Here is a 57,671-nt window from a genome sequence, read left to right as displayed (position 1 = left end):
ACGTCGTCAAAGTGGCGCTGGCGCAGGATCACACCGCGCTTTACTTTTCCCGCTCTCCCATCCCCCATTGCCGCGACTGCCGCTCCGGCCGGGAGTGGCTGGAGCACTACCAGTATCTGAAACACATCGGCGTTTATGTTTTCCGGCGTGAGCTGTTGCTGAAGTTCGTCAAGTGGCCGCCCGGCCATCTCGAGCGGGTGGAACGCCTCGAGCAACTGCGCCTGCTCGAGCGTGGCATCAAAATTCATGTGGCGCGCACCGAATATGACGGAAGGAGTATCGACACCCCCACAGACCTCGAGGCGCTGACGCGCGATTTGTCGACCAAAAGCCGTTGAACCCATCGCACCCTCAACCAGGAAAGAAATCTTGATTCCCAGCAAGAACACCAAGTATCTGTTCATCACCGGCGGCGTGGTTTCGGCTTTGGGGAAAGGTGTAGCCTCGGCAGCCATCGGCGTGTTGCTGAAAGCGCGAGGGCTCAAGGTGACCATGCTCAAACTGGATCCCTACATCAACATCGATCCCGGCACCATGAGTCCCTATCAACACGGCGAAGTGTTTGTCACCAATGATGGCGCGGAAACCGATCTTGACCTGGGCCACTACGAGCGGTTCATCGAAGTGGACATGTCGCGGAAGAACAATGCCACCACCGGCCAAATCTATTACACCGTGATCACCAAGGAACGCCACGGCGACTATCTCGGCAACACGGTGCAGGTGATTCCGCACATCACCGATGAAATCAAGAGCCGCATCCTCGACGTCGCGCGCGACAATGGCGTTTATGACGTCGTCATTACCGAAGTGGGCGGCACCGTCGGTGACATCGAGAGCCTGCCGTTTCTGGAGACCATCCGCCAGTTTCGCCTGGAGGCCGGCGTCGAAAACTGCGTCAACATCCACCTGACGCTGGTGCCCTACATCCGCGCTTCCGGCGAGTTGAAGACCAAGCCGACCCAGCATTCGGTGATGAAGCTGCGCGAGATCGGTATTCAGCCGGATATTCTGCTCTGCCGCGTCGACGGCCATCTCTCGCTCGATTTGCGTAAGAAGATCGGCTTGTTCTGCAACGTACCGGCGGAATGCGTCATCGAAGCGCGCGACGTGTCTTCGATCTATGAAATTCCGCTCATCTTCGAAGAACAGGGCTTGGGCGCGATTCTCGAGCAGCGCCTGCAACTGCAGCGCGGCGAGCTCGGCGGCCGGCGCGTCGATCTCGATGCCTGGCGGCAGTTGGTTGACAAAATCAAAGGCCCGCGCCATACCGTCAACATCGCCATGTGCGGCAAGTACGTCGGGCTGAAGGACTCCTACAAGAGCATCGTCGAGGCCTTTGTGCATGCCGGCGTCGCCAACGACGCCCACGTCGAGCTGCATTGGATCGACACCGAGAAGGTGGAACAGAGCGGCATTCCCGAGAGCTTCAACAGCATGCACGGCATGGTGGTCTGCCCCGGTTTCGGCAGCCGGGGAGTGGAAGGCAAAATCAAGATGATTCAAGCCTGCCGCGAGCGCAAAATGCCGTTTCTGGGCATTTGCCTGGGGCTGCAATGCGCGGTGATCGAATTCGCGCGCCATGTATGCGGCCTGCCCGGCGCCAACAGCACGGAATTCGACGAGCAGACGCCAACCCCGGTGATCGACAGGATGGAGACGCAAGTCAACATCAAGCAAATGGGCGGCACCATGCGGCTGGGCGCGTATCGCTGCGAAGTGAAGCCGGGCAGCCGCGCGCAGCAGGCGTATCAAACCGGCACCGTTCACGAGCGGCACCGCCATCGCTGGGAGGTCAACAATCGCTACTTGCCGCAGTTGATCGAGCGCGGCTTGCAGGTCAGCGGCGTGAATCCCGAAACCAAGCTGGTCGAAATCATGGAACTGACAGGCCACCCCTGGTTCGTTGGCGTGCAGTTTCATCCGGAATTGCGCTCGCGCGCTTTGCATCCGCATCCGCTGTTTCGCGATTTCGTCGCGGCGGCATTGAAGTTCGCGGGGAAGTGAAGACCGGCAGCGCAGAGAGCCGGCTACCGGTCTTTCTGCTGCAACCGTTGTCCCGCAAGACCAGGAGGACGCCCGAGGTTGAACACCGATCAGGTTCTCGAGTCCTTGCGCAAGCACCGCCAGACACTCAGAACCGACTTTCGCATTGTGAGATTGGGTCTCGTCGGTTCCTTTGCCCGGGGCGAACAAGCGAAAGAGAGCGATATCGACCTGTTGGCTGAGTTCGAACCCGGCACCGATGATCTCTTTGACAAGAAAATGAAGTTGCGGGATCAATTGAGAGCCTCTTGCCATCGGCAAGTCGGTATCTGCCGGGAGAAGGACGTGCAGCCTCACCGCAACAGCCGCCTTTTGCAAGAGGCGATTCATGTTTGAGAAGGAACAGGAAGGCTATTCCTCCTCCGTTGGCGTGCAGTTTCATCCGGATTTGCGCTTGTGCGCTTTGTTAGTTTGAGGATCGCTCGTTCATGACTCGTACCATCGAAATCGGAAAAATCAAACTCGGCGGTGAGCATCCGCTGGTGTTGATCTGCGGGCCGTGCGTCATCGAAGATGAAAAAACCATGATGACGGCCGCCGAGCACATTTGCGGCATCGCGGCCAAAGTCGGCCTGCCGCTGATTTTCAAATCGTCCTATCTCAAGGACAATCGTTCTTCCGAACTGAGCTATCAGGGTCCGGGCTTGCGCGCCGGGCTGGCGCTGCTGCGCCGCATCAAGGAGCAGTTCGACGTGCCCGTGCTTTCCGATATTCACGACGCGCATGATGCCGAGGCCTGCGCCGAAGTTTTGGATGTGATCCAGATTCCGGCGTATCTCTGCATGCAAACCACGCTCACCCTGGCGGTCGCCAAAACCGGCCGCGTGGTCAATGTCAAGAAAGGCCAGTTTCTCGATCCCGACGACCTGCGCAACGTCATCGGCAAAATCGAGCGCGCCGGCAACCGCAACATCATCCTGACGGAGCGCGGCGCCTGCCACGGTTATCACGATCTCGTGGTCGATATGCGCGCGCTGGTGACCATGCGCAGTCTCGGCTACCCGGTCATGTTCGATCCCACGCATTCGGTGCGCGTTTACGGCCTGCCCTCATCGAACCCGGCGGGCGGTAAACCGCATTTCGTGCCGGCGCTGACGCGCGCCGCCATGGCCGCCGGCTGCGAAGCCTTGTTCATTGAAGCCCATCCCAATCCCGCGGAGGCAAAATGCGACGCCGCCAGCCAATGGCCGATCGCCAAGCTGGAAGCGCTGCTGACGCAGGCGAAAGCCATCGCGGACATGACCAGGAAGTTTTGGTGAGAGCGGATCACGTGCCGGCGCAGCAGCAAACGCTCATGCCCAACTTGCTCGACATCGCCCGTGAGGTCCTCCGCATCGAGGCCGAGGCCGTGGCCGCGTTGGCGCCTCGTCTCGATGCCAGCTTCGAGGCCGCAGTGGAATTGCTTTACTCTTGCCGCGGCCGGGTGATCGTCTCGGGCATCGGCAAGAGCGGGATCATCGCCCAGAAAATCGCGGCCACGCTCTCCAGCACCGGCACCGCGGCGATGTTCATTCATCCCGCGGAAGCGGCGCACGGCGACCTCGGCATGGTGATGCCCGGCGACGTGGTGATCTGCATTTCCAAAAGCGGCACGACCAACGAATTTCATTTGCTGCTGCCGCTGTTCAAACGTCTGGGAATTCCCATCCTGGTGATGACGGCCAACCGCCATTCGCCGCTGGCCGAGCGCGCCGATGTGATTCTGGACATCAGCGTGAAACGCGAGGCTTGCCCGCATGATCTCGCGCCCACGGCCAGCACCACCGCCACCCTGGCCCTGGGTGACGCGCTGGCGGTCGCGTTGCTGGAGAAACGCCATTTCACCCAGGCGGATTTTGCGCTGCGCCATCCCGGCGGCACGCTCGGCCGCAAGCTGCTGCTGCGCATCGACGACATCATGTACAGCGGCGATCGCGTCGCGCGCGTGGGCTTGACCGCCACGCTGGAAGAAGTCATTTTGGAAATCACCAGCAAGCGCTTTGGCGCCACCTGCGTGGTCGCGGCCGACGGCAAGCTCGCCGGCATCGTCACCGACGGTGATTTGCGGCGGCTGCTGCGCCGCCGCCAAGCCGTGTATGATCTGGCCGCGCAGCAGATCATGACACCACATCCCAAAACCGTGCCGCTGGGCACGCTGGCGGCCAATGTGCTCGAGATCATGGAAGAGCACGACATCATGCAGATGATCATCGTCGATGCCGAGCAGTGCCCGGTCGGCATGCTGCATTTGCATGATTTGTTGAAGGCGGGCGTGGCCTAGCGCGAGGGCGTGGTCGCCTCGGCAGAACAGCGAGGGGGACAAGATTCCTCTGTCCCCATCGCAGTAAGGAGTCCAGGCGGCGCAGGGCGCAAGGCTGTCTCAGCGCGGCTTTCGGGTTTCTCATCATACAAAGAAAATGGAGGGTAACATGGCGAGTGAAAATCTACGGAGCGGGGTTGCCTGTGCGATAGTGGTCTGTCTCGCTCTGACCTTGCCCGCGGCGGTCTTGTCGCAGGGTCTTCCAGAAGTCAAAACCACACCAACACAGAGGGAGCAAATCATGCCGAAGGAGCTGCTGCAGTCTCTCGTGGGTTCCTGGCAGGGCACCTGCCAGACCTGGTTTGAACCCGGCAAACTTGCCGACGAATCCCAAGTCCAGGGCGAAATCCGGCCGCTGCTCGATGGCCGTTTCTTCCGTCACACCTACGCGGGCATGATGCAAGGCAAACCGCGGCACGGCGAGGAGACGATTGCGCTGAATACCATCACGCAGCGGTTCCAAATCGTGTGGGTTGATGATTTCCACATGAACTATGCCATCATGTTTTCGGAAGGCGAAGCGACCGCGCGGGGCTTCGAGGTGATGGGAAAATATGATGCCGCTCCCAATGTGCCGCAATGGGGCTGGCGAACCGTTTTCGAGTTGATCGACCAAGATCATCTCACGATCACGGCCTACAATGTTACGCCCGAGGGGGAGGAAGCCAAGGCGGTGGAAACGAAGTACACCCGCATCAAACCATGAGCAGCAAGCCGGCCGGCAACGGCCGTGAAAATTCGATCAATCGGGAGCGCGCCCCATCGTCGCCGTGAATCGCAAGCCACTGCTGAAGAGAATCAAGAATAGCGGCCTCTATTGGTTCATTCGAATGCTGTTGGGGCTGATGCGGCGCCTGCCGCGGCGACCGGCGCTGGCGTTGTTTGAGCGGCTGGGGCTGCTCGCCTTTCGGCTGCTGCGGCGCGAGCGCGAGAAAACGCTGCGGCACTTGCGGCTGGCGTTGGGCGGCGAGCGTTCCGAGGCGGAGATCACGGCGCTGGCCCGGGAGTGTTTCCGTTATCTCGGCCGCAATGCCGCCGAGGCCGTGCGCTTGCCGCAGCTTCGGCGCGCCGGCCTCGAGCGCTACGTTTCCTTCACCGGCCGCGAGCATCTCGAGGCCGCGCTGGCCAAGGGCCGCGGCGTAATTTGCATCACCGGCCACCTGGGCTGCTGGGAATTGATGGCGGCGTTCATTGCGCAGCATTTTCCGCTGGCGGTCGTCGGCACCGCGCTTTACGATCCGCGCCTCGATGCCATTCTGGTGAGAGAGCGCGAGCGGGCCGGCTATCGCAACATCCCGCGCAATGCCGGCGCGGCGCGCGAAATCCTGCGCTGGCTCAAGGCCGGCGGCGTGCTCGGCATCTTGATCGATCAAGACACGCGCGTCGACGGTGAGTTCGTCGATTTCTTCGGGCAGCCGGCCTACACGCCGGCCGGGCCGGTGGTGTTCGCGGAGCGCACCGGCGCGCCGGTGGTGCCGCTGGCAATTTGGATGAATGAGGATTTTTCCCACACGGTGGCGATCAGACCGGAGATTCCGCTGCAGCCGCAACAACGCGCCGAGAACGTACAGCGCTGCTCGCAGGCAGTCGAGGCCTTCATTCGCGCACACCCCGCGCAATGGGTGTGGATGCACGAACGTTGGAAAACCAAACCGCAGCCGTGATCAACCTGCGGACCGCGGGTCATTGCTCTTATGATGAAAAAAATCTGCCTGGCAATTTTCGCTGCCGTCCTGCTGCTCGCCGGCTGCCAGTCGTCCCCGCAGACCGCCACGACGGACAAGGCCTTCGACGGCCCGGATCAGGAGGGCTGGAACAGCAAAGTCACGGTGACCAGCACCGGCCGCATTGCGGCGATCGTGCAATACGGCCACATGGCGAAGTATTCCAAGGATCGCCGCGTCCTGTTCGATGACGGCGTGGTGGTTGACTTTTACGGCAAGAAGGGCGAACATTCTTCCAAGCTCACTTCGGCGCGCGGCATCCTGCACGAAAACAGTAACGACGTCGAGGCGCTCGGCAACGTGGTGGTGGTCTCGGACAGCGGCACGACCCTGCGCACCGAGAAACTGCGCTGGCTCAACCAGCGCGAGAAGATCGTGAGCGAGGAGTTCGTCACCATCACCACCGCCAAGGGCGACACGCTGCACGGCCACGGCTTCGAGTCGGATGCCACCATGAGACAATGGTCGATCCGCAAGCTCTCCGGCGTCAGCAAGAAGAAAGTCAATTTGCCGAATCGCTAGGGTGCCGTTGCCGGGATTTCGTAGTCCTGCCCCCTGGTGGGGCATTGCTCCAACCCTTGAATTTGTTGGCTACGACAGCGACCCACAAAAGATCGGGACTGCAAAGAATGAAGGCTGTGCGGATGAGTAGGACTCACAAAAGCCCGCCGCGGCTGCCGGCCCTCTTCCTGCTCGGCATGGTTTCGTTGAGCCTGGCGCAAACCGGCACCGGGCCGCTGAAATTGCAACATGCCGACTCCGGCCGCTCGGTGATCGAAGCCGGCGTGACGGTGATGGAGTTGATCGGCAATGTCCGCTTCACGCAGGACAGCCTGCAGGTGTCGTGCGATCGCGCGCGGCGGATTCCCGACCGCAACTTGATCGAGCTGATCGGCAATGTCGACATTCGTGAAGGCCACAAGTGGTTGCGCGCTGACCGTGTCAACTATTTCGAGAATCTGCGCGTGCAGGAGGCCCTCGGCCAGGTGCAGATGGGCGACCGCACCAGCCGGTTGTCTGCCCGCAAGCTGATCTATTACGAGCGCGACAGCCTCGCCCTCGCCGAGCAGGAAGTCGTGCTGCTTCATCACGAGAAGCGCGTGCAGCTTACCTGTGGCCGGGCGGAATATCGTCGTGGCAGCGGCTACGCCAGAGCCACGCTCGCGCCCGTGCTGATCGAGTTCGACTCACTCGGCAGCGAGCGCATGCGCCTCACCGGGGAGACGATCGAAATGTACGGCGGCGGCAGCCGCGCGCAAGTCACGGGCAACGTCGAAATCCTCCGCCAGGGCACGCGCGCCACTTGCGGCGAAGCGGAGTATTTCCGCGATGAAAAGAAAATCGAGTTGCGCCAAACGCCGGTGGCTTGGCGCGAAGGCGAGGAAACCCGCGGCGAGGCCATCACGCTCTTCTTCAACGACGATCAGCAGCTCGAAAAATCCGTGGTCGCCGGCAAGGCCACGGCCACCTCCACGTTGGAGGCGCGGCGCGACGGCCAGCGCCTCAACGCCCTGGCAGGAGGCCGGATCACAACGTACTTCCGGAACGAACAGGCCGAACGCCTTGAAGTCGAAGAGGCGGCCACCAGCGTCTATTATGTGATCGAAGACGGCAAGGAAAAGGGCATGAATCGCGTGCAGGGTGATCGCATCACCTTGTTTGTGGCCGGCCAGGAGTTACAGCGCGTGGTGGTGCAAAGCAACCCGGGCATTTCGAACGGCCGGTTCGAGCCGCCGGCCAGCGCGCCGGCAGACAGCAGCGGCCGCGGCGCGCGCGCGCCCAATTGAGCACGGTTACCCAACCGCGGCATTGCCGCAGCCGGCAACACGCCGGCGGGATCAAAGCATACTTATGTTGCGTTCAGAGCGACTGGTAAAAATCTACAACAAGCGCCGTGTCGTCAATCAGGTCTCCATCGAGGTCAAACAGGGAGAAATCGTCGGCCTGTTGGGACCGAACGGCGCGGGCAAGACCACGACGTTTTACATGATCACCGGCATGATCCGGCCGACGGAGGGCAAGATCTTCCTGGAGGAGATCGAGGTCACGACCATGCCGATGTATCGCCGCGCCAAGCTGGGCGTGGGCTATTTGTCGCAGGAACCCAGCATCTTCCGGCGCTTGACGGTGGCTGAGAACATTCTGGCGATTTTGGAGACGCTGCCGCTTTCGGCGCGGGCGCGACAGCAGCGCCTGGCCGAGTTGCTGGAGGAACTGGCGATCGCGCATCTCGCCAAGAATTACGCCTACACGCTGTCCGGCGGCGAGCGCCGCCGCGTGGAGATCACCCGGGCGTTGGTGACCAATCCCAAATTCATCCTGCTGGATGAGCCGTTTGCGGGCGTGGATCCCATCGCGGTGGAGGACATTCAGGAGATCGTGCGGGGCCTGAAGCGCCGCGGCATCGGCGTGCTGATTACGGATCACAATGTGCATGAGACGCTTTCAATCACTGACCGCGCCTATTTGCTTTATGAGGGCACGGTCTTGAAGTCCGGCACCACCGAGTATCTCGCCAATGATCCGGAAGCGCGCAAGCTGTACTTAGGAGACAAGTTTCGTCTGGATCGATGAAAGGAATTTCGGAGAAGCGTGTGACATGTTGAATCTATCCCAAAAGCTGAGCCAGCAACTTCGGCAGTCGCCGCAGCAAGTCTTGCTGTCTTCCCTGCTGCAATTGCCGACGATCATGCTCGAGCAAAAGCTGCGCATGGAGATCGAACAGAATCCCCTGCTCGAAGTCATCGATGACATGGAGATGGAGACCGAGCAGGAACAGGACGAGGAGATGGCGCTCGAGCAGAAGGAAGAGGAGCCCCCGGAACCGGAGATCGAGCCCGCCGCCACCGCCGAGGAACCCGAAAAAGAGGAGATTGAGAAGGACGATGTTGACTGGGAGGCGATTCTGGGCGACGAGGAAAACTACGAGTACCGTGCCCCGCGCGACAACAGCGTGGAAGTGTACGAGCAGCAGGAAGCCTCGCCTGAAACTTTGCCCGAGCACCTGCTGACCCAGTTGCACATGCAGCGGCTGGATGAAGAAGAAATCACCATCGGCGAATACCTCATCTGGAACATCAACGAAGACGGCTACCTTGCCTGCTCGGTGGAATTGGTGGCGCAAAACCTGGGCACCCCCGTCGAAAAGGTCGAGTCGGTGCTGCGCCAGATTCAACATTTCGACCCGGTCGGCATTGGGGCGCGCAATCTGCAGGAATGCCTGCTGATCCAACTCGAAGACAAGGTGCCGCGCCACGAGTTGGCCCTCAAGATCGTCAAGAACTGCTTCGACGATTTCACCAACAAGCGCTTCGAAAAAATCGCCAAGAAGCTGGAAATCAGCCTGGATGAAATCAAAGAGGCGATGGAGGAAATCACCCAGCTCAATCCCAAACCCGGCGAGGGCTATTTCTCGGCGCAGGACAATGCCATTGTGCCCGACTTGACGGTGGAGCGCGACGGCGAAGAGTTCCGCATCATTCTGCATGATTCCAACGTGCCGCATCTGCGCATCAACAATCGTTACAAGGACATTTTGCTCAAGAATGCCAAGAACCGCCAGCAGGCGCGCGAGGCGCGCGAGTTCGTGAAGAAACGGCTGGAGTCGGCGCGCTGGCTGATCAACTCCATTCACCAGCGCCGCCTCACCATCCTGCGGGTGATGGAGGCGATCGTGCAGAAGCAGCGTGAGTTCTTCGAGAACGGCAAGCAATACATCAAGCCGATGATCTTGAAGGACATCGCCGACGAGATCGGCATGGACATTTCCACCGTCTCGCGCGTGACCAACGGCAAATACGTGCAAACCGAGCACGGCGTGTTCGAATTGAAATATTTCTTCAGCGAAGGATTGAAATCGGATGACGGCGATGAAGTTTCCAACCGCCGCATCAAGCAGCGCATCCAGGAAATCATCACCGCCGAGGATCCCAACAAGCCGCTCAACGACCAGACCATCGCCAACATTCTCAAGCGCGAGAATTTCAACGTGGCGCGGCGCACGGTGGCCAAATACCGCGAGCAAATGATGATTCCGGTTTCGCGTTTGCGCCGGAAAATTTGAGGCCGCCGTGACCGCCGGCGGCAACCAACAACTGCGACAGTCATCACCCAAAGGGCAACCATGCTTCCCGTAATTCACGCCACCACGATCCTGGGCGTTCGCCACAAGAACAGTTGCGCGCTGGCGGGCGATGGCCAGGTCACTTACGGCGATACCGTCCTCAAAATGAACGCGCGCAAGATCCGCCGCTTGTACAAAGACACGGTGCTGGTGGGGTTTGCCGGCGCCGCCGCCGATGCCTTCGCGCTGTTCGAGAAATTCGAAGAGCGCCTGGAGAAATTCCGGGGCAATCTCAGCCGTGCCGCCGTCGAGCTGGCGAAAGAATGGCGTACCGACCGCTATTTGCGCCGCCTGGAAGCGCAACTGGTGGTGATGGACAAGGAGAAGACTTTCGTGATTTCCGGCACCGGCGACGTGATCGAGCCGGATGACGGCATCATCGCGATCGGCTCGGGCGGCGGCTATGCCATGGCCGCGGCGCGTGCCCTGGTGCGCTACTCCAACCTGTCGGCCAAGCAAATCGTGGAAGAGGCGATGATGCTGGCCGCCGACATTTGCATTTACACCAACAAAAGCCTCATGATCGAAGAACTCAATTATGGATGATGCCACGGTGATATCACCCGCTCGCACACTGGAAGAAATGGCCAAGCTCACGCCGCGCGAGATCGTAGCGGAGCTGGACAAGTATATTATCGGCCAGGATCGGGCCAAGCGTTCGGTTGCAATCGCGCTGCGCAATCGCTGGCGCCGGCAGCACGTGCCGGAGCACCTGCGCGAAGAGATCATGCCGAACAATATCATTCTCATTGGCCCCACCGGCGTGGGCAAGACCGAAATCGCGCGCCGGCTGTCGCGCCTGGCCAAGGCGCCGTTCATCAAAGTCGAAGCCTCCAAGTTCACCGAAGTCGGTTACGTCGGCCGCGACGTTGAATCCATGATCCGCGACCTCACCGACCTCTCGGTGGCGATGGTGCGCTCCGAGAAAACCGCGGCGGTGCAGGAACAGGCAGAAAAGCTGACGAACGAACGGTTGCTCGATCTCTTGTTACCCAACCTGCGGCCGCGGCGCAAGTCCGCGGCGGCCCGCGACCACAACGAACACGGCGAGGAAGCTGCGATCAGCGAGGAGGAAAGCGAGAACGAGCTGGAGCAGCGGCGGCAGCGCACGCGCGACAAAATGCGCGAACAACTGCTCGCCGGCAAACTCGAAGAGCGCCTGGTCGAACTCGACGTCGCCGCCGACAGCATGCCGATGATGCAGGTGATCTCGCCCATCGGCGTCGAGGAGCTCGGCCTGAATCTGCAGGACCTGGTGGGCAACATGCTGCCCAAGAAGATGAAGCGCCGCAAGATGACGGTGACCGAGGCGCGCGCGCATCTCATCCAGGAAGAGGCCAGCAAGCTGATCGACATGGACCAGGTGGTGAAGGAAGCGATCGTGCGCGTGGAAAACAGCGGCATCGTCTTTCTCGATGAAATCGACAAGGTGGCGGGCAGCAAAAACACCGTCGGCCCGGATGTCTCGCGCGAGGGCGTGCAGCGGGACTTGCTGCCGGTGGTGGAAGGCACCACTGTCTTCACCAAATACGGCATGGTGAGAACCGATCACGTGCTGTTCATCGCCAGCGGCGCGTTTCATATTTCCAAACCCTCGGATCTCATTCCCGAGCTGCAGGGCCGCTTCCCGATTCGCGTCGAGTTGGAAAGCCTGACCGCCGAGGACTTTGTCCGCATTCTCACCGAGCCCAAGAACGCGCTGCTCAAGCAATACATCGCCCTGCTGGCCACCGAAGGCGTGGAGTTGGAGTTTGAAGAGCAGGCGGTGCGGGAAATTGCGGAAACCGCCTATCACGTCAACGAAAAGACCGAGAACATCGGCGCGCGGCGGCTGCACACCGTGTTGAGCGCCCTGCTGGAAGACATTCTCTTCGAAGTGCCCGAAACCAGAACGGGCAAAATCACCATCACTGCCGGCATGGTGCAAGCGACGTTCAAAAAGATCAGCGAAGATCCGGATTACAGCCGCTACATCCTATAGGATTCCCAACCACAGAGACTGCACATGAAGCGAGATTTTCTGAGCATTGCCGACTGGTCCACCGAGGACATTTGGTCGTTGTTCACGCTCGCGCGCGAGCTGAAAGCCAAGCAAAAGGCGGGTGTGCCGCATGCCTATTTGGCGGGCCAGACGCTGGGGCTGCTGTTCATGAAACCCTCGACGCGGACGCGGGTGTCGTTCGAAGTCGGCATGTTTCAGCTCGGCGGCCATGCGCTTTATCTCTCACCTGCCGAAATCGGCCTGGGCCAGCGCGAAGCCGTGGCCGATGTGGCGCGCGTGCTGTCGCGCTACGTGGACGGCCTGATGGCGCGGCTGTTCGATCATGCGCATCTCCTCGAGCTGGCGCAATACGCCAGCGTGCCGGTGATCAACGGCCTCACCGATCTGCTGCATCCCTGCCAGATTCTGGGCGACATGCTGACGATTCTCGAACAGCGCGGCCATTTCGATGATCTCGTGGTGGCCTATATCGGCGACGGCAACAACGTCGCCAATTCCTGGATCAACATGGCCTGCAAGATTCCGCTGACGTTTCGCATTGCCTGCCCGGAGGGCTATGAGCCGGATACCGCGATCGTCGCGCGCGCACGCGCCGCCAACGTGGGCCGCATCGAGATCGTGCGCGACCCCGCCGCCGCCGCGGCCGGCGCCGACATTCTCTACACCGATGTGTGGGCGAGCATGGGGCAGGAGGCCGAAGCCGAGCAGCGGCGCCGCTTGTTCAAAAACTATGTCATTGACAGCCGGCTCATGGCGGCCGCCAAGCCGGGCGCGAAATTCATGCACTGCCTGCCGGCGCATCGCGGGGAGGAAGTGACCCACGAAGTCATGGAAAGTCCGGCTGCGATTATTTTCGACCAGGCGGAAAACCGGCTGCACATTCAGAAAGCCATCCTCGTCACCCTGATGGGCAAACGCCAATGAGCGAACTGCCTCCGCCAACAGCGGCCGGCCCGACAACCCTCACGCTCGTTCGCTATGACGAAAGCCACCGGCAGCTTTGGGATGAATTCGTCTGGCAATCCAATCAAGGCACGCTGTTTCACACGCGTGCCTTTTTTGCGTATCACCCTGCCGGCCGTTTTGTCGACGCCTCGCTGCTCTTCTTCAAAAAGGGCGGGCTGTGCGCCGTGTTGCCGGCCGCGCAAAGCAGCCACGCCGGCCGGATCGTGCTGCGCTCGCATCCCGGCGCCTCGTTTGGCGGCTTGGTCACCCCAGCCTCCCTCGCCGTGCAAGAGGTCGACCGCATCGTGACGCTGCTGCTGGCCCACTGCCGCGCGCAGGGCCTGGCCGGTGTCGAAATCACCCTGCCGCCGCAAGCCTATTTCAACCATCCCAACAACCATCTCGACTATGTGCTGTGGCAGCACGGCTTCCGCTATCGCAAGCGGGAAGTCACCAGCATCATTCCGACCGATCTGTCGCCGGAGCAATTGCCGCGCGAATTCGGCCGTGCCGTGCGGCGGGCGCAAAAGCGCGGCGTGACGGTGCAGGAGAGTGAGGATTTTGCCGCCTTTCACGCCCACTTGCGCAGCCACATGCTGGCGCGCCATCAGGTCGAGCCTACCCATTCGCTGGAAGATCTGCAGCGGCTGCGCATGCTGCTGCCCGATGACCTCCGCCTCTTCACCGCCCTGCTCGGCGCAGAGATGCTGGCCGGCACGCTGCTCTTCCGGTGCAATCGCCGCGCGGCGCTCGCCTTCTACTATCTCAGCCAGCGCGAGGGATTTCGGCAATATCACGGCTTCGAATTGCTGATGTTCGAAGTGTTGCGCTGGTGTCGCGCGCAAGGCCTGCAAGCTCTCGATTTCGGCACGTTCACGTTGAATTCCCAACCGAATTGGGGGCTGGCAAGCTTCAAGGAAAGTCTCGGCGCGCAGGGCATTTTGCGGGATACACTGTATCTGGAATTGGACTAGAATTCTTCGGAGCGCGGCAATTGCCGCAGTCAAATTCTACCGCATTTTCTGGACGGATGCAGTGAACCTCGTTGCCCGTCATTCTGCAGGAATCAGCCTGCAGGAAAATGCAAAATCAGCCGGCCAGATATTGCAGCCATAGGGTTTTTCAAATGCGTGCGCAGGAATCGAAGTCTTGCCCCCTCGTGGGGCACTGTGGCAACCGCGAATTTGTTGGCTTTGAGAGCCGCCCACAAGGGGCCGGGACTACAAACCTGCTCATCCAATTGAAAACCGCTGCACGTTTGCAATAGGTTGTGAAGAGTGCGTTTTCACACAGGCTGAATCATCCCCAGCAGAGCATCGCATCTGCAATCGGCGAACCATTCGAGCGCCAGGGAAAAGGCCTACAGCATGACATTAGTTGCCCCCACGACCTGAGGCATTCCGGGCCGGGCGATTTTTCTCTGGCATTTGGCATGATGTTGTCTAGATTTCAATGCGCATTGAACTCGACAACGTGTGATCAAGCTTGCAGAGGCCATGCCTTCCTTCCGCCGTATCCTTCATCTCGCGCCGTTCAATACTTCGGGCGTTCCGATCACGTGCGTGCGCGCCGAACGCCGGCTGGGCTGGCACAGCCGGTTGATCACGCTCGGCCGCGATCCGCGCGGCTATGAAGAAGACATTTGCCTGGAGCTGCCGTTGTTGGATTTTGCCGGTTTGCGTTGGGCCAAGAGGCTGTTCTCCGCTCCCGGCCGCCTGCAGGTGACCAACACCCGCGCCGCGACGCACCCGAGCCCGCCGGTGTGGCAGCCGCACACGCGGCCGGAAAAATGGCTGGTGCAGTGGCGCGAATGGCTGTGGACGCCGAAAATCCGGCGCGCGCTGGCAGCGGTTGATTTCTGGAATTTCGATCTCTATCAACTCGACGGCGGCGTGGAGTTCTATCGCGACGGCCGGCTGGTGCAGGAACTCAAACGACGCGGCAAAACCATCATTTGCCTCTACACCGGATCGGATCTGCGCACGCGCGGCCTGGTGCCGGCGGTTGACCGCCAGGCCGATCTCCGGCTGACGCTGGAATTCGACCATCTCCTGCTCGATCCCGGCCTCCATCATATCTTCTTTCCATTCGAGTTCGAGCCTTATCCCATGCGGCCGGTGAAACCATCCGGCCCGCTGGTCATCGGCCATGCGCCCACCAATCGCCGCGCCAAAGGCAGCGAGTTGATCATCGCCGCCGTGCAAAGCCTGGCCCATGAATTTCCCCTTCGCCTGGAGTTGATCGAGGGCGTGCCGCATGCCGAAGCCATGCGGCGCAAGGCGGAATGCGACATTTTCATCGACAATCTCGGTGAGCTGGGCTATGGCGTCAATGCGATCGAAGCGCTGGCGCTCGGCCTCAGCACCTGCACCAGTTTGATGCCGGGATTCAGCGCGCGCTATCCCGATCATGGCTTCGTCGAAATTACGGCGCAGAACCTCCTTGACAAATTGCGCTGGCTTTGCCGGCACCCCGGGGAGCGCGTGCGTCTCGGCCGCCGCGGCCGCGCGTGGGCGGTGGCCCATCATGGCGCGGAACAAGTCGTCCGGCATGTTCACGATCTCCTGCACGAGCAGCGGCATGCGCATCCTGTTCATCAATAGCATTCGCATGTTTGGCGGCGGCGAAGTGTGGATGCTGCGCACGCTGCAAGCCCTGCAGGCTCGCGGCCATCACGTGTGGCTGTGTTGCCGGCCCGCCACCGCGCTGGCGGCGCGCGCCGCGGAACAGGGGATTCCGCTCAAGCTGCTGTCATTCCGCAGTGACTTCGATCCGCTGCAGATCTGGCAATTGGCGCGCTGGATGAAACGGCACCACTGCGACGTGGTGCTGACCAACATGGACAAGGAGCTGCGTCTGGGCGGATTGGCCGCGCGGCTCACCGGCGTGCCCGCGATCATTCCGCGGCGCGGCATCGACTATCCGCTCAAGAATCGCTGGCGCTATCGCTTCGCCTACAACGTGCTGGCCACCCATCTGCTCGCGAATTCACAAGCCACCAAAGCCGCACTCTTGCACAATGCGCCCTGGCTGGCGGCGGATCGCATCAGTGTGATTTACAACGGCATCGATCCCGCGGAATTTGCCGCGGCCGACGGCACCGAGCTGCGGCAAAAATGGAACCTCCCCGCCGGCGCGCCCGTGCTCGGCTTCGTCGGGCAGTTGGATGAACGCAAGGGCATTGCCGTGTTGCTCGCGGCGTTCGCGAAGATCCTGCCGCAGGTGCCCGCGGCGCGGCTGGTGCTGGTTGGTGAAGGCCCGCTGCGCGCAATGATCGAGAATCAAATTCAGCAGCAGGGCTGGCAAAATCATCTGCACTTGGCTGGATTCGTTGACGACATTCCGGCGGTGATGGCGGCGATTGATGTGCTGGCGCTGCCCTCGTTTTGGGAGGGCTTCGGCTTGGTGTTGATCGAAGCCATGGCCGCGGGCAAGCCGGTGATCACCACCAACCTCAGCAGCATGCCCGAGATTGTCGAGCACGGCCGCACCGGTTTTCTCATTCCGCCGGGCGAGGCGGAGGCGCTGGCCGCACGTGCCTGCGAATTATTGCAGAATGAGGGCCGGCGCCGCGCTTTGGGCGCAGCAGCGCAGCAGCGCGTGGCCGAGAAGTTCACGCACGCCGCCATGCTGCAAAAGCTGGAAGAGCTGTTTGCGCGGGAAGCGCAGCGCAAAACGCGGTCATGAAATGGCTTTTGACCAGTTGGGGGCGTGTCTATCGGCTGGAAATGTTTTGCTGTTGACCAGAAGATTTCACTGCCAACGTTTATCAGGCCGGCACCTGAGATAACTTGACGTCACTGAAAGGTATCTGGGAGAATCCATTCGTGCATTGGTGGAATCGCTTCGAACAATTCTTCAAACGCCGTGGCCTGGCGTTGCTGGAAAAGTGGCTGGCAGTCGAGGCGCTGGCACCATCCCGGGTTGAGCTTGCCGCAATTCGCCGCATCCTGGTGATTCGGCAACACGATTATCTCGGCGATTTTTTGCTGGCGACGCCGGTGTTGCGCGCGCTGCGCGAACATTTTCCGCAGGCGCATCTCGGCGCGCTGGTGCGCCGCTACACCGCCGAAGTCGCCCGCCACAATCAATATCTCGATGAAGTGCTGGTGTTCGAAGAACACGGATGGAATTGGACCCCGGCCCGCTTCTGGCGGCTCTGGCGCCAGCTTCGGCAAGGGTGGGATCTGGCGATCGTCTTGAACACAGTTTCCCATTCGCTCACCAGCGATGTGATGGCCCGCCTCAGCCGCGCGCGCTACTGCCTGGGCAGCGAGGAGCGCGTGTTTCCCGGCTGTTCCCGCAACTTTTTCTACCATCTCAGCGCGCCCTCGGCCGGCGAGCAGCGCCATCAAACCGATCGCAATCTCGATATCGTGCGGATGCTCGGCATCGACACCGCCGATCACAGCGAAGTGATGACGCTCACGCCGGCGGATCGCGCCTCCGCAGCCGACTTCCTGGCGCAGCACGAGATTTCTCCAACTGACCGCGTGGTGGCGCTGCATCTCGGCGCCGGCAAGCGCGACAACCGCTGGCCGCCGGAGAATTTTGCGGCCCTGGCCAATGCGCTGCATCGTGAATATCGCGTGCGGGTGCTGGCCGCCTGGGGGCCGCAGGAAACCGAATTGGGCGCGGCCTTCCTGCGCCAGCTTTCGTTTTCGCCGACCGTGGTGACAAATGTCGCGCTGCGGCAGTTGGCTGCGCTGCTCGCGGCTGCCGACGGCTACGTGTGCAACGACACCGGTGTCATGCACGCCGGCGCGGCGGTGGGTGTGCCGCTGGTGGCGATCTTCGGGCCGACCGATCCCACCTTTTGGAAACCGAAAGGCGAGAAGTTCATCGCGCTGCGCGGTCACAGCGGAGAATGCGCCAATGTCGGACCGGAACAAGTGCTGCAGGCGTTGTTGCGGCTGGTGTCACCGCCTTTGCCGGTCCGCCACGAGTATCGCGCGACGCCGGCACAGAGTTGAGCGGCATCCATCATGACAGAAGCCATCAAAGCATTTTCGGTTCATCGTCTCAGCCGCGGGACGCTGCATGCGACAAGCGACTTGCTCGCGGTCGAAGAGCCGCTGGAGATCCGCTTGAATGAACAGCCGCTGGCCGTGGTGATGCGTACGCCCGGCGATGATTTCAATCTCGCCTGCGGCTTTCTGCTCACGGAAGGTCTGCTCACCGGCGCCGACGGCCGCCTCGTGCCGCTGCCCGGCATCGATTGGGCGCGCGACGAATTCGGCCTGCCGATTCCCAACGTTGTGGTTTGCATGCTGGCCTCCCTGCCCGCCGCAACGGTTGCGGCGGCGCAACGCCGCCTCTATGCCACCTCGAGCTGCGGCATTTGCGGCCGGGCCTCGCTCGAGCGCATTTTTTTGCAGGCGCCCAGTTTGCAGCGCCATTTCACCCTCACGGCAGCGGCGCTCAATCAACTGCCGGAAAAGCTCGCCGCGGCGCAATCGCATTTTGCCCGCACGGGCGGCTTGCATGCCGCCGCTTTGTTTTCCGACGCCGGTGAGCTGGTGAAAGTGTGTGAGGATATCGGCCGTCACAACGCGGTGGACAAAGCGTTGGGCTGGGCCCTGCAGCAGGGGTTTTATCCACTCACCGATTTCGGACTTTTGGTGAGCGGCCGGCTGAGTTTTGAAATGGCGCAAAAAGCGCTGTTGGCGGGCATTTCTTTGGTGGCGGCGATCAGCGCCGCCTCTTCCCTGGCGGTGGAACTGGCCGGCGCCGCGGGCATGGCGCTGGCCGGCTTCGTGCGCGGCGAGCAGGCGGTCATTTATGCCGGACACGAGCGGATCATCCGCTGACGGCCTCATTCCTCAACGGCGGAGCACGCACGCGTGAATATCGTTTTCATTGAATCGTTCTACGGCGGGTCGCACAAGGCCTTTCTCGACGGATTGATGCAATACAGCCGGCACAGAATCATCCCCGTCACCTTTCCCGCCCGCTTCTGGAAGTGGCGTATGCGCACCTCCGCGCTTTACGTTGCGGAAACCTGCGGCGAGGCGCTGCGCGCTTGCGATCTCATCGTGGCGACGGACTTGATCAATCTCGCGGAACTAAAGGCGCTCACCGGCTATCGCTGCCCGGCGATTCTGTTTCTGCACGAAAATCAAATCACCTATCCCACCCCGGAAGGCGAAAAACCGGAAGTCGATTTGGGCCTCGTGAATCTCGTGTCGGCGCTCGCCGCGGATTTATGCCTGTTCAATTCCCATTATCATTTGCGGGAGTTCGATCAGGCGCTGCGCCAGCTCGTGCTCACCATTCCGGAATTCGTGCCGGAGCATGCCCGCAACCTGATCGCCGCCAAATCGCGGGTGGTGTACATGGGGCTGAACCTCTCCGACTTCCCCCGCTCCAACATTCCCATGAATCCCGTGCCCATCATCTTGTGGAATCATCGCTGGGAATTCGACAAGCAGCCGGCGGTCTTCTTCAATGCCCTGTACCGCCTGGCGCAGGAAGGTTGCGATTTCCGCCTGATCATTCTGGGCGAGAATTTTCAAGTGCACCCGCAGGAGTTCATCATTGCACGGGAACGGCTGGGCGAACGAATTTTGCGCTATGGCTTTGTCGAGAGTGTGGAAGACTACATCCATTTCCTGTCGCGCTCGGATATCGTCGTGTCGACCGCCATTCAGGAGAATTTCGGTTTCTCGGTGACCGAAGCGATGTATTGCCATGTGCTGCCGCTGCTGCCCGACCGGCTGAGCTACCCGGAAATTTTGCCCTCGAAATTCCACGCCCAATTTCTCTATGAGTCTCCGGCAGAAATGGATCACAAGCTCCGCCACTTGTTGCGCGAATACCGTAATCTCGATCATGTGCGCCGCGAATTGGCCGCGGCCATGGAAAAATTCACCTGGGCAAACCGCATCGACGAATTCGACACCATCTTTTCGGATCTGGTGGCGGTGCGCCAGCCGGCAAAACCTGGTGCTTTGTTACCCTGAATTGTACCAGTGCTTCCCCCTTGACGTGAGTTAAATTCCTGCCTTCTCTGCTGCAAATTCTGCCATTGCCGCGACCGGCCCTGGGTCTGACACGCTATTTGCAAGACCATCCTGCCAGCATTCAACTCCATGCCATGTGCCGCAGCCGGGCGGCGAGCTTACTCGCGATGCCGCAATGAATTAGCGTGACACAAATACGGAATCGTCGCTGGCTGCCGGCTACGGAATCGAATTTCAACATTGATGTTTCTGGAGGATCCCATGAAGAGATTATGGACGGTCATGGCTGTTTCACTGGTTGCCGCCGGTTTGCAAGCAGCGCCTTTCACTGCGCCGGCGAACTCGCCGCTGGCTCGCAAGGAGCATCCGCGGCTGTTTGTTACGGCGGAGGGCGTGCAGGCGATGCGCAGCCGCATTCAGAGCTACTACAAAAGCGATTTTCAGCAGTTCGTGAACGCGATGGACCAGTTCTACAGCGTCGCGCCCGGCAGCGGCACGCTGACGGAGTGGAACGAGCTGTTCGGCGCGGCGCGCTCGTTTGCCCTGCTCTCTCGCATCGATCCGGCAACCGTGCCCGGCATCACTGCCGGACATGGCCGGAACGACTACGGCCAAAAGGCAATCAGTCTGGGGTTATATATCGCGCAACGGCTGCCGAATGATTGGAGCGAGGCACATCATGGCTCCAAGAATCTCACCACTTCGGAAGGCGGCCTGGCAAGCCTGGCTTTGCAGGTGGTCTATGACTGGACCTTCGGGCTGGCGAGCCTGGAGCAGCGGCAACAGCTCGCCGATCGTTTGATCACCTTGTGGAACAATCGTTACAATTCCGAGAAGGTCAAGCTCGAGAATCACTATGCCGCCAACGTGCACGTCTATGCCGGCGCTCTGAGCTTCTATGGTGACACCGACTTGGGCGCCAGCTACACTGCCAAAGCGCAGGCGATGATGGACTCGTTTCAAGATGTTTTTCTCCAGCGCCAGTTGGGCGTGGCCGAGCGTCTGTTCGAAGGCTCGAGCGACTGGGTCGAGGGGGACTCTTACAGCATGGATGGCTACGTCGGCATCATGTTGCTGGCCGCCGCTGCCGGCAGCGCGATGGGAGAAAATTACTTCGCCACCAACGCCTGGCTGCATTATGCGCCCTACTATCTCTACTATCACATGATGCCGATGCCCTATCAGGGCGAGTACTATTTCAGCCAGCAAAACACCAGCACGGTGATGGCGTTTCGCAGTTCTTCCACTTCGATGGTGATGAACATCACGGCGGCCATGCTGCAACAGGCCGATCCCAATCTCGCCGGTTTTGCCGCCTGGTTCTGCGAAAAAAGTCCGTACGGCCTTGACGTCAATCAGTACGAGTACTACGACAGCCATCTTTTCGATTTCTTCTACAAATTCGTGTTCGGCACGCGGCACGTCGCCAAGAAGTCGCCGGAAGAAGCCGGCATTCCGCTGAGCGTGCATCTCGGGCAGGGCCACGCCATGCGTTCGGATCATGGCGCCAACGACGCCACGCTCGTCCAGTTCTACAGCCCGAAGTTTTGGTATGCCAACGGCCACAATGAAGAAGACATGGGTGCGCTCAACATTCACCGTTTCGGTTCGCTGGCGGTGAGCGCGGCCAATACCAAGAACGCCGGCGACGGCATTCCGCGCGTGCAAAGTGACGGGAAGGGCCTGGCGCTCAACAACGTCCTGGGTCTTGCGGGCGACCGCGCGCTCAGCCCGGAGATGGGCACGATCAACGACGGGCACGACACGCCGACAGATTTTGTCGAGGGCGCCAACACGCACATCGGCACGGTGGAGGCGCGCGAGTATGTTCCCGGCCTGCATGACTACGTCAATTACAACTACACACGCAGCTACAAGGGCGGCAGCAAGGCCAGCCTGGCGCGGCGCGCGGTGGTGTATCTGCGCGGCCCGGTGAACCATGAGTTTGTGGTGGTGATGGATCGCGTGCAGTCGGCGCAGGAAAAGTACTTTGTGCTGCACACTGTGGGCGATGTGGCGGCGGTGGAGGGCAGTTGGCAAAGCGCGGGCAGCGGCCACTGGACGGGCAGCGGCCGCACGTTCAAAGTGACCAACCGCATCGACAAGTCGCACGGGCAGATGTACCTCACTTCGGTTCTTCCCACCCAGGCCGCGGTCCACAAGTTCGGCGGCAGCGGCTATGAATGGGTGTGGGCCGACGGCTCGCGTCTCGATTATAGCGCGTCCTCCTTCACCGAGCTGGCCGGCTATCTGCTCAGCGATCACACCTTGCAGATCCGCTCGGCGCAGGGATTGTTCCTCACCGTCATGCAGCTCGGCGACGCCAACACCATGGGCGCGCCAGCCGCGGTCGAAAACATCTCCGGAGATAGCTACGCCGGTGTGTTGCTGGAGGGCGAGCGCGCCGTGATTTTCAGCCGCAACGAAACGCGGCTCGGCAATTTCAGCTACTCCTGCAAGAGCAACAAGACGGTGAAGCATCTGCTCACCGAGCTGAAGTCGAACCGCAATTACACGGTCAAGCGCGGCGGCACGCTGGTGGCAAGCGGCAGCACCGGCGCCCATGGCACGATTGCCTTCTCCGACAATCCCGGCGGCGAGGGGATCTATACCGTTGCACTCAGCGGCGCCACCGCAGTGGAGCAGCACGATTCCGCCCCCCTGCCGCACACTTTGCAGCTCGCCAATCATCCCAATCCTTTCAATCCGAGCACCACCATCACTTTTACCCTGCCGCAGGCCGGTCCGGTCAAACTGCAGATTTTCAACCTCGCCGGCCAGCTCGTGCGCACGCTGGTGGCGGAGGCGTTGCCCGCGGGCACGCATCAGGCGAGATGGGACGGCACGGTCGAGGGCGGCGGCCGGGCTGCCAGCGGTCTTTATCTCTCCCGCGTTGAAACCGCACAGGCAGTGGCCGAGAGCAAATTGCTGCTGGCCAAATAGCATCTGTCCAGAAATGAAGAAACCGCCCGGGCGCTTGGCCTCGCAGCGTGCACAAGTCAAACAGAACTCACTCTTGCGCATGACGAAGCGCCCGGGCGGTGGTGTTTTGGGACGGACACCAAAAAAAATCCACCAGCATGGGCAGCGCCTCTGGCGCGCATGCTGGTGGATTGCAGTCAGCTGAATCCGGCATGGCCGCGGTGATTACGGTGATTCAGTGGTGGGCGTGGGCATTGCGCCAATCACCCGATCGCTGGCGCGATCGACCGGCAACTCGGCCAGGCGACCCCACCTTCTCGCATCCACCCAGCGATGTCCTTCCATGAACAACGAATAGCGCCGTTCCCGAACCAGTTGATTCGTCAAGGCCGCGGCGTCAGTGAGATTCACTGCGGGCAGACCGGCAGCGGCACGCACCACGTTGAGGTCAGTCTGTGCCTGCCCGAGGTTGTTGAGCGCGAGATTGGCTTCGGCACGCAACAACAGCAATTCTTCATTGCGAATGATGGGCAGCCGGTCGGTCGAGCTGGCAGCGATGGTGACGCCCAGATCCGTGGTCAAATTGTCGAACGTGGTGGCAGCCGGACGGACGAACAGCTTGGTCACGAAGCGCTGGTCATTCGCCTCGGCGTCGGTTTTCAAACTGGGATGCCCCATCAGCTTGACAAAAGTCGCTGCCGGGTTCTCGAAGATCTCGTTGGTTTGATCGCCCAGTCCGGAGCCGTAGACATGATAGACGCCCAAATCCATCGCGGCGGCCGCATCGATGAACGAGGCGGCCAGTGCCTGCAACACCTGGTTGAAGTCGCCGCGATACGCCATCACCCGCGCGCTCAGCGCGCGATTGAATTTGGCGAATTGCGGCGGCGTATCGAAGCCCGTGAAGCCTTCCGAGAGCTGGAACGGAAAGGCCGCGCCGGCGGCTTGCAGATCGTTGTAGCCGTCATTGAGCAGATTGTGAATGGCCTCCAGCGCCTGATCGCGGGTGGTTAAACTTGCGGCCAGGTTGCCGGAGAAATCGAGCTTGATCCTGCCGTCGGTATAATTGGCGTTGAGCAAAAGCTGGTACGCCAACATGGTCTTGGCAAAGCCGTCCACCGCGGGCCCGGCATTGCGATCGAGCAGAAAACGGCAATTGGCGATGGTGCGATAGCGTGCGGACCACGGCCGGTTCACCAAAAAGCCGCCGGGATCGGGATTGCCGAAAAGAATTTCGCCGGTATAACGCGGATCGGCCGGCTCGAAATAGTAGATCTCACGGCCCAGCAGGCCGACAACGCGGAGGTAAATCGCCAAATCCACCCGCATGCCGGCCTCGACGCCGGTCACCAAGCTCTGGATCGTCACATCGTCCACGATCGGGGCGTTGGGGTTGGAGAAATCCAGGCTCTCGCAGCCCCACAGCAGCAGCGTGGCGCCCAGCAACGCGAGGGCGAGAGCGCGCCCGCCGGTTTTTCTTCTCTTCATCATAATCGGTTCTCCTTCGAAATTATAAGCCAAACGCAACGTTGAAATACAGCGATCGTGACGAGGGATACGGAATGGTATCCACCGAGCGTCCGATCGAGACGTTGCCGAACTGGCTGACTTCCGGGTCATAACCGGTGTAGTCGGCGATCATCAAGAGATTGCGGCCCGACACGCCGAGCTTGAGGTAGCTCAATTGCCCGCCCAACAGGCGGTGCACCGCGCTGCGCGGCACGTTGTAGCTCAGGCTGACTTCGCGCAGCTTGAAGTAGCTGCCGTCTTCGATGAAGGCGCTGGTGCCGGTGCGGCGCACGAATGCCAGAATGCGCGCGGTGGCCACGCTGCCGTCCGGCTGCACGATCTTGATGGCATCGAAGTTTTCGGTGGTGCCGCCGAAGTCCGTGATCAACGCACCGAGGTTGATGACGTCGCCGCCCTTCTTCCAATCCCACAAGAAGCTCAACTCGAAATCTTTGAAGTTGAGGCGATTGTTGAGGGACATTTGAAAGTCGGGCGTTTCATCACCCAGCGGAATGGGATTGCCCTGCGCGTCAACATCGGCGCCGACGATGGTAGTGGGCGACCAGCCTTCCTGAATGCGGAACGTGCCCAGGAAGGGCGCAAAGCCGCCTTTGTTGAAGGCCGGCACCTCGAGCTGGGTAATTTCGGAGGAGGTTTTGTAGAAGTTGAGATTCGCCGTCCAGGTGAAGCCGCGGCTGCGCACCGGCGTCACACCGAGCGTCGCCTCGACGCCATGCGTCCGCATTTTGCCGCCGTTGACCACCTTGTCGATGAAGCCGGAGGAGGGCGGCAGCGTGGGGAACAGCAGCAGATCGCTGATGTTCTGGCGATAGTAGGTGAAATTCAGCGAAAGATGCTCATTCAGCAATGCCGCGTCGAACCCGGCTTCCAGCTCTTTGGTGCGCTCGGGCCGGAGGTCGGGGTTGCCCTGGCGCGTCGCCGGCAGCAGCCCGGCGCGGCCGCCGATGTTGGTGGGCAGCAGCGAGGTGAATTTGGCATTGGGAATGGGCAGGTTGCCGGTTTCACCATAAGCGCCACGCAGTTTCAACTCACTCGCCAGGCCCGACAATACGCCGTACTGGCTCAAGCGAATCGAGGCCGCGGCTTTGGGATAGAAGAAGTATTTGCCGGTGTCGCCATTGGAACTGCTGGCATCGCCGCGCACGCCCGCGGTGAGCAAAATGCGGTCATTGAGATTGATTTCCTCCTGCGCATAGAAGCCGCGCTCACGCGAGATCACGCGGTTTTGATAGGCATTGATGCTGGCCGCTTGATCGACGTTGGTCTGCGTCACGATCAAGCCGTGCGCCTCGTTGAGAATGTTGTTCAAATTGGCATTCTCGAACTGCACGCCGGCGGAGGTGTTGAAGGTGGTGTTGTTGCCCATCGCCAGGGTATGCGCAAGGTTGAAGTAGAGATTGGAATTCAGGCTCTCGCTTTCGCCCAACAGCGAAGTGCCCGGCAGGCTGGCGCTGCGCTCGTATTGCAGTTCGGGCGGGGAAACCACTTTGTTTTCCTGGGAATAGAAATCCACGCCGGATTGTACGATGAAATCCAGGCTTTGCTTGGACTGCACCAGCAGGTTCCAATGCAGCCGCACGGAGCCGAGCGTGCGGCTGACCAACTCGTTGTTGATCAACAAATCCCGGGTGTGCAGCGGGTTCGAGGGGTTGAAGCGATGATCGGGATACGCCCCGTTGCGCGGCCGGATGTCATAGAAGCTCGGGGTGAAGCCCAGCGAAAAGCCGAAGGTGGTATTGGTGTTGTCGTTGCCGGTGATGCCGCGATTGGATTCCGACCGCACGAAATTCAAGAAGGCATCGACTTTCACGCGGTTGCTGATTTTGTGGTTGAGGTTGAGACGGCCGCCATATTTCTGGTAGCCGGTGTTCTTGATGATGCCGTCTTCATCGCGCAGCAGGCCGGAGAGATAAAACTGCGTACGATCGCTGCCGCCGCGGGCGCTCACCGAGGTCTCGTTCAGGAAGCCCTCCTCGCCGTACAGCACCTCCTCATAATCGATGAACTGCCCGCCGCTTTGCTCGAAAATCTGGCGGCCAACGGCGCCGTAGGATTCCTCCGCCGTCTCCGCGGTGAAACGGCGCGAGCCGATCTTCTTCAGCAAACTGTTGAAACCGATCTGCTGCGAGACATCGATGCGGGTTTTGCCCGGCGTGCCTTGCTTGGTGGTGATAATCACCACGCCGTTGGAAGCCTTGGCGCCGTAGATCGCCGCCGCGCTCGAGCCTTTCAACACTTCGATGGTTTCGATTTCATTGGGATTGAGATCGGCAACTCGATTGGTGGGCTGGCCCTGGGGATTGGCGCTGCCGGCACCGGTCGCCGCCGTGACCAGGTCAATGCCCGATTGATTGGCGGCATTGTTGATGATCACGCCATCCACGACGTACAGCGGCTGCGTCACGCCCTCGATGGTCGAAGTGCCGCGCAAATCGACGTTGATGCCGCCGCCCGGCGCACCGGTGTTCTGGCTCACGTTGACGCCGGCGAATTTCCCGGTCAATGCGCGGTCGAGCGTCTGGCTCGGCGCAGCCACCAGCTCCTGCGCGGAAACCGTCGACACGGCATTGGCGAGATTCCGTTTTGCGACCGAAGAGGCCAGACCGGTCACCACGACTTCCGACAGCTTCAGCACGTCCTCTTCCAACGCGATGGTGACATCAGCTCCGGGCGAGACCGACAACTCCCTGGTCTTGAAACCCAGAAACGACACCACCAGCGTGCTATGCGGCTGGTTGGGCAGCGTGACGGTGAAGCGGCCTTCGGTATTAGCCGCGGCCCCCATCGTCGTGCCCTTCACTTTAATGGTGGCACCGGGCAGCGCTTCGCCGGTTTCCAGTTGCACGACCCGGCCCGTCACAGTCGTCTCCTGCCCCAGCGCACCCGCGCTCAGCAGCAGGAGGATTGGGAGGACCAGGCCTCGGCACCGGTAGAGTTTACTCATGTTTACTCCTCTCCTTAAGTTGATGGGAATGCGCGAACGCAAACGCGTCGCGGTAGAAGCAACTCGGTGTGAAATCGGGAATGGCGCTCAGCAGTGAGATTGCCGTCTCTGGCGGGGGAGGGTTGAATCAACCAAATCGCAAAAGAGAGACGACGCAGGGCTTGGTCATTACGCTGGCCGCGGCCAATCGTTAATGGCACAAACTCTTATTTAGGATTGTCTTGAGGTTGATGGAGGTTAAGCAAAGAACATACCAGTGCGCTTGGCTCAACGGCGCGCGGAGCAGGGATTTTGGGTGGCGAGAAGATGGATGAATAAATACTTGAATATTCAAGAATTTTTGCAAGGCCAGAGAGGCCGCAAACACATCTGCATGAGATGGTGAATCAAATTCATGCAAAATCTTGCCGCGCGTGGAATGTGAATTTGCACAGCCCTCAATGCAATGCGGGAAGCGGCACTTGCAAGGAAAACTTGAGGGAATTCACCCCCTCGGACGAAACGGCAACGGCGGGCGGGAGGGACGACACGAGCAAAACGTCGAGAACATTCACGGCATAAATGCCGGCAGCCGAGGCAAAGGCAGCATTGCGCAGCCGGTAGCGCCGATTGAAGCGATCGTAGGCTTCCGCGATGTCAGCCGGAGCGGTGGCGCTGCGATAGCGATCATGCGCCTGCTCCTGCAACACCTGCAGGCCGAGACCGGCGCCCAATGCCATCAAAAACCCGGTGGTGTAAATCCAGCCCGCTGCCGGGCGGCGTAAATGGCGTTGCCCCCAACCGGGCAGCACCAGCGAACGCCGCAGGCCGGCGAGGCGCTGGTCTTTCACGACGATGTACTTGACTGTGGGCGCGCCGCTGACGATCCCCACGCGATATTCATTCTTCACCTGCTCGAACAGCCGCACGATACGCGGCGAAACCAGCAGGCTGTCGAGTGTGAGGCTGGGCTGCAACGACAGTGCGCTTTCAAAATGCTGCCGCGCCGCTGCGCTGCGCTTTTGCGCAAATCCCAGATACGCCGCGAGGAGATGAATCTGCACCAGATCGGCAGGCGAATACGCTTCCGCGTGCGCCAGTGCTTGATTGGCGAGCGCCTCGGCCTCTTCGAATTTGAGGCTGTCATAGGCACGCTGAATATCGGCGACCTGCGGCAGAGTCTCCTGCGCCGCCAGCGGGGCGAGCAGCGTCAGCAATATTGCAATGATGAGCGGTGTGGTCTTCATGGCAAAGGAGGCCTCTGGTTCATCTGGCTCAGTCGCGCGCGGCTCCCAGCTCCGGCGCGGGTTGCGGCTGCTGCCTGATTTCGAAAATCGCTGGCTGCCGGTGCATTGGCTTCTTGAGATAGTTTCCTCCCAGTTCATTCACCTCTGCTCCGAGATGGGCCAGCAGTGCTGGGGGCGTGCCCTCCGGCTCCAGCCAGAGGTAGGGAATCACCTCATACTTGCCGGCGGGGAGAGGCCGCAACTGTGGTCCCGCGGCCATGAGTTTCCTGTGAATGGCCTGCTCTGCGCATGATTGCAAGCGCTCGGTGCCGTTACCGGTGGCGGAGGTTCGCAGCGTGAACACCTGGCCGGTTTCAGTGTGATGAAGCAATGCTGCACCCAGCGGCGCAAAGTCAACGCCGTCGCGCGGCACGGAATCGAGCAGCGGATTGTAAACCAACACACAGCCGTCATCCGCCACCAGCCGGACGGTGATCTTCAGGGAATCCTGGTCAGCGGGCCACGCCGGTGGCGTCACCTGGGTGACGATATCCACCGCCCGCGCCATGATGATGGGGCCGCGCACCCGGCCTTCAGCGTCAATCCCCGCCTGCCCAAAAGCGAACTGACCCTCCGTGATTTTGACTTGGGCCGTGGCCAGCTTGTAGTTGGCGAGATAGAAATAAAGAGTGCCCTCTGCCACCACGCCCTGCTGGTTCTGCAAAGGCGGCAGCGCCAGAACAAAGCTGCCGTCATCTGCGGTGCGCGCGCTGAGATCATGGCGATCCAGCCAGACAAACACACCGGCAGCAGCGGCCCCGTTGCTGAACGCCACATGGCCCCGAACCTGGCGCCGGTCGTTGATCTTGTCATCGCCGCCAAACGGATTCTCGCTGCAGTTGAAACTGAGGGCCAGGGCAGCAGCGAGCAACAACCTGACTGCGCTACGGCGGGGCAAGATCATCGCTCCCTCCCGAGATTCAACGTTTATCGGCTGAGCTTTACGAGCTTGTGCCGGAAAACGGCGTCGCCGGCTTTGATGGTGATGAAATACAGGCCATCGTGCACCGGGCGGCCGGCTTGATCTCTGCCATCCCACACCAATTCCAGCCCGCTGGTGCCGACAGCCATTTGGCGGCGAAGTACGGTTGCGCCCAGCAAATCATGCACAACCACGGTGGCGGTTGCGGTTTTGAACTCGGCAGCCAGCAGCGCGATCTTGACGGAGGCCGCAAAGGGATTGGGATAGCTCAGCAAAACCGGCGCGTCCGGCAGGCGTCTCCGGGGTTCCGCCACCGCGGTCGCAGCCTGAAACGTTTCTGTGGACGCCAGCACCTTGCCCTCGGCATCGCGGCCGCCGAAGACGTAGATTCGATCAAAAACCACCACCGCCGCATGCAGCTCCCGCGGTTGCGTCAGCGCGGGGCCGGTGCGCCATTCGTTGGTGCGATACTCGTATAGCTCGACGGTTTCCGCGGCGCCGTGTTGCGACACGCCGCCGATGGTCCACAACTCGTTTTCGAAATTCACCGCTGCCATGCGGCCGCGCGGGGTGGGCATGTCAGCCCGCCGGCGGCTGCCGTCCGAAACATGGTAGCGCTCCAGAATTCCCACGGGGGCCAGCAGCAATCCGCCCACGGTGAAGATCGAATCGCGCAGCGTCGTCGCTGCGAGCCAGCCGCGCGGGGCCGAAAGCTCCCAGCGGCTGGTTTGCCAGCGGTCGAAAGTGGGGCGATAGTACTCGATGCTCTTGAGCGGGCCGGCGCCGTCATAACCGCCGATGGCGAACAGCGTGTCGTTGATCACCGCCACCGCCGCGCCCTCGCGCGCCACGGCGAGCGCCGGGGTTTGCTCCCATTGCTGGGTTTGTTCGTTGTAGAATTCCGCGGTCTTCAGCGCCTGCGCGCTGTCGCCACAGCCGCCCACGACGTGCATGCGGCCGCGGTAGACGACCGCCGCGGCATTGAAACGCGGCTCGCGCAAATCCGCCGGAAAACGGGACCACAAGCCGCTGAAGAAATCGAAACTTTCCACCAGCGCCAATAGCGAATCATTGGCATCGCGGCCGCCCATCACCACGATTTGATTGTTCCAATACACGGCCGTGATGCCGTAGCGCGGCGTCAGCATAGGCTCATGCGTTGCCCAAGTCTGCGCCGTGACCATCGGCGACGCCAGGAGCAGCCACCCCCAAAGCAATTTTGTTGACCTTTTCATCTCCATGCGTCTCTCTTCGCAGATCAATATCACGGTCTGACGGTGGCCTGGCAAAATGGTTTGCCCTGGCCCGGCGCAATAGTCAAAACCAGGCCGGCAAATGGCTGCCCGGCCCAACCGGCCTTCGCGAAACCGGTCGCGCCGACAACCAATGCGTTGTTATACCCTCAATCCTTCGCCTGCAACTCGATCGACAACGTTTCACGCTGGCCCGCGGCAAACTCACGCGTGGTCACGAAGCGCTCGCGCTCCGGATGCTCCAGCCGGAGTTGATGCACGCCGGGCGCCAGAATGATTTCGTCCAGCGGTGTCTTGCCGTAGCTGACGTCGTCGATGAACACCTCGGCCCACGGCTTGACGTGCAGCGTCAAGCGCGCGACCGTCTCCCACAGCGACAACTGCAAATCGAGTGTCTCCGCGGCCGCCAGCTGCAACCGGCGGGAGAACAGCGGAAAGCGCGGATTGGCCAGCGTCAGCAGGCGCTCTCCGCTCTGCGTTTGAAACAAAGCCGGCAGCATATCCACCGTGCCCAGTGTGTCGCCGTCCAAAATCGCATGGGCAAACGGCAGGCAGGTGATGCGAATGCTGCTCACCGCCGCGGGCGCGCTGTTGCTGAGCGGAGTTGCCGCGGCCGGAGGCGGTTCCGCAATCGCCTCTGATTTTTCCGGCGGCGGTCGCGTCGCCGCGGCCGCAACGTTCGGCTCGGGCTCCAGCCGCTCAGCGGCGGCCACTACTTCCGCCGGCGTGGAGAGAGAATCCGCCGGCCGGCTCGAATCCGGTTTTGCTGCCGATTCATGCGGCAAAGCACCGTTGCGTTGCTGCGCGGCCTCCGGCGGTGCGTGAAATCGCGTGAGCTGCCAGGCACCGCCGGCGATCACGATTGCAAGCACGGTGGCCATGATCACTGGCGTGCGCCATTGCCGCGATCGGCCGCCAGTTGTCAGCGGCCGGCGCGCGATCTTCAACGGCGCATAGCGATCGGGGTCCGTGAGAAATTGGCAAAAATGCTCAGACCGCGCCCGCCGCCCCAGATGTTTCTCGCAGGCGGAGAGCGCCTGCATGATTTGCGCCGGTTGGCGCATGCGGCGTTGCGGATTTTTCTCCAACAACTGATGCACCAGGCCCGCCAGCGGCGCCGCGATTTCCGGGACCACGGCGGCCAGGGGCGCCGGGTTCTCATGCCGCACGCGATAAAGCCGCGCGCTGATGGTTTCGCTGTCAAACGGCGAGGCGCCCGCGAGCATTTCGTACATGATCACGCCCAGACTGAAGTAGTCGCTCGCCGGCGTGGCGGCCTCGCCCGCCGCCTGCTCCGGCGACATGTACTGCGGCGTGCCGATGATCGCACCGCGCGTCTCGCCGCCCAGGAACGCGGCCAGCCCGAAATCCGTGACCTTCAGGCGGCCGGCCGCATCGACCAGAAGATTCTGCGGTTTGAGATCGCGATGCACGATGCGGCATTCATGCGCCGCCTGCAGCGCCGCCACGATTTCCGCGGTGATGTGAATCACCAACTCCGCCGGCAGCCGGCGCCCGGCGATGACATCGGCGAGCGTGCCGCCTTCGATGAATTCCATCGCCAGAAAGGGCAGCACCCGGCCGGGAGGCACCTGCGCCTGCCCGCATTCGTAAATCCGCACGATGTTGCGATGCTTGAGACGCATCAGAATTTGCGCTTCCTGCGCAAAGCGCTCGCGCACACCGGCCTCGGTGGCATGCAACACCTTGAGCAGCACGAACCGCTGGCGCGCGGCCTCATAGGCGCGATATACGGTGGCGGACTGGCCGCGTTTGAGCTCGGCGATCAGGCTGTACTTGTCAATCTGCCTGCTCATAGCCCCATTCTTTCAGCCGGTAGTGCAGCCATCGCCGCGACACACCCAGCTTCTCCGCCGTCTGCGTGATGTGGCCTTCGTGCGCGCGCAAGACGTTCATCACGATGCGCTTCTCGTGTTCGGCGAGCGAGAGGCCGTCTTCCCACACCGTCTCCACCGGGGCATTGGCAAAGGGCAACTCGCGCTCGGTGATCAACTCGCCGCGCGCCAGCACCGCGGCGCGCTCGATGGCGTTCTCCAGCTCGCGCACATTGCCGGGCCAGTCATGGCGCCGGAGCTGCTCCATCGCCTTTTCGGAAAATCCCTTCAGCGGCCGGCCGTTTTCTCTGGCGAAGCGGTCCAGAAAATGATGGGCGAGCAGCGGAATGTCTTCCTTGCGTTCGCGCAACGGCGGCATGGTGACGCTAATGACGTTCAGGCGGTAATACAAATCCTCGCGAAAGCGGCCGGCCTTGACTTCCTCTTTGAGCACTTTGTTGGTGGCGGACAGAATGCGCACATTCACCCGCCGGATGTGGGTGTCGCCCACGCGCTTGATCTCGCCCTCCTGCAGCACGCGCAGCAGCTTGGCCTGCATCGTGGGGGTCAAGTCGCCGATCTCATCGAGAAAAAACGTGCCGCCGTCCGCCACTTCGAACAGGCCGCGCTTGTCAGTGAGGGCGCCGGTAAAGGCGCCTTTCTTGTGGCCGAACAGCTCGCTTTCGAGCAGCGTTTCCGGCAGCGAGCCGCAAAACAGCGCGACGAAGGGCTGTTCGCTGCGCGGGCCGTTGTAGTGAATCGCGCGCGCCACCAATTCCTTGCCGGTGCCGCTTTCGCCTTCGATCAACACCGAAGCATGCGACTCCAGCACGCGCTCCATCACTTCGAACACCCGGCGCAGCGCCGGGCTTTTGCCGATGATTTCGGAGAAGCGGTGGCGCGATTGCACTTCCGCGCGCCAGCGGCGGTTCTCGTCGCGCAGATTCTGATAGAGCCGTGCATTCTCGATGGCGATCGCCGCCTGATTGGCGAAGGCATTGAGAAACGGCAGCGACGTTTCAATGAATGCCGAGGAGGCCAGCCGGCTGTCGAGATAGATTGCGCCCACCAGGCGACTCTTCAGGCGGAGCGGCACGCACGCCACACTGCGAATGTGATGCGCGATGATGCTTTCGGTCTTGGCCAGGCCTTCGGGCAAATCGCTGTCGTGCCAGATCACCGCTTCGCCGCCGGAAAGCGTGTGCCGCACCACCGAGCTGGAAATGTGGGCAATGTCGGCGATCGCCTCCGGGGAAATGTTTTGGGCGGCGCGCGCCACGAAACCGGTTTCGGTTTCCGGCGCCTGCAGCAGAATGAAGCCGCGTTCCGCGGCCAGCGTCTGCATGGCAATCTGCAGAATCTTGCTGAGCAGCTCGTCGGTGTCCTGAATGGAATTGATCTCGCGGCTGATTTCAACCAGCGCCAGCAGCGACGAGCGATCGATGTTCTCCAGGGCAGGCATTGCGCACGATGGGTCAGGGGTTTTCGCTGGCGGGCCGGTGTGCCACTGCCGGCTCGCAGCCGATGTTATCTCACTTCGAAAACCGCCTCGCGTGACCGGCTGAGATTACCGAAGCGATCGACCACGCTCAGCGTCCAAACATAAGCGCCACTGCTCAGGGAAGAATCGTACACAAATGCGGAAGAATCCGCAGAAATGTCATCGACCTGCCGCAGCGGCACCGGCAGGGGAAAAGAGATGTTGAAAACCGACAAGTCGATGCGGTAGCGGTATTCGAACGGCAGCCGCAGCCGCTCCCACTGAAATCGAGGCCGGGGGCTGGTGACCTTCAAGCCGCTGGGCTCCGATACCAGCGGCGTCGGCTCGATGATGCGAATCAGATAAGCTGGATCGGAAACGGTTCGCGCGCCGGCGCGGTCGCGGGCTTCCAGCCACAGCCGTTCGCCCACCAGATCGAACAGCGAGGCCGTGGCCAGCGTCTCTTCTTTGATGATGGCAACGAACCGATTGGTCGAGCCGCTGCGCTGCAGGTTTTGCAGAAAGCCGAAACGCTGGCTGTAGAGTTTGATTTCGCGGAGGTCATCGAGGCCGTCGCCATCCTCCACCTGGGCTTCGACGACGAGCTGCAGCGTTTCGCCGACGATCGGAATCCAGGCGCTGATGTTTTCCGAGCGCACTGCGACACTTTTGAACACCGGCAGCGCATCGAGCTGCAGGAAGATCTCGCTGGTGCGCTGCGGCGCGACGACCACGACTTGGGAGTCGGCGGCAAATCCCGGTTTGGCGGCTTTGACCACATAGGTATCCGCCGGCAGATCACGAAACAGGAAGCGCCCCTGGGCATCGGTGGTTTGGGCGAGGTTGGCGGGCGCGAGCAGCAAGGCAACGCCGGCGAGCGGCTGGTTGGGTGAGTAGAAAGTCTGCGTGTGTACCAGGAGGTGGCCGCGATTGTTGTATTGCGGGGAAAGTGGGTCGAGCGGGTTGTCGCGCGGGGCTTCACCGCAGCCGATCAGTCCCAGGCTGAGGCAGCACGACCGCAACGCGAACTGCTTGAGCGTATGATAACGAATCATGAGCAGCAGTACTCTCCCACCGCTTGGTCGGTGAACACTTCCGAGGGTACGCACAGAGGCGCCTGCTTTCATGCAAACGCAGCGAAATATAAGCAGGCAAGTTTCCAAATGCAACCCTGCTGATTCTTGACATTCGCCGCAATTTGGCTATATTTATGGCCGCCATCTCTTGCCGGGATCTGAATGTGCTGCTCTCAAGAACTGCACGCGAAAACCTTCATGCCGAACTGCCGATGCTGAGCCTGCCGACACGCCGCTGTGCCGGGCGACCGTACGCGCCGCTGTGGGTTTTGTATTTGACCGCGCTGCTGGCCGTGCCGGCGCCGGCGCAAAACTCGCAGGCGCCGGGCTTCTATCGCATCATCGGCCGCGAGCCGGGCATGGCCATTTACCTGGATGAAGACACAGTCAACACCGCCGGCCAGCATACCCCCGGCATCTATACCCTGCGCGTCGAGCGTGAAGGCTATTTCGCCCACGTCAAGCCGGTGCGCATCGTGAGTGATCACGTGCTCGAGATCAACATCCGCAGCGCCAGCCCACGCCCCCGCACCCGCCCCTACCGCCAGCGCGAAATCGTGCGCTTGAATCCCGTGCCGGCCACGCTGGTTGCCACCAGTGATCCGCCTGGACAAATTGTTTGGCTCGACAGCCTGGAGAAAGGCCCCACCCCCATCCTCCTGGAAAACATCACCTCGGGCCGTCATGTCATTCGCATTGGCGAAGTTTCCGACACGTTGAGCTTGCGCGTGTTCGAGAGCCGGCGTGTGCGCGCAGAGAATGGCCGCATTCTCGATGTCTCCGCCGAAGATCTGCCGCCGGAGCAACAGCGCCTGCGCCTGGTGAATCTCAACTTGTTCATGGAAGCGGAGGAAGCCAAAGCGCGCGATTGCCGGAATTTCGATTCCGGCCGCGGCGCCACTTTTTTCCGGCTGGAGGAATCCGGCACCTTCCTCGTTTGCCGGCTCGCGTTTGACAATCCCCAAGACGGCGCGCTCACGCTGCCCGTGCGCTTCCGCCTCTACCATGACGCTCGGCTGATTCACGAAGTCGAACACCATCTGCCCATCCGTCCCAGCGACGGCAACCGCGTTTGCTATTACCATCACGAATGGTGGAAGACCGGCGAATACATTCTCACGGTGGATGGCATTCCCGGCAACCGTCTCGGCGAAGTGCGGTTCACGGTCATCCGGCCGTGAGTGATTCTGCCCGGCTTTGCTCTCCCTCCCGCGGTTGGCTCACCGTATCCAAGACAAAATCTCCAACGAAAAAGACAACCCAACTGACAAGAAGTGTCTGCCCAGAAATGAAGAAACCGCCCGGGCGGTGATGCCTTTGGACGGACACTCAAAAGCTCTTCATCTGCTGGGTTATTTCTATCAGTTGGCGATTGTCTTTGCGTTGCGGTTTATCCGACCTCTTTAGCTTGACGCCTATGCCCGCGGCCTTGTTCGCTTGAGAAAAGTAGCGAGGGGTGCTGGTTCGAAGCTTCGAAAGTCCCCACTCTTTTCAAATGAAGGGGATTTGGCTTCTTCGAGTTTGCGCCGTTGCGAAAAAGCAGGGACTTGTTCGGTGGGTGCGAGTTCGACCTGTATTTATGCGAGTTTCATGACAATTCTGAGAGCTTCCAACTCTCTCGATTTGAGCAAACAATCGCGCAGACACGCAAAGGCATCCAAATCATCTGTTGCTTTCATTCATGCAAAACTGAAGTCAGATTTCTTCTGTGCACGCCTTTGCGTCTTCGCGCCTTGCGAGCTCTCTTGCCCGCTTTGTTGGCAGGCGGAAAGCCTGCGTTACGGCAGTCACTTCATCAACAGATGCCACGCCTGCAGCACAGCGCCCGAGCTGGCGGCGTAAGCCGGTGCGCCGCGCGGTGCGCGCGGCGCCTCGCCGTCATACATCTCCGCTACAAAGCCGTCGCACGCCAAGTCTTGCGCGGCAAACAAGGGCGCGAATGCCCGGCGCAAGAATTCCCGATCATCAGAGACGCGCAGATAGGCGTTCACAAACGGCACGATGAGCCAGGGATGCACGGTGCCGTTGTGCGCTGCGCTGGCGAGTTGTTTCTCCGCGCCGGCGTAGCGGCCGCAGAAAGCCGGATGATCGGGCGCGAGCGTGCGCAGGCCGTACGGTGTCACCAGGTGGGCGAGCGCGAGCTCGACCACGGCGCGGGTTTGCGCGGTGGCGAATGCCGTGAACGGCAAGCCCGCGGCAATCACTTGATTCGGCCGGATAGCCGCATCACCGCCTTCGGCCGGCAGCCGGTGGCGCGCCCGCCCGCCAGACTCCGGTATCGTATCGAAGCAGCAATTCTTCCCGGCATGCCAGAAGCGATCCACGAGATTGGCGGCCACCTGCGTTGCCAGCTCACGGCATTTTTGCTCGCCCGCCGCTTTGCCCAGTAGGCGCGAGACTTCCGCCATAAAGCAGAGCGCATGATACCACAGCGCCTGCACTTCCACGGCAAAACCCGGCCGCGGCGTCGCGCTCCACTCACCCACGCGGCGATTCATCCACGTCATCACGCGTTGAGAATCGAGCGCATAGAGAAAACCCGTGGCCGGATCGCATTTCACGCCGGGCGCACTGTTGCGCAAATGGCAATTGAGAATCTCCAGCAGCAGGGAGTAGTTTTCTTCGAGAAAACCGAGATCAGCACTGGCTTGCCAATATTCATACAGCGCGACGAACATCCACAAGGTCGCATCCAGGCTGTCAAAGGTGGGGCTTGCCGGCCGCCGGGAAAATTGGCCGGGGATCAGCCCTTGATTCACATGCTTGAGAAACAGGCGAAACACTTGCCGGGCGGATTCGAACCTGCCGGCGACCAGCAGCACGCCCGGCAGTGCGATCATCGCTTCGCGGCCACTGTCAGCGAGGTCGGGATAGCCGGCGAGCACGGTGGTGTTGTCGAGCGAGAGCATCGTGGGCCGTTGAACCAGAAACGCCCGAGCAGAAATCGCGAGGTGCCGCAGGCCTTGGGGGAGCGCGAGCACGCGGTCCTGCTCACCGGCAGCCCGGGGCGCCTCGTGGTCCTGTCGCCACGCCGCTTCTGCCTGCCAGGACTCCGGGCCGTTGTGCGCCAGCAACAGCGTGAAACTCTCCTGCTCCGCCAAATCGTATTCGAAGGCAAACGGCAGGTAAACCGTGTGCCGTTGCGCCTCATCCTGGTCGTTGATCAGCAGCAGGTCTTGCCAAATGTGGGCAGGCACATATTCCGCGGCCGGCGATGCCTCCACGCGCACGGGCTTGTCGTGCGGCTGCGCGAAGACGAGCGCGCCCGCCCGTGTGCGCCGCACCAAATAGTTGTCGCACAGCGGCGCTTGCGTCTCAAGGTCGAGGAAATCCAGCAGCGGCGCCACGCGCAGACGCAGCGGCTCCTGGCTGCGCGACAGGCAATAGCGCACCCACACGCCATGGAAGGAAGTCGCGAGCCAGACCATCTTGGTGAGGGTGAAAGCGTCGTGCTCGCAGGTGAAGGTCAGCAGGCGCCGGTCGTGTTCAAAGCGCGTGCACACGGCCTCCTGCCATCCTGCCGGGGTTCGAATGGTTTCGCGGAGCGTGCGGACGAACGCCACGCGCTGCAGAGGCGGCCGCGTGACGGCCACCAACAGGTGATGGCGCGTGCGCGTGCATCTGCCGTTTTGCTCGCCCATGGCGTAGCCGCCCAAGCCATTGGCCAGCAGCCATTCCGACGGTTTTTTTGATTGCACTTCAGGCCTTATTTCGCTATTATGACACGCGATTTTGGCGCACTCAGGCGCATGAGACACACCTGCGCCGCCATGTCGTCGCGTTTCTTAGGTTCACGGGTGTTTATCAGGTTTATCCCCCCAAGAGGGAGGTTTAATGGATCGACGTGCTCAGGCCTCGCTGGCTTACACTGTTGCGACCGACATCCTGGCTTTAACGCTGGTGATCAGCGCCCTGGCGGTTGCGACCATGCCCGGCTTGACAAATTCACTTCTCATTCAAAAGGTTTTCACGTTCGCGGTCATCTTTGCTTATTTGGCCGGGGTTTGGTGGCGTCTGAGCAGCATGTCAGCGAATGGCATCTTCTGGGCAAAGGCGAGTTTCGTTTTCAGCGCCCTGCTGGCGTTGAGCTTCGTGTTGCTGCCACTGTTTCTGCGCCAGGCCATGCCTGAGAATCCCGCGCACGCGCTGGCAGCCCAAGCCGTGCCGGTCTGCCTCGCCCTCAGCGAAATCATCCAGGCGATTATGATTCGCCAGGGGCATGCCTACCAGACGAAGAGCAAGTGGCGCCTCATTCATCACTCGCTATGGATTGGCGCCGGGCTGTTTCTGCTCACGCTTTTGATTCCGCATGACAAAGTCGTGGCGAACAGCATTCCATTGCGGGCCCTGGCATGGCTCGTCATCCTGCCCATTCCCAAGTTGTTGCAGCGGGTGGGAGTCAGTTTTGTGGCCACCCCCGCCCAGCCACCCACCGCGCGTGCCGCGATGAACCGGCCCGCGAACGTGCCGGAAAACATGCCGACCCAGGAATCCGAAAACCCCTCGGACAACTCCGAATCTGGCCACCGGCCCGACGGCAGACGCCGGCGCCGCGGCCAGCGCCGCTACGGCGGATCGCGCCGTCGCATGTGAAATGAACAGGCGTGCACGCCGGTGAATGAGAAAACCAACCACAGATTTCGCGATTTGACACAGACCAGCAACCGCCGGTCGCCGTGCCAGCGCGTGGAGTCTGTGGTTTGTTTTTTGTGGCCCGGTCTGCGCCGCCACCGATTCCCCTGAAGGTGCTGCTGCCCCTGAATCCTCACTGATCTTCGCTCGCTCCCGGAAAGGACGAATATGACTTTGCCAACGAGTACGCGCAATCAGGCTGGAATGGAGAAGAAACGCTCACCCTGGCTGTGGGTGCCGAGCCTCTATTTTGCGGAGGGCATCCCCTACGTCGTCGTCATGACGGTCTCCGTGATCATGTACAAGCGCCTCGGCGTCTCCAACACCGACATCGCGCTTTACACGAGCTGGCTCTACCTGCCCTGGGTGATCAAACCGCTGTGGAGTCCGCTGGTCGACCTTCTCAAAACCAAGCGCCTTTGGATCATTGTCATGCAGCTCATCGTGGGCGCCGGCCTCGGCGGTGTTGCGCTCACGCTGCCCCTGCCCGAATTTTTCCAGTACACCCTCGCCTTCCTCTGGCTGCTCGCCTTCAGCTCCGCGACGCACGATATTGCCGCGGACGGGTTTTACATGCTCGCGTTGGAACAGCACCAACAGGCGTTCTTTGTCGGCATTCGCAGCACGTTTTATCGCATTGCCATGATCACCGGCCAGGGTCTGCTGATCATCCTTGCCGGATATCTGGAAAGCATGAGCGGCCTGCCCACCGTCGAGGTCCGCGTGACCGCCAGTCCGCGCGCGCAAGTGAGTGCTCTGCCCGCGCCGGATTCCTTGCGCATCGCGGCACAGCCCGGAGAACTGCGCCTGGTGGCTCATCCCGCCAGCCTGGAAATCGCCGCGGAGCCGCGCCCGCAGAGCGAAGTTGATTTGCTGCTCGCACGCGCCCACGCTTGGAACCTGCAGCACGGTTTCTATCCTGCCGAACAAAAAAAGCAAACGGCCAGCGGCACCGCCGAGGAACCTTCCTGGTGGCAGCGCGCGGTGGTGGGCAATCTCGAAACGTTTCTCCGCCGCCATTTTGGCGCCGCGGCGCCGGCCAGCCCGCTCGCCGGACTTGCCGGCAACGTGGGCGTGGTGTTCTTCCATCTCTCGCGCCCGCCGCAGGCCGGCGAAGAGATCGTCGTGAATTTCGGCATCGATGAGGGTGACAAGAGTATCGCGCTGGCGGAGGGCAGCCGGTTCGTGTTCAACGCCGGCAACTGGAACCTGCCGGTGATGACCGTGGTGCAACTCGACCCCAAGCTCAAGACGGACGCCGCTGCGGTGTTTCGCGGCCGCGCCGGCAACATTCCGCTGGCGTGGTCGATCACCTTCTTTGTGCTCGCCGGCATGTTCGTGGTGTTTTTCGCCTATCACAAGGCGATCCTGCCTTTCCCCGCCGTGGACCGGCCGGGCAGTCAAAGCTCGCGCAGCGTGTTGCAGGAGTTCTTTCTGACCTTCGCGGCCTTTTTCAAGAAGAAAAACATCGGCGTGATTCTGGCTTTTCTGCTGCTGTATCGCTTTGCCGAAGCGCAACTCGTGAAGATGGCTTCGCCGTTTTTGCTGGATGCGCGCGAGGTCGGCGGCATGGCATTGACCACTGGACAGGTGGGATTCGTCTATGGCACGGTCGGCATCGTCGCGCTAACTTTGGGCGGGCTGCTGGGCGGGTTCGTGGTGGCGCGGCACGGCTTAAAATTCTGGCTCTGGCCCATGGTGCTGGCGATCAATCTTCCTGACGCAGTGTATGTCTATCTCGCCTATGCGTTGCCGCAGAATTTTCTCACCATCAATATCTGCGTGGCGGTCGAACAGTTCGGCTATGGCTTCGGCTATACCGCCTACATGTTGTACATGATCTATGTTTCGGAAGGCGAGCACAAGACCGCGCATTTCGCGCTTTGCACCGGCTTGATGGCACTCGGCATGATGATTCCCGGCATGTTCAGCGGCTGGCTGCAGGAGCTGATCGGCTACCAGCACTTTTTCGTGTGGGTGATGCTGGCGACCGTTCCGCCGTTCATCATTGCGAAGATGATTCGTTTGGAGGAGGATTTTGGCAAGAAACGAGAGATGCCGGCGTGAGGGAGATTTCTCAGAGCGTTGCCCTTCGCTTCTACATTTCGCTCCTTTGAACCAATTTGACTGCGCCATAATCAAATACGGCAGGTCTTGCTGAATCACCTCTCCGACACCGTTGGATTATGGCTGAAAGAATTCACGCCAAGACGCGCAGCTGCAAAGGCTCACAAAAAGTTCTTGATCATTTGTTGTCTTCCTTGATCGAAGGCCGAGGCCAGGCGTTCCTTTGCGTCTCAGCGTCTTTGGTGCGCTTTGGCCTTTTGGCGCTCCTGCTCGTTCGGATTGTGGAAGGGTATATGGCATTCTCAATTTGAAACTCTTGTTCGATTTCATAGAGATCTATTTGCGTGTGCCTGAGAGTAACTGCATCACCCGATCCAGCAGTAACTTCGAAGTTTGAACACCGCCTCCGCCGCACCTCAATCACCCGGCTTGGCCCCCACAAAGACTTCAACTCCTCCGGGCGCGTCCAGCGCTTGCGGCTGGAAACCCACTTCCGCAAGCAGCCTCAGCCACTCGGCGCGCGTGAACACCCCGCAGGTGTGCCGGTCATGCACGGCGCGCGTCGAGCCATCGGGTTCACGCAGCAAATAGGCAAAATCCACCGTGTAAGCCGTATCGTTGGGATCAGGATCATACGTCCATTCGAGATAGCGCAAGCTGCGTTGCGGGCCGTCCTCGCCACCGTGCGCCGTGGCGGGCGCAAAGGTTTCGCGCACATAATCCGGCGCAAACAAGGCCACGCCACCAGGCCGGCAATGCGCAAACGCGGTGGCCAGGGCGCTGCGCAAATCCAGCACGGTGGTCATGTACACGATGGCATCGTGAATGAGAACGGCGTCGAACTGCCGTCCCAGCCGCACGTAGCGCATGTCACCCGCCACGTGCGCGCAGTCGGGATTCAGCGCGCGGCTCACCGCCAGCATTTCCGGCGAAAGATCGACTAGGGTCAGCTCAAAATGCCGCTTGAGATGGGAGGCAGTATTGCCGCCGCCACTGCCGAATTCCACCAGCGTGTGCGGCGGCGGCACGCGGCCGGCGGTGATGACCTGGTGGTAAAATGCCGCTGCTTCGGCATAGTCGGCGGGCGCAGAGAGCAGCGGCCACCAGGCGGCGAGTTCGTGATAGAGTTTTGTCATGGCAGGCATGCCTGGAGGATGCAATTCCAGTGTCATTCCCGCCGGCCTCTTTCCCGGCAAGCGGGCTGTCACTGCAAGCGTGCAGAGTCAGTGTTGGTCCGCAATCGCGGTCATCAGAGAGAATGCCCCTGCAGCGGCTTGGCCGTTGCGTCAATAACCGCAGCGTTTCCACGACACTCGGAGCGTCACCGGCCTGCCGCCGCAGCGCTCAGGCTTTTTCCTGCAACAGCTCCTTGATCCCGCCCAGCGACGAGAGAATTCCGGTTGCCTCAAACGGCAGAAACACGACTTTGTTGGTGTTGCCGCCGGCCATTTCCTTCAGGGCGTCGAGGTATTTCAATGCGATGAGATATTTCGTGGGGTCGGCGCCGCCGTCGCCCACGGCCTTGGTAATGGCGCGGATGGCTTCGGCCTCGGCATTGGCCACGCGCTGAATCGCGCCGGCTTCGCCGTCAGCACGCAGAATTTCGGATTGCTTGCTGCCTTCGGCCTCGGCAATTTGCGCCTCGCGCTTGCCTTCCGCCTGCAGAATCACGGCGCGCTTCTGGCCCTCGGCCTCGAGAATCACGGCGCGGCGGTCGCGTTCGGCGCGCATTTGCTTTTCCATGGCGATGCGAATGTCCGGCGGCGGCATGATGTCCTGCAGCTCGACGCGGTTGATGCGCACGCCCCATTTATCGGTGGCTTCATCGAGCAGAATGCGCAGTTTCTGGTTGATGGTGTCGCGACTGGTCAGGGTTTGATCGAGCGAGAGCTCGCCGATGATGTTGCGCAGGCTGGTTTGCGTGAGCTTTTCGATGGCGTCCGGCAGGTTGTTGATCTCATAAACCGCCTTGATCGGGTCGGTGATCTGAAAATAGAGCAGGGCGTTGATCTCGATCAGCACGTTGTCGGCGGTGATCACGTTCTGGCGGGGGAAATCATAGACGGTTTCGCGCAGGTCGATGCGATCCATCTCGCGCAGGATGTAGGAAGCCGGCTCACCGCCGGCGCCGGGCACCAGGAAGCGCCAGATGATCTTCCGCGGTTTGTCGAAGAACGGCCAGATGATGTTGATGCCGCTGGTGAGGGTGGTGTGATACTTTCCCAAACGTTCGATGATCACGACTTCGGCCTGCTGCACAATGCGCAGGCCGCGGATGACGAGCGCGATCACCAGGACCGCGAGCGCCAGCACAAACCAATGAAGCGGTTGCATCGCCTCCCTCCTTAGTTCGAAGATTGATGAACGCCGTTGGCCGTCACGATCAACTTGTTACCTTCCACCCGCAACACGCGCACGCGCGTACCCGGCGGCAAGCTGCGTCCGTCGTCGCTGCGGCTGTTCCACACTTCCCCTTCCAGCTTGACCAGGCCTTGCAGGCCGGAGACGTCGTCCAGCGCGAGGCCGATCATCCCCACCAAGCGCTCGATGTTGGTGGCGACCGAGGGCGTGTTCTTGCTCAAGAGTTTCAAAAACACCGGCCGGATGGAAAGGAAGACGATGAAGGTCGTGGCGGTGAAGACGGCGATTTGAACGGTGAGGCCAAAATCAAGCGCGGCCGCAATGGCAGCCGCAAAACAGCCAAAACCAAAGCAGGCGGGAATGAATCCCGGAATGAATATCTCCAAGATATCGAGCACAATGCCGGCCAGCAACCATAGCAGCCAATCTTCCATCTTCGCCTCCTGATCTTGTCGGTGTATGGGTTGTCGGGCAGGTGGAAAGCTGGAGGCGCAACCCTGCGCGAACGCGGCAAAGGTACCAAACTTCCCCGGCGCGCGCAAGATGAAACTGGGCGAAGCAACCGCGCCCGCTCACGGCAGTGTTGTGGGATTGCACAAAACCCGCCTGCCGGCAGCGTGCTCTGCCCCGCATCAGAGTTGATACAGCATCACATACACCAGCACGCCGGTGACCGAAACGTACAGCCAAACCGGAAGCGTCCAGCGCCGGGCCAGGCGGGCATGTTGATCGAATCTTTCCCGAAAGGCGCGCACCAGCGTGATCACGACCAGCGGCACATTGACCATCGCCAAAATAGTGTGCGTCAGGAGAATGGCAAAATACACCGGCCGGATGAATCCCTGTCCCTGAAAGGACTTCGAGCCGACCTGGTAATGATAGACCAGGTAACTGGCAAGAAACAGCAGCGACGACGCCAGGGCGCACAGCATGCTGAGTCTGTGCTGCGCAATGCGCTTGCGGCGGATGAACCAAAACCCCAGCAAGAGAAAAAAAGTGCTGGCGCCATTGAGCATGGCGTTGACGTGGGGCAGAGCGGTAATCGGAATCACCATGGCACCTCGGCGATCAGGTTCTTGACATCGCGCATGATCTGCTCGACGCTCGTCGAGTCCGTGCCGACATAGTATTTGCGAATCCTGCGGGCAGCATCGACCAGCACGAATTGATTGCTGTGGATGATGGGTTCGGGAGGATCGACACCGACGATGGCGGAGAGCATGAAGCCCTGGCCGGCAAGCTCCTGAATCAAGTCATTTCTACCGGTGAGAAAATACCAGAGGCCCGGCTGCGCGCCGTACTTCTGCGCAAAACGGGAGAGCACTTCCGGGGTGTCGACTTCGGGGTCGACGGAGAAGGAAACCAGCTTGACCGTCGAGAGGCCGGTTTGCAGGAGGGTGTTTTGCAGCTCGGACATGTGGCCCGTCATGATCGGGCAGATGCCCGAGCAGCTCGTGAAAATGAAGTTGGCGATCCAAATCCTGCCCTGCAAATCCGCCGAGCCGAACGGCTCGCCGCTGCGCTCGAGCAGGGTGAATTCCGGTACGCGGCCGAGGGTTTCCAGCCGGCGGCCGGGAAGGGACTCTTGCCCCACGTACATGGCGGCGACGACCATCGCGGTTCCGGCGCCAATTCCCCACCACAGATGGCCGCTGCGTCTCTCATTCATAACGCCTCCACTTCATGCGAGCGCCGCGGCGCCTCGCTGCGCAGCGTCTGGCCAGACTCCTGACGCTTGTCAGCCTGGCGCGCGACCGAGTTCTTGATAACGGCGGCGACAATGCCGGATCTGTTCGGCATGATTGTGGGCGTGAGCGGCATAAATTCGCAACCAGGTTTCGGCGGAGTAGGCGCCGCTCTCGCTGTGATGGCCGGTGCGCTGCCAATCCGCGTCGGTCATGAACTCCAGAAGCTGGGCGGTGGTGTCGCGGGCGGCCTTGAAGGCGGCGAGCGCCGGCGCGATCGGGCGGCGGGCGTAAAGCAGCCGGCGGGCGAAAGCCTCCTGATCGTAGCCCTGAATCTGCGGCTGCTCTTCCACCAGCAACTTGCGCAACCGAATGGCGCTGGTCATCTCGCTGTCCGCGAGATGGTGTATGATTTCGCGGGCGGTCCATTTTTCGGGCGACCAGCGATAATCCAACTCCGCGGGCGTGATGTTGTGCAGCGCCTGCGCGACTTGTGCGTAGCCCTCTTGATATTGGGCAATGAGCTGTGCGCGTTCGGATGCGGTCATGATTGCAACCCGGTCATCAAAATGCGGTTTTATCCCACGCCATCATGCTGAGCAATGCCGGCAGATAGATCAATGAAGCGCGCATCAACCGCCGGGCCGCGGCCACGTTGCGCGCAAACGTGACGCTGAGGCCGACGCCGAGAAAACCAATTCCCAAAACCAGCGCCCCGAAAAAATAGGCCCGGCCCGTCAGGCCGATGAGAGTCGGCAGCAGACTCACGGACAGCAACGCCAGGCAGTTGGTCAGAATCTGGCGCGCGGCGCTGTAGCCTTCGGGATCAATGACGGTGAGCATGCGAAAGCCGCCGCGGGCATAATCGTCGCGGTAAATCCAGGCGATTGCCAAAAAATGAGGCAACTGCCAGATGAACAGAATCGCGAACAGCACCCAGGCTTCCAGGCCGAGATCGTTGCGCACCGCGGTCCATCCGCCCATCGGCGGCAAGGCGCCGGGAATCGCGCCCACCACCGTCGATAGCGGGCTTTTCGTTTTCATCGGCGTGTAGAGAAAAACATAGCTGACGAGCGTGACGGCGGCCAGCACCGCCGTCAGCCCATTCACCCAGAAGGCCAGATACGCAATGCCGACCACCGAGATGAACACGCCGAAGCCCAGCGCCTGCGTCGGCGTCAGCCGTCCGGCGGGCAGGGGACGATGACGGGTGCGCAGCATCCGGGCATCGCGGTGGCGTTCGAGATATTGGTTGAGCGCGCTGGTTCCTCCGGCAACCAGGGCGGTGCCCCACAGCGTATGCAGCAGCAGCGCCACCTCGAGGGGGCCGCGCGAACCGAGATAGAAACCGAACAACGTCGTGATCAGCACCATCAAGGTGACGCGGGGCTTGGTGAGGGCAAAATAATCAGAAATCGACGCGAACATACTCGCTGGGGGCGGTGAAGATGTCGTCATGATTCGTTGGAAATCGTTCGCCTTCAGTTCAATGTTCTTGCTGGTTCGCGCGGCGGCTTGGCAATTTTTGCCGGCTCGAGTCGAAGGGCCGGCCGGAGCCCGCCTCCGCCGATGCCATTACGCTCCGCTCGCGCCCGGCAGCGTGGCCGCCATCTCTCCGGCAGGCACGCGCGCGGGCACGCTGAGATATTGCTGCGCGCGCACCGTCAGCACGAGGCTTGCCGCCAGCACCAAGGCGCCGGTGGCCACGTGCGCCGTCGTGGGCAGGACAGCCTTTTGTGACCAAATGGTGAGGCCGCCCAGCGTGATTTGCAGCAGGACGCCGATCGCCAGCAGCACCGCCGGGCGATACAACGCCGCTTCCTCGTGATAGTGCCGCAGCACGCGGCTCACGGTCCAAATCACCAGGGCGGTGACCACCACCGCGCCCAGGCGATGGGCAAAGTGAATTGCGATGCCGGCAGAATCAAAAGGTGGAATGAGCCGGCCAAAGGCCAGCGGAAAATCCGGAATGGCCAGGCCGGATTTGGTGTGACGCATAACTGCGCCGAGAATGAGTTGCAGAAAGATCGCCGCAGTGGTCACCATGGCGAGAACAGCCAGCGGCGGCCGCTGCGTGTCCTGCCGTTTCGCCAGCGGCTTGCCCCACTCCGGCGAGGTGAACAGCGCCAGGCAAATCGTCAAGCCGAAAAAGGTTTGCGCCAGCGTGCCGTGCGCCACGGAAATGGGCGTGGGCAGCAGGAACAGAACCGTGAGTCCGCCCAGCACGCCTTGCAGAATGACCAACAGTAGCGCGACCAGCCCCAAGCGCTTCACCCAGCGCCGGGGTTCTTGCCACCACAGCCAGGCCGCGAGAATGACCATGAGCATGCCCACGACGCTGGCCACCATGCGATGGCCATGCTCATACAAAATGCCGCCCACCATTTGCGACAGCGGGTAGGAGAACATGAAATGACCGTAGGTATTCGGCCAGTCGGGCACGGACAAGCCGGAATCGGTGCTGGTCACCAATCCGCCAATGAAAATCAGCACGAAAGTGGCTCCCGCCACCAGCAGGGCGAAGCGATGGAGCCATTTGCGGGGGGAAGATGCGGGTGTCATCATTTGACTCACACGGTTAATCAGACCGGCCCAATATATGTCAAAAAATACACACATGAAAGCACAACCTTGGGGCAGGGCTGTGCCCGAAAACACGCAGCCGGGGGCTTCACTGCGCCTCGACCGCGGCAGGGGCTTCGGCCTGCTGGGCCTGCTCAGCCCGCAGGCGGGCCGAATCACGCGGGGTGCCGGTGAGATCCGGCAACAGAGCGATGATCAAGAGCGTGCACAGAATCAGCGGGGTGAGCGCGATAATACCGAGCGTGCGCTTTTCGAACTTCAGGTGCATAAAGTACATTGCCACCAATGAGGCTTTGGAAAGCGCCAGGAGGATCAGCACGATACCGACGCCGACCCTGCCGATCGGCAAGTAGACCGCGCCGATTTCGAAGACGGTCAGAACGAACAACGCGACGAACACCATCATGTAGTTGGGTTCTTTGTGCATGCCAGACATGGAATTTTCTCCTGGGACACGATTCGGGGTCTCGTCAATTTTCGAAAGCACCGGCATTGCCCTCGCAACCACGATCTACTTGATGAGATAGACGAAGGTGAAGACCAGAATCCAGACGAGATCGACGAAATGCCAGTACAAGCCGGCATTCTCGACCGTGCTGTAATTCTCCGCGGAGTAGCGGCCGCGCATGCCATTGAGCAGGACCAGGCTCAAGTAGATCACGCCGCCGGTTACATGCGCGCCGTGAAAGCCGGTGATCGCGTAGAAGGTCGTGCCGAACAGATAGCTGCCGTAGGGATTGCTGGTGAAGGTCACCTGTTGTTCGGTGATCAGGTGCGTCCATTCGTAGGCTTGCAAGCCAAGAAACGTGACGCCGCCGAGAATGGTCAGCAGCAAAAAGTTGCGCAGACCCTGCTGGTTGCCGCGGCGGATGGCCGACAGCGCCTTCACCATGGTGACGCTGCTGCAGATGAGCAGAAACGTCATGAAGGCGGTGAGATTGATGCCGAGCACCTCCAGCGGGTTGGGCCAGTCGGTCGCGCCGGCGCGCAGGGCGCCGTAGCCGGCGAGCAAGCCGCCAAAAGACATGGCGTCACCCGCCAGAAAAATCCACATGCCGAGTTTGCCCCAGCTTTCCGGGGTCAGGGGCGACTCGGCGGGTTCAATCGCATGAACGTGGGCAGAGGCGTGACTCACGTTTTTTCCTCCTCAGGTTTCGGATTGGGAAAGCGAGACAGGGTCGGGTTTGGCCGCGGCAGTACGATGCCGGCGCTGCAAAATGAACAGACACAACGCCACGCTGCCAACGATCGTGAACGGCATGGCCATCAGAAAAAGAATGCTGTTGTTGAAGCCGCGGCCGAGCGCGCCGTTGGCCGCTTGCGCACAACCCGGGCACGCCGCGGCGGCCTGCGGCAGCATCAGCAACATGATGATGAACAACAGCACGAATAGTGATTTTGCCTTGTACATATCACAACACCTCATTCTGATTCATTTCTCCCGCCGGCTCAATTCAAATACACCAGGACGTAGAGCAGCGGCCATAGCAGAACCACCAGATACCAGTACATGCTGCACAGCAGCACCGCAGTGTGCCGGGCAGCGGTGAACCGCCTCTGGGTGGCCCGCCACCAAACAACCAGCAGCCAAAACACGGCGCCGGCAACGTGCAGCGCATGGCAGCCGATCAACGTGTAAAAGGTCGCGCCGTACACGCTGGACGACAAGGTCAGGCCATAGCCGAGCAGCTTGAGCCACTCGTAGCCCTGGATCAGCAGAAACGTCGTGCCCAGCAGTGCCGTGAGCGCGAGACTTTTCTGCAAACCGGCAGCCTCACCGCGCCGGATGCGGCGGTAAGCCTGGAACATCGTGAGACCGCTGGCCAGCAGAATTACGGTGTTCGCGCCGGTGACCATCACCGGCAGGCGCGGCTGACCCAGCGGCGGCCAGTCCAAGGCGCCATATTTGAAAACGATAAACGCGCCGATGAGCGCGGCGAAAAACATCGCGTCCGTGCCGAGAAACAGCAGCATGCCGAGCACGGCATTGCCGACCGGCCGCGACTCGGCCTCGCCGTCATCGCCATCATCGCCGGGACCATAGGGCAATGCCGGCGTGAGCGGCGGCGGATCGCCGGAGAAAGGATCCAGTTCGAGGACTTCTCCACTATCACGGCTGGACCATTCGTAGGCAGCCTGAGGGGAAGCGCTAGCAGCAGTTGCCGGCATCGCCAATCAGTCCAGAATTAGTTCAAGAGCAGAACACTCAACGCCGTCACGGCCACCAACAGGGCCAGCATGCCAAGTAGAATCTTGAGCACGCGCGCGTTGCGCGCCGCCATGTCAGCCGGCAGTTCGGGCGAAATGCGGGCAGGTACATTTTTCCGAGCACCGGCCATGATCTTCATGCTTTGCATATTGCCTCAATGCCCGGCCGGCACCGCGGCTTTTTCCGTTTGCGGCACGAAGTCGGTTTCCAGGCCCGGCACGCTGTACTCGTAGGGGCCGTGATGCACGGTCGGCGTCGCCAGAAAATTGCCGTGTGGCGGCGGCGTGGGCGCGACCCACTCCAGGGTGTTGGCGCGCCACGGGTTGTCGCTTTCCGCCTTGCGGCCTTTGAACATGCAGTAAACGAAATTCACCGCAAAGATGAGCTGGGTGAAGCCGAGCACAAAGGCGCTGATGGTGATGAACTCGTTCATGCCCTGGAATTGTTTGAGAAAATCATACTGCAGCGGATTGGCGATGCGGCGCATGTGGCCGCCCACGCCGAGAATGTGCATCGGAAAGAAAGTGCAATTGAAGGAGACAAACGTCAGCCAGAAGTGAATCTTGCCCCAGGTGGCGTTCAGCAGGCGGCCGTACATCTTGGGAAACCAGTAATACAGGCCCGCGAAAATACCGAAGATGCTGCCGCCGAACACAACGTAGTGAATGTGCGCGACGATGTAGTAGGTGTCGTGGATGAACATATCCACCGGCGTCGAGGCCATGTAGATGCCGCTCAGGCCGCCGATGACGAACATCGAAACAAAGCCGAGGGCGAACAGCATCGGCACCGTGAAGCGGATGCTGCCGCCCCACAAAGTGCCGAGCCAGTTGAAAGTTTTGATCGCGGAGGGCACGGCGATCAACATGGTCGAGATCATGAAAGTGGTGCCGAGCCGTGGGTTCATGCCGCTTTGAAACATGTGATGGCCCCACACGATCCAACCGAGAAACGCGATCGCCACCATCGCCCAGACCATGGCGCGGTAGCCGAAGATCGGCTTGCGGCTGAACACCGGCAGGATTTCGGAGGCCAGGCCCATCGCCGGCAGAATGAGAATGTAGACTTCCGGATGGCCGAAGAACCAGAAGAGATGCTGCCAGAGCAACGGTTCGCCGCCGCCCGCGACATTGAAGAAGCTGGTGCCCAGAGTTTGATCGAACAGCAGCATGGCCAGCGCGGAGGTCAACACCGGCAACGCCAGCAGCAGGAGAATGGCGACGATGAACAGCGACCAGATCGCGAGCGGCATGCGGAACAGCGTCATGCCGGGCGCGCGCATGTTGATGATGGTGGTGATGTAGTTGATCGAGCCCATCAGCGAGGAGACGCCGAGCACGATCAGACTGAAGGACCACAACACCTGCCCCATGTCGACGCCGGTCCAGGCGGCATTGGCGGCGAGCGGCGTGTAGGACGTCCAGCCGGCGGCGGCATGGCCGCCGGGCACGAGGAAGCCGGCCATCATCACCACGCCGGAGGCGATGGCCACCCAGAAGGAAAGCATGTTGAGCACGGGAAACGCCATGTCGCGCGTGCCGATCATCAGTGGGATGAGAAAATTGCCGAAGCAGCCGACGAGAATCGGCATCACCACAAAGAAGATCATGATGGTGGCGTGCATGGTAAACAGCGAGTTGTAGAATGCCGGCGCGACCGCGCCCATCGGCATGTTTTTCGCCAGCCAATTTTGCTCGCTTTCATCCTTTTGCAGCCACTCCATCCAGAGCTTGTCCATGCCGGTTTTCGGCTCGCCGGATTCGAGGAATTCGGCGGAGGCCCCGATGAGCGGCAAGGGCTTGTCCGGGTAGGCAAGTTGCCAGCGGAACAGCAAGGCAAATCCGCCGCCGAAGATCATCATCAGCAAGCCCAGGGTGAGGAATTGCTTGCCGATCATCTTGTGATCCATCGAAATCAGGTGGGTGCCGATGAAGCCGTGGGGATGATGCTCGGCGAGGTTGCCCAAGCCGCCGACGATGAAGAAGAAGCCGACGAGAAAGTCGGCGAAACCCAGCAGCGAGGGTGTGCCGATGCCCTGCTGTAATCCCCACACCGCCCAAACGACGCCATAGAGCAGCGGCAACGTGCCGAGCCATTTCTGCGGCTTTCGCCAGGTGAGGATGCCATTGGCGAGCGCAACCACGCCGAATGCCAGGCGCGCCAGCAATCCGTTTTCCGGCCGGATCAGCAACGTCAGCAGGACAAACAGCACGCCAGTCACGATCATGACCGCGCTGAAAATCTCTCCAAACAAACGCCGTTGTTTCAGCTCATCAGCAGAGATGGTGTGTGCGTGTGCCATTCTGAATTCTCCATCGGAAAGATCGTGGGTGGATTGCAATCACAGGGGGTTGGCGGCGCCGGCGGAATCAGCGGGCGCGGCCTCGGCAGCAGGAGCCGGCGGCCAGGTTTCCAGTTTCCAGGCTTCGTACTCTTCCGGGGTGTCGACGTAGAGCGTGCCCTTCATGCCGGAATGGCCGAAGCCGCACAGCTCGGCGCAGGGAATCTCATAGACTCCCGGCTTGGTGGCTTGAAACCAGGCGGTGATGCTGTGCCCGGGCACGGCGTCCTGCTTCAGCCGCAGTTGCGGCACGAAGAAACTGTGAATCACATCCAGGGAATTCAAATGCACGTGCACGACGGCATTCACCGGCACATGCAGGTCATTGTCGATTTGGTAGTCGTCCGCGGTGTCGAATTGGCGGTCGGGGCCGGGATAAAGAATCTGCCAATTGAATTGCTTGCCGGTGACGCGCACTTCCACCTCCGCCGGCGGCCGCTGTTGCTTGATCTCGCCCCACAGCGGCTTGCTGGCAAACGCGAGCGCAATCATCGCGACGGTGGTGGCGCTCGTCCACACCCATTCGAGCGTGGCGTTGCCGTGCGTGTAGGTCGCGCGCCGGCCCTCGCGCTGGCGGTACTTGATCAGGAAGTAGATCATGGTTGCCGACACCAGCACGAACACCGAGGCCGTCAGGTAGTAGATGACGTGAAAGAAGAAGTCGATTCTACTGCCGTAGGTGGAAACATTCTCCGGAAGCCAGTCAAGCATTGCGACTCTCCTCCCTTGACAAGGTTGAGTGATGAAGTGCGCCGGCCGGCAAACGGGCGCCGGCTTACTCTGCAGCAAAAATGAAGTCGAGGCGCGCCGCCGCCGAGTCGCCCAGCGCGACCCGCTGCGCGCGGCGGCCCAGCTTCTCGTGCCAGGCCACGACCAGGTAGTTGCCGGCAGGCAACGGTCCCAGGCGATAATCGCCGGCCGCCTCCGTCACTTGAAAAAACGGATGCGCCAACACGCCGGCGTAAGCAGACATCCACGGATGCACATTGCAGCGAAAGGGGATCATGATCTCGGGGTGAGTGAAGGTGCGCGTCAATAGCTTCACGTGACGCGTCATGCCGAGATTGAAAGGTGGGTTGTGCTGTGAGGCCGCGTGAACGTTGTGCATCGTGTCGTCGCTGTTCAAAATCTGCAAAGGCTGGCCAGTTTGAATGCCGAACACATGCGGCTGGTACTGGCACCCGATCTGATTCAACACCACGGGTTCGGCAGGCGGCGGATATAGTTGCACCACGCCCTCGGCGAGATAAACAAAGACGTGGCGCAACGTCTGATTGGCGTTGACCACGAACTCGTCCGACACAATTTCCGCGGAACCTGGGAGCCGGCAGGCAGCATCTCTTGCCATGTGTATGACTTTCGCTGCCGGCGCTTCGCCCTGAAAATGCATCTGTCCGAAGATAAAACTCGCCGCCGGTTTGGCCGGCGCCGTGACTGCTGTTTCAGGTTTGGGAATTGGAACTGACTGACCGTCGCCGCTGCAGGCAGAGCAGAACATCGACATGGCACATAACATCAAGCAGGCGACACGCACGCGGGATAGCGCGACTTTCACAGTAAGTCTGAAATGACGGGCTGCGGGGAGCAGCCGGATGCAGGATATGTCAAAAATTGGAAGCCGAATGTAGTCAGGCAAGGGCGTAATGTCAAGCGGAAATTCGCGTGTCATGGGTGATCTGCGCCCCGGATCATTGCGCTGGACGCGGCATCTTTTCCACTTTCGTGCTTGTTTTTCTCCCTCTGGGTCACTATGTTGTTGCCGCGTATCCGCAGCGGCCCGCACAGATTTCACGACATTGTGATACGCAAAGGATACGCAGAACTACACGCATTGACGCGAGCGGCGATGCCGCCATGACGCGAGGCATTGGCTTCAGCCGAGGTTCTTCGCGTTCTCGCTTCTCTTCCACTCTTTCCAGCCGGCCCCGTTCTGCTGGGTGATAACACAAGCACTCGGCAGCCCGCCTCCGGGATAGTGGTCCGCCCCTGTGGACTGCAGGTTTTGGTGGACAAGATCGCGAATTGACCTGACAACAGCGAGCCTCCCGCAAGGCCGTTCCCTTGTTTCCACGAAAATCCGCCCGCTTGACCGCGTGATTTTGTGCCGCACCGACCGGTCTGGCCCAGAACAGCTCCTCACGGATCGCCGCGCCGTGGCGATGCCCGGCTGCACACAGAGGCTTGTCAAATCAGCGCCAAACCAAACCAGGAGACCATACCATGCCCACCATGACCCGCGCCCCGCAAACAAAATGCTACCTGCACGAGATGCAGCGCCCGCTGGACTTGCCCTATGAGCCATACAAATACCACATTTGTTGGGTCTGCAAGTCGCGTTTGTTGGAGATCGCAAAGATCAATTTTCACTTCGAGCTCAGCAACCAGGTGGTATCAATCTCTGTTCAACGCGAGGTCTATAAGGAACCCGCCCTGGAGAAATTACCGGCTGCCGTGCATCTGCCGGAGGCTCGTGCCGCCAGTGACCGACGCAGTTGATCACGTTCAAGAAGCCCATCTATGATTCAGCCCAAGGAGCTTTACCGCCGTCTGGACACCCTGCTGGCGGGCATCGACGAAGGCACGGCAAAAAACGACTATCTTTTCTCCGTATTGGCCAAATTGGAGAGCGCCTTTGCCAGGGATTTGCACATCACCAACGGGCGTCTCTACGTGGAAGAGCACGGCCAGTTCCTGCTGCTGAATCCGGACGGCGGGGGAGAAAGCCTCTCCTCCTATTCGGAGGGGACAACCGCCCTGGACCCGGAAGCGGTCGAGCTGACGATACGCAACGGCAGCTATATTTTCAACGACCTTTCGCTGCGAATCAACCGGCAAAGCGGCTCACCTCGCGAACCCCTGCTGCCGGCGGCATTCTACCTGCAGAGCCCGAGCCGGCGGTGGATTTTCATCTTTGCTCTGAGCAGCGGTTGGATGCGTGAAGAGGTCGAATTCTGTCTGAACGCAGTGCGCGCGCAGTTGAATTTCCGGCTGCATGCCGAGGCCATGAAGAACGACATGCAGCAAGCCGCTTTGATTCAGCAGAGCCTGTTGCCGAGCAGCCCGCCCCACATTGCCGGATATGAAACCGCCGGGCGCTCACAGCCGGCGGAGGCCGTCGGTGGTGATTTCTTCGATTTTTCTGTTTTCGGTGAGGATGTTTTCAGTGTCGCGATGGGGGATGCCAGCGGGCATGGCCTGCCGGCCGCTCTCCTGGTGCGCGATGTCGTGACCGGCCTGCGCATGGGCGTGGAAAAGGAGATGAAAATGGCCGAGGCGATGCAGAAACTCAACCGAGTCATTCATCGCAGCACCTTGTCGGCCCGTTTCGTCTCACTGTTCTATGCCGAAATCGAGCTCAACGGCAACATCTACTATGTCAATGCCGGGCATCCGCCGCCACTCTTGGTGCACGGGCGGCACGTCAGGCCGCTGAAGGCCACCGGTATGATTCTCGGCGCTGTACCCGAGATCACATTGCAGCGGGCTTCCACCAGCTTTGCGCCGGGGGCAGTCTTGATGATGTTCAGCGATGGCATCCTCGAACGGCGCAACCGCGCGAACGAGGAGTTCGGCATTTGTCGCCTGGAGGAATTCCTCGTTCGTCACCAACACCGGCGTGCCCATGAAATCCTGGAATTGCTCTACCAAACGGTATTCGCCTTCGGAGATCAGGCCATGTGGCAGGACGATGTGACTGCCGTAGTGGTGAAGAAATTGGAAGAGTGAAATCTCCGCCGTCGGCACGGTGGCAACGGTCGTGGAGCAGTCTGGAAAAAGGGCGCCGCACCTCTTGAACAGGCACAAGGCCGGTGGCACAGGTCTGAGCGCACCGTTGCGCTGCTGCCCGCCTGCGGGCTTTGGCAGGAAAGAACTGCGGTTGGTTGTACCGTCGCATTGGCCGGCGAACACCGCCTCATCTGACCGCACAGACGCAGTTGTAACTCGTGTTGATGCGATTCAGTTGGCTGTAGCCGTAGTTGAAGTTGACGTACCACGCCGTTTCCGTGTCCCCTCTCTCCGAAGTCCACATCCACAGTCTTCTTCTGGCCATGAAAACCGAGTCGATGTAGACCCCTTCTGGATTGGGGCTTGGCTCCAACAGCGTCAGAGCTTCTGCCAGCGTCGGTAATCGCCAGTCATTGAATCCCGCGAAGCCGTGCCGATTCAACTCATCAATCCACGCCCTCGCACCACGGTGGGACATCTGCTGAGCCGAAGTGCCCTGCTGCCACATCAATCCGGTGGCCCGGTCAACGACAATCTTGTCGCGGTGCAGGCTTTTCGTCACAAACCTGCCCTTTGTTGCGCGGGCTAAAATTGGGCGTGCCACTTTGCGCGGCTTTGTAGCGGTTAGGGCCCGTTAAAAAACAAAGTATACAATTCTGAAAGTGCTTAATTTCGGGGCTTGATTGTGTAATTCCATTCGCCGTGAAATTCATGCGGCAATAGTTTTAGAGCTTGCAGC

General features: G+C 60.8%; 52 protein-coding genes (1 of these 52 running past the window's edge). 26 read left to right on the top strand and 26 right to left on the bottom strand.

Going from position 1 to position 57,671, the window contains the following annotated elements; genetic code table 11:
* The 21 genes from kdsB to L6R21_24365 form a co-directional block, all read left to right on the top strand.
* Nucleotides 1-338 carry the 3' portion of a 3-deoxy-manno-octulosonate cytidylyltransferase gene (gene kdsB, locus L6R21_24465; GenBank protein MCK6562365.1) on the top strand. 421 nt of this gene lie to the left of the window's left edge, so only the last 338 of its 759 coding nucleotides appear in the window; its start codon lies off the left edge, out of view; it ends in the stop codon at nt 336-338.
* A 34-nt stretch (nt 339-372) separates the two neighbouring features.
* The gene (locus tag L6R21_24460) at nt 373-2,007 is read left to right on the top strand and encodes a CTP synthase (GenBank protein ID MCK6562364.1); all 1,635 of its coding nucleotides are present in this window, start codon (nt 373-375) and stop codon (nt 2,005-2,007) included.
* Between the two features lie 78 nt (nt 2,008-2,085).
* Nucleotides 2,086-2,382 (top strand): nucleotidyltransferase domain-containing protein, encoded by a 297-nt coding sequence (locus L6R21_24455; GenBank protein MCK6562363.1) that lies wholly within the window; start codon nt 2,086-2,088, stop codon nt 2,380-2,382.
* A gap of 92 nt (nt 2,383-2,474) precedes the next feature.
* A complete protein-coding gene (gene kdsA / locus L6R21_24450; protein ID MCK6562362.1) occupies nt 2,475-3,305 on the top strand; it encodes a 3-deoxy-8-phosphooctulonate synthase in 831 nt (276 codons plus the stop codon).
* Between the two features lie 35 nt (nt 3,306-3,340).
* The gene (locus L6R21_24445; GenBank protein ID MCK6562361.1) at nt 3,341-4,306 is read left to right on the top strand and encodes a KpsF/GutQ family sugar-phosphate isomerase; all 966 of its coding nucleotides are present in this window, start codon (nt 3,341-3,343) and stop codon (nt 4,304-4,306) included.
* A 280-nt stretch (nt 4,307-4,586) separates the two neighbouring features.
* Nucleotides 4,587-5,051, top strand: coding sequence for a DUF1579 domain-containing protein (locus tag L6R21_24440; GenBank protein ID MCK6562360.1), 465 nt, complete (start codon nt 4,587-4,589; stop codon nt 5,049-5,051).
* Between the two features lie 64 nt (nt 5,052-5,115).
* A complete protein-coding gene (locus L6R21_24435; GenBank protein ID MCK6562359.1) occupies nt 5,116-6,009 on the top strand; it encodes a lysophospholipid acyltransferase family protein in 894 nt (297 codons plus the stop codon).
* Nucleotides 6,010-6,039: 30 nt separating this feature from the next.
* The gene (lptC, locus tag L6R21_24430) at nt 6,040-6,591 is read left to right on the top strand and encodes an LPS export ABC transporter periplasmic protein LptC (protein MCK6562358.1); all 552 of its coding nucleotides are present in this window, start codon (nt 6,040-6,042) and stop codon (nt 6,589-6,591) included.
* A 122-nt stretch (nt 6,592-6,713) separates the two neighbouring features.
* A complete protein-coding gene (locus tag L6R21_24425) occupies nt 6,714-7,856 on the top strand; it encodes a hypothetical protein (GenBank protein MCK6562357.1) in 1,143 nt (380 codons plus the stop codon).
* A 64-nt stretch (nt 7,857-7,920) separates the two neighbouring features.
* A complete protein-coding gene (gene lptB, locus L6R21_24420) occupies nt 7,921-8,643 on the top strand; it encodes an LPS export ABC transporter ATP-binding protein (protein MCK6562356.1) in 723 nt (240 codons plus the stop codon).
* Nucleotides 8,644-8,668: 25 nt separating this feature from the next.
* On the top strand, nt 8,669-10,132 hold the full coding sequence (rpoN, locus tag L6R21_24415; protein ID MCK6562355.1) for an RNA polymerase factor sigma-54: 1,464 nt from the start codon (nt 8,669-8,671) through the stop codon (nt 10,130-10,132).
* Between the two features lie 60 nt (nt 10,133-10,192).
* Nucleotides 10,193-10,738: an ATP-dependent protease subunit HslV gene (gene hslV, locus L6R21_24410; GenBank protein MCK6562354.1), complete on the top strand. Its 546-nt coding sequence runs from the start codon at nt 10,193-10,195 to the stop codon at nt 10,736-10,738.
* A gap of 37 nt (nt 10,739-10,775) precedes the next feature.
* Nucleotides 10,776-12,173 carry an ATP-dependent protease ATPase subunit HslU gene (hslU, locus tag L6R21_24405; GenBank protein MCK6562353.1) on the top strand — a complete coding sequence of 466 codons (1,398 nt, stop codon included), beginning with the start codon at nt 10,776-10,778 and terminating at the stop codon, nt 12,171-12,173.
* Nucleotides 12,174-12,197: 24 nt separating this feature from the next.
* Nucleotides 12,198-13,118: an ornithine carbamoyltransferase gene (gene argF, locus L6R21_24400; protein MCK6562352.1), complete on the top strand. Its 921-nt coding sequence runs from the start codon at nt 12,198-12,200 to the stop codon at nt 13,116-13,118.
* On the top strand, nt 13,115-14,113 hold the full coding sequence (locus L6R21_24395) for a GNAT family N-acetyltransferase (protein MCK6562351.1): 999 nt from the start codon (nt 13,115-13,117) through the stop codon (nt 14,111-14,113). The genes argF and L6R21_24395 overlap by 4 nt, the downstream gene beginning before the upstream one ends.
* A gap of 522 nt (nt 14,114-14,635) precedes the next feature.
* The gene (locus tag L6R21_24390; protein ID MCK6562350.1) at nt 14,636-15,742 is read left to right on the top strand and encodes a hypothetical protein; all 1,107 of its coding nucleotides are present in this window, start codon (nt 14,636-14,638) and stop codon (nt 15,740-15,742) included.
* Nucleotides 15,666-16,826 (top strand): glycosyltransferase, encoded by a 1,161-nt coding sequence (locus L6R21_24385; protein MCK6562349.1) that lies wholly within the window; start codon nt 15,666-15,668, stop codon nt 16,824-16,826. The genes L6R21_24390 and L6R21_24385 overlap by 77 nt, the downstream gene beginning before the upstream one ends.
* Nucleotides 16,827-16,930: 104 nt before the next feature.
* Nucleotides 16,931-18,112 carry a glycosyltransferase family 9 protein gene (locus L6R21_24380; GenBank protein ID MCK6562348.1) on the top strand — a complete coding sequence of 394 codons (1,182 nt, stop codon included), beginning with the start codon at nt 16,931-16,933 and terminating at the stop codon, nt 18,110-18,112.
* Between the two features lie 12 nt (nt 18,113-18,124).
* Complete coding sequence (gene fdhD, locus L6R21_24375; GenBank protein ID MCK6562347.1) at nt 18,125-18,949, top strand: formate dehydrogenase accessory sulfurtransferase FdhD; 825 nt, start codon at nt 18,125-18,127, stop codon at nt 18,947-18,949.
* Nucleotides 18,950-18,982: 33 nt separating this feature from the next.
* On the top strand, nt 18,983-20,101 hold the full coding sequence (locus tag L6R21_24370) for a DUF3524 domain-containing protein (GenBank protein ID MCK6562346.1): 1,119 nt from the start codon (nt 18,983-18,985) through the stop codon (nt 20,099-20,101).
* A gap of 261 nt (nt 20,102-20,362) precedes the next feature.
* The gene (locus L6R21_24365; GenBank protein ID MCK6562345.1) at nt 20,363-23,044 is read left to right on the top strand and encodes a T9SS type A sorting domain-containing protein; all 2,682 of its coding nucleotides are present in this window, start codon (nt 20,363-20,365) and stop codon (nt 23,042-23,044) included.
* Between the two features lie 204 nt (nt 23,045-23,248).
* Here the strand turns inward: L6R21_24365 and L6R21_24360 are convergent, their stop codons facing one another.
* The 8 genes from L6R21_24360 to L6R21_24325 all read right to left on the bottom strand — a co-directional run bounded on the left by L6R21_24360 (nt 23,249) and on the right by L6R21_24325 (nt 35,307).
* The gene (locus tag L6R21_24360; protein ID MCK6562344.1) at nt 23,249-24,514 is read right to left on the bottom strand and encodes a RagB/SusD family nutrient uptake outer membrane protein; all 1,266 of its coding nucleotides are present in this window, start codon (nt 24,512-24,514) and stop codon (nt 23,249-23,251) included.
* Nucleotides 24,515-24,533: 19 nt separating this feature from the next.
* Complete coding sequence (locus L6R21_24355; protein ID MCK6562343.1) at nt 24,534-27,497, bottom strand: SusC/RagA family TonB-linked outer membrane protein; 2,964 nt, start codon at nt 27,495-27,497, stop codon at nt 24,534-24,536.
* Nucleotides 27,498-27,934: 437 nt separating this feature from the next.
* On the bottom strand, nt 27,935-28,723 hold the full coding sequence (locus L6R21_24350) for a hypothetical protein (protein ID MCK6562342.1): 789 nt from the start codon (nt 28,721-28,723) through the stop codon (nt 27,935-27,937).
* Nucleotides 28,724-28,751: 28 nt separating this feature from the next.
* Nucleotides 28,752-29,666, bottom strand: coding sequence for a hypothetical protein (locus tag L6R21_24345; protein MCK6562341.1), 915 nt, complete (start codon nt 29,664-29,666; stop codon nt 28,752-28,754).
* Between the two features lie 23 nt (nt 29,667-29,689).
* Nucleotides 29,690-30,919, bottom strand: a complete 1,230-nt coding sequence (locus L6R21_24340; protein ID MCK6562340.1) for a T9SS type A sorting domain-containing protein — start codon at nt 30,917-30,919, stop codon at nt 29,690-29,692.
* 167 nt (nt 30,920-31,086) lie between these two features.
* Complete coding sequence (locus L6R21_24335; GenBank protein ID MCK6562339.1) at nt 31,087-32,754, bottom strand: protein kinase; 1,668 nt, start codon at nt 32,752-32,754, stop codon at nt 31,087-31,089.
* Complete coding sequence (locus L6R21_24330; GenBank protein MCK6562338.1) at nt 32,738-34,234, bottom strand: sigma-54-dependent Fis family transcriptional regulator; 1,497 nt, start codon at nt 34,232-34,234, stop codon at nt 32,738-32,740. The genes L6R21_24335 and L6R21_24330 overlap by 17 nt, the downstream gene beginning before the upstream one ends.
* Before the next feature lie 65 nt (nt 34,235-34,299).
* Complete coding sequence (locus L6R21_24325) at nt 34,300-35,307, bottom strand: carboxypeptidase-like regulatory domain-containing protein (protein ID MCK6562337.1); 1,008 nt, start codon at nt 35,305-35,307, stop codon at nt 34,300-34,302.
* A gap of 185 nt (nt 35,308-35,492) precedes the next feature.
* On the opposite strand from L6R21_24325, the gene L6R21_24320 reads away from it, so the two are divergent.
* A complete protein-coding gene (locus L6R21_24320; protein MCK6562336.1) occupies nt 35,493-36,509 on the top strand; it encodes a hypothetical protein in 1,017 nt (338 codons plus the stop codon).
* Between the two features lie 606 nt (nt 36,510-37,115).
* On the opposite strand, the gene L6R21_24315 is transcribed toward L6R21_24320, so the two are convergent.
* The gene (locus tag L6R21_24315) at nt 37,116-39,026 is read right to left on the bottom strand and encodes an amylo-alpha-1,6-glucosidase (GenBank protein MCK6562335.1); all 1,911 of its coding nucleotides are present in this window, start codon (nt 39,024-39,026) and stop codon (nt 37,116-37,118) included.
* A 136-nt stretch (nt 39,027-39,162) separates the two neighbouring features.
* Here L6R21_24315 and L6R21_24310 point away from each other — a divergent pair, with 136 nt between their 5' ends.
* Nucleotides 39,163-39,921, top strand: a complete 759-nt coding sequence (locus tag L6R21_24310) for a hypothetical protein (protein ID MCK6562334.1) — start codon at nt 39,163-39,165, stop codon at nt 39,919-39,921.
* A 243-nt stretch (nt 39,922-40,164) separates the two neighbouring features.
* Nucleotides 40,165-42,027: an MFS transporter gene (locus tag L6R21_24305; protein MCK6562333.1), complete on the top strand. Its 1,863-nt coding sequence runs from the start codon at nt 40,165-40,167 to the stop codon at nt 42,025-42,027.
* A 416-nt stretch (nt 42,028-42,443) separates the two neighbouring features.
* Here L6R21_24305 and L6R21_24300 read toward each other — a convergent pair whose 3' ends face one another.
* From L6R21_24300 to L6R21_24225, 16 genes are all read right to left on the bottom strand, one after another.
* Complete coding sequence (locus L6R21_24300; GenBank protein MCK6562332.1) at nt 42,444-43,163, bottom strand: class I SAM-dependent methyltransferase; 720 nt, start codon at nt 43,161-43,163, stop codon at nt 42,444-42,446.
* A 208-nt stretch (nt 43,164-43,371) separates the two neighbouring features.
* A complete protein-coding gene (locus L6R21_24295) occupies nt 43,372-44,361 on the bottom strand; it encodes an SPFH/Band 7/PHB domain protein (protein ID MCK6562331.1) in 990 nt (329 codons plus the stop codon).
* An 11-nt stretch (nt 44,362-44,372) separates the two neighbouring features.
* A complete protein-coding gene (locus L6R21_24290) occupies nt 44,373-44,822 on the bottom strand; it encodes an NfeD family protein (protein MCK6562330.1) in 450 nt (149 codons plus the stop codon).
* Between the two features lie 198 nt (nt 44,823-45,020).
* Nucleotides 45,021-45,443 carry a DUF420 domain-containing protein gene (locus L6R21_24285; GenBank protein MCK6562329.1) on the bottom strand — a complete coding sequence of 141 codons (423 nt, stop codon included), beginning with the start codon at nt 45,441-45,443 and terminating at the stop codon, nt 45,021-45,023.
* A complete protein-coding gene (locus L6R21_24280; protein ID MCK6562328.1) occupies nt 45,437-46,057 on the bottom strand; it encodes an SCO family protein in 621 nt (206 codons plus the stop codon). Before L6R21_24280 ends, L6R21_24285 begins: the two co-directional genes overlap by 7 nt.
* A 69-nt stretch (nt 46,058-46,126) precedes the next feature.
* Nucleotides 46,127-46,621: a DinB family protein gene (locus L6R21_24275; protein MCK6562327.1), complete on the bottom strand. Its 495-nt coding sequence runs from the start codon at nt 46,619-46,621 to the stop codon at nt 46,127-46,129.
* Between the two features lie 16 nt (nt 46,622-46,637).
* The gene (cyoE, locus tag L6R21_24270; GenBank protein MCK6562326.1) at nt 46,638-47,501 is read right to left on the bottom strand and encodes a heme o synthase; all 864 of its coding nucleotides are present in this window, start codon (nt 47,499-47,501) and stop codon (nt 46,638-46,640) included.
* 147 nt (nt 47,502-47,648) lie between these two features.
* Nucleotides 47,649-48,638 (bottom strand): COX15/CtaA family protein, encoded by a 990-nt coding sequence (locus L6R21_24265; protein ID MCK6562325.1) that lies wholly within the window; start codon nt 48,636-48,638, stop codon nt 47,649-47,651.
* Nucleotides 48,639-48,744: 106 nt separating this feature from the next.
* Nucleotides 48,745-49,092: a cytochrome C oxidase subunit IV family protein gene (locus tag L6R21_24260; GenBank protein ID MCK6562324.1), complete on the bottom strand. Its 348-nt coding sequence runs from the start codon at nt 49,090-49,092 to the stop codon at nt 48,745-48,747.
* Between the two features lie 75 nt (nt 49,093-49,167).
* Nucleotides 49,168-49,791, bottom strand: a complete 624-nt coding sequence (locus L6R21_24255) for a cytochrome c oxidase subunit 3 (GenBank protein MCK6562323.1) — start codon at nt 49,789-49,791, stop codon at nt 49,168-49,170.
* A gap of 12 nt (nt 49,792-49,803) precedes the next feature.
* Nucleotides 49,804-50,067 (bottom strand): hypothetical protein, encoded by a 264-nt coding sequence (locus L6R21_24250; protein MCK6562322.1) that lies wholly within the window; start codon nt 50,065-50,067, stop codon nt 49,804-49,806.
* Nucleotides 50,068-50,105: 38 nt separating this feature from the next.
* Entirely contained in the window at nt 50,106-50,825 is a 720-nt protein-coding gene (locus L6R21_24245) for a cytochrome c oxidase subunit 3 (GenBank protein ID MCK6562321.1), read from the bottom strand.
* A 17-nt stretch (nt 50,826-50,842) separates the two neighbouring features.
* Nucleotides 50,843-51,013, bottom strand: coding sequence for a hypothetical protein (locus L6R21_24240; GenBank protein ID MCK6562320.1), 171 nt, complete (start codon nt 51,011-51,013; stop codon nt 50,843-50,845).
* Nucleotides 51,014-51,019: 6 nt separating this feature from the next.
* Nucleotides 51,020-53,167, bottom strand: a complete 2,148-nt coding sequence (locus L6R21_24235; GenBank protein MCK6562319.1) for a cbb3-type cytochrome c oxidase subunit I — start codon at nt 53,165-53,167, stop codon at nt 51,020-51,022.
* Nucleotides 53,168-53,206: 39 nt separating this feature from the next.
* Nucleotides 53,207-53,917 (bottom strand): cytochrome c oxidase subunit II, encoded by a 711-nt coding sequence (gene coxB, locus L6R21_24230; protein ID MCK6562318.1) that lies wholly within the window; start codon nt 53,915-53,917, stop codon nt 53,207-53,209.
* A gap of 64 nt (nt 53,918-53,981) precedes the next feature.
* Entirely contained in the window at nt 53,982-54,509 is a 528-nt protein-coding gene (locus tag L6R21_24225) for a carboxypeptidase regulatory-like domain-containing protein (GenBank protein ID MCK6562317.1), read from the bottom strand.
* Nucleotides 54,510-55,426: 917 nt separating this feature from the next.
* Between L6R21_24225 and L6R21_24220 the strand changes: the two genes are divergently transcribed.
* Nucleotides 55,427-55,702 carry a hypothetical protein gene (locus L6R21_24220; GenBank protein ID MCK6562316.1) on the top strand — a complete coding sequence of 92 codons (276 nt, stop codon included), beginning with the start codon at nt 55,427-55,429 and terminating at the stop codon, nt 55,700-55,702.
* Nucleotides 55,703-55,723: 21 nt separating this feature from the next.
* Nucleotides 55,724-56,932, top strand: a complete 1,209-nt coding sequence (locus L6R21_24215) for a PP2C family protein-serine/threonine phosphatase (protein ID MCK6562315.1) — start codon at nt 55,724-55,726, stop codon at nt 56,930-56,932.
* A 187-nt stretch (nt 56,933-57,119) separates the two neighbouring features.
* Here the strand turns inward: L6R21_24215 and L6R21_24210 are convergent, their stop codons facing one another.
* Nucleotides 57,120-57,494 (bottom strand): DUF1566 domain-containing protein, encoded by a 375-nt coding sequence (locus tag L6R21_24210; protein MCK6562314.1) that lies wholly within the window; start codon nt 57,492-57,494, stop codon nt 57,120-57,122.
* Between the last annotated feature and the right edge of the window lie 177 nt (nt 57,495-57,671).

The organism is bacterium, from assembly GCA_023150945.1.
GTDB lineage: Bacteria > Zhuqueibacterota > Zhuqueibacteria > Zhuqueibacterales > Zhuqueibacteraceae > Coneutiohabitans.
Note: the sequence above shows the minus strand (reverse complement) of the source record. Positions and strands in the feature narration are given on the sequence as shown.

What these genes read in the sequence shown, in the direction of transcription:
- kdsA (MCK6562362.1), top strand. Translation starts at nt 2,475, where the DNA reads ATGACTCGTACCATCGAAATCGGAAAAATCAAACTCGGCGGTGAGCAT.
- L6R21_24445 (MCK6562361.1), top strand. Translation starts at nt 3,341, where the DNA reads ATGCCCAACTTGCTCGACATCGCCCGTGAGGTCCTCCGCATCGAGGCC.
- L6R21_24440 (MCK6562360.1), top strand. Translation starts at nt 4,587, where the DNA reads ATGCCGAAGGAGCTGCTGCAGTCTCTCGTGGGTTCCTGGCAGGGCACC.
- lptC (MCK6562358.1), top strand. Translation starts at nt 6,040, where the DNA reads ATGATGAAAAAAATCTGCCTGGCAATTTTCGCTGCCGTCCTGCTGCTC.
- L6R21_24425 (MCK6562357.1), top strand. Translation starts at nt 6,714, where the DNA reads ATGAGTAGGACTCACAAAAGCCCGCCGCGGCTGCCGGCCCTCTTCCTG.
- lptB (MCK6562356.1), top strand. Translation starts at nt 7,921, where the DNA reads ATGTTGCGTTCAGAGCGACTGGTAAAAATCTACAACAAGCGCCGTGTC.
- rpoN (MCK6562355.1), top strand. Translation starts at nt 8,669, where the DNA reads ATGTTGAATCTATCCCAAAAGCTGAGCCAGCAACTTCGGCAGTCGCCG.
- hslV (MCK6562354.1), top strand. Translation starts at nt 10,193, where the DNA reads ATGCTTCCCGTAATTCACGCCACCACGATCCTGGGCGTTCGCCACAAG.
- hslU (MCK6562353.1), top strand. Translation starts at nt 10,776, where the DNA reads ATGGCCAAGCTCACGCCGCGCGAGATCGTAGCGGAGCTGGACAAGTAT.
- argF (MCK6562352.1), top strand. Translation starts at nt 12,198, where the DNA reads ATGAAGCGAGATTTTCTGAGCATTGCCGACTGGTCCACCGAGGACATT.
- L6R21_24395 (MCK6562351.1), top strand. Translation starts at nt 13,115, where the DNA reads ATGAGCGAACTGCCTCCGCCAACAGCGGCCGGCCCGACAACCCTCACG.
- L6R21_24390 (MCK6562350.1), top strand. Translation starts at nt 14,636, where the DNA reads ATGCCTTCCTTCCGCCGTATCCTTCATCTCGCGCCGTTCAATACTTCG.
- L6R21_24385 (MCK6562349.1), top strand. Translation starts at nt 15,666, where the DNA reads ATGGCGCGGAACAAGTCGTCCGGCATGTTCACGATCTCCTGCACGAGC.
- fdhD (MCK6562347.1), top strand. Translation starts at nt 18,125, where the DNA reads ATGACAGAAGCCATCAAAGCATTTTCGGTTCATCGTCTCAGCCGCGGG.
- L6R21_24365 (MCK6562345.1), top strand. Translation starts at nt 20,363, where the DNA reads ATGAAGAGATTATGGACGGTCATGGCTGTTTCACTGGTTGCCGCCGGT.
- L6R21_24360 (MCK6562344.1), bottom strand. Translation starts at nt 24,514, where the DNA reads ATGATGAAGAGAAGAAAAACCGGCGGGCGCGCTCTCGCCCTCGCGTTG.
- L6R21_24355 (MCK6562343.1), bottom strand. Translation starts at nt 27,497, where the DNA reads ATGAGTAAACTCTACCGGTGCCGAGGCCTGGTCCTCCCAATCCTCCTG.
- L6R21_24350 (MCK6562342.1), bottom strand. Translation starts at nt 28,723, where the DNA reads ATGAAGACCACACCGCTCATCATTGCAATATTGCTGACGCTGCTCGCC.
- L6R21_24345 (MCK6562341.1), bottom strand. Translation starts at nt 29,666, where the DNA reads ATGATCTTGCCCCGCCGTAGCGCAGTCAGGTTGTTGCTCGCTGCTGCC.
- L6R21_24340 (MCK6562340.1), bottom strand. Translation starts at nt 30,919, where the DNA reads ATGAAAAGGTCAACAAAATTGCTTTGGGGGTGGCTGCTCCTGGCGTCG.
- L6R21_24335 (MCK6562339.1), bottom strand. Translation starts at nt 32,754, where the DNA reads ATGAGCAGGCAGATTGACAAGTACAGCCTGATCGCCGAGCTCAAACGC.
- L6R21_24330 (MCK6562338.1), bottom strand. Translation starts at nt 34,234, where the DNA reads ATGCCTGCCCTGGAGAACATCGATCGCTCGTCGCTGCTGGCGCTGGTT.
- L6R21_24325 (MCK6562337.1), bottom strand. Translation starts at nt 35,307, where the DNA reads ATGATTCGTTATCATACGCTCAAGCAGTTCGCGTTGCGGTCGTGCTGC.
- L6R21_24310 (MCK6562334.1), top strand. Translation starts at nt 39,163, where the DNA reads ATGGATCGACGTGCTCAGGCCTCGCTGGCTTACACTGTTGCGACCGAC.
- L6R21_24305 (MCK6562333.1), top strand. Translation starts at nt 40,165, where the DNA reads ATGGAGAAGAAACGCTCACCCTGGCTGTGGGTGCCGAGCCTCTATTTT.
- L6R21_24300 (MCK6562332.1), bottom strand. Translation starts at nt 43,163, where the DNA reads ATGACAAAACTCTATCACGAACTCGCCGCCTGGTGGCCGCTGCTCTCT.
- L6R21_24295 (MCK6562331.1), bottom strand. Translation starts at nt 44,361, where the DNA reads ATGCAACCGCTTCATTGGTTTGTGCTGGCGCTCGCGGTCCTGGTGATC.
- L6R21_24290 (MCK6562330.1), bottom strand. Translation starts at nt 44,822, where the DNA reads ATGGAAGATTGGCTGCTATGGTTGCTGGCCGGCATTGTGCTCGATATC.
- L6R21_24285 (MCK6562329.1), bottom strand. Translation starts at nt 45,443, where the DNA reads ATGGTGATTCCGATTACCGCTCTGCCCCACGTCAACGCCATGCTCAAT.
- L6R21_24280 (MCK6562328.1), bottom strand. Translation starts at nt 46,057, where the DNA reads ATGAATGAGAGACGCAGCGGCCATCTGTGGTGGGGAATTGGCGCCGGA.
- L6R21_24275 (MCK6562327.1), bottom strand. Translation starts at nt 46,621, where the DNA reads ATGACCGCATCCGAACGCGCACAGCTCATTGCCCAATATCAAGAGGGC.
- cyoE (MCK6562326.1), bottom strand. Translation starts at nt 47,501, where the DNA reads ATGTTCGCGTCGATTTCTGATTATTTTGCCCTCACCAAGCCCCGCGTC.
- L6R21_24265 (MCK6562325.1), bottom strand. Translation starts at nt 48,638, where the DNA reads ATGATGACACCCGCATCTTCCCCCCGCAAATGGCTCCATCGCTTCGCC.
- L6R21_24260 (MCK6562324.1), bottom strand. Translation starts at nt 49,092, where the DNA reads ATGTCTGGCATGCACAAAGAACCCAACTACATGATGGTGTTCGTCGCG.
- L6R21_24250 (MCK6562322.1), bottom strand. Translation starts at nt 50,067, where the DNA reads ATGTACAAGGCAAAATCACTATTCGTGCTGTTGTTCATCATCATGTTG.
- L6R21_24245 (MCK6562321.1), bottom strand. Translation starts at nt 50,825, where the DNA reads ATGCCGGCAACTGCTGCTAGCGCTTCCCCTCAGGCTGCCTACGAATGG.
- L6R21_24240 (MCK6562320.1), bottom strand. Translation starts at nt 51,013, where the DNA reads ATGCAAAGCATGAAGATCATGGCCGGTGCTCGGAAAAATGTACCTGCC.
- L6R21_24235 (MCK6562319.1), bottom strand. Translation starts at nt 53,167, where the DNA reads ATGGCACACGCACACACCATCTCTGCTGATGAGCTGAAACAACGGCGT.
- coxB (MCK6562318.1), bottom strand. Translation starts at nt 53,917, where the DNA reads ATGCTTGACTGGCTTCCGGAGAATGTTTCCACCTACGGCAGTAGAATC.
- L6R21_24220 (MCK6562316.1), top strand. Translation starts at nt 55,427, where the DNA reads ATGCCCACCATGACCCGCGCCCCGCAAACAAAATGCTACCTGCACGAG.
- L6R21_24215 (MCK6562315.1), top strand. Translation starts at nt 55,724, where the DNA reads ATGATTCAGCCCAAGGAGCTTTACCGCCGTCTGGACACCCTGCTGGCG.